Consider the following 57,671-nt stretch of genomic DNA (forward strand, 5'->3'; position numbering starts at 1 on the left):
ATGATTGAATCAAATCATGTCGTACTTTGGAACCGCTGTCTCGACGTAATTAAAGACAATGTTCCTGAGACGACATATAATACTTGGTTTGCCCCTATTGTCCCGTTGAAATATGAGGACAAAACTTTGATCTTACAGATCCCGAGCCAGTTTTTCTATGAAATCCTGGAAGAGAGATTCGTAGATCTAATACGCAAGACATTATATAAGGTCATTGGCGAAGGCACCAAGTTGATGTACAACGTCATGGTGGACAAGACTTCGATTCCGAATCAAACCGTGAATCTCGAAGCAAGCAATCGTTCTACAGCTGTTACCCCTAAAAGTATAATCGGAGGCAACAAAGCTCCCAGCTTCTTACAGGCTCCTGCCGTTCAAGATCTGGACCCGCATTTGAATCCCAATTATAATTTTGAGAACTTCATTGAAGGATACAGCAATAAACTTTCAAGAAGTGTAGCAGAAGCTGTAGCGCAAAAACCGGGAGGGACCGCTTTCAACCCGTTATTCCTTTATGGAGCATCCGGAGTGGGAAAGACACACCTGGCAAACGCAATAGGCACGAAAATCAAAGAAATTTATCCAGAAAAAAGAGTATTGTACGTTTCGGCACATTTGTTCCAGGTACAATATACGGATTCTGTACGTAATAACACGACCAACGACTTTATTAATTTTTATCAGACGATTGATGTATTAATCATTGATGATATTCAGGAGTTTGCCGGTGTCACCAAGACTCAAAACAACTTCTTCCATATCTTCAATCATTTACACCAGAATGGTAAACAGCTCATATTGACTTCGGACCGTGCTCCTGTATTATTGCAGGGTATCGAAGAGCGCCTCCTGACCCGTTTCAAATGGGGTATGGTAGCCGAGCTGGAAAAACCGACCGTAGAACTTCGCAAAAACATTCTACGCAACAAGATACACCGCGACGGGTTACAATTCCCGGCAGAAGTGATCGACTATATTGCTGAAAATGTGAATGAAAGTGTACGTGATCTGGAAGGTATCGTCATCGCCATCATGGCCCGTTCTACTATTTTCAACAAGGAAATAGACTTGGATTTGGCACAACACATTGTACATGGCGTGGTTCACAATGAAACGAAAGCTGTCACTATTGATGATATTCTCAAAGTGGTATGCAAACATTTCGACCTGGAGCCGTCTGCCATACATACAAAATCCAGAAAAAGAGAAGTCGTTCAAGCACGACAGATCGCCATGTATCTGGCTAAAAACCACACAGACTTTTCAACTTCTAAGATAGGTAAGTTCATTGGTAACAAAGACCATGCAACCGTACTTCACGCCTGCAAAACCGTAAAAGGACAATTGGAGGTAGACAAGAGCTTTAATGCAGAAGTACAGGAAATAGAGTCGTTACTGAAGAAGAGAAACTAGAATCAAGTATTAGGTATAAAGTATTAAGTATTGTCCATGCAAACACGCATTTATAATGCAGTTTCACATCAGTACGGCAATACTTAATACTTTATACCTAATACTTATTTTAAAAACCCTTGTTGGCGGAGTACTTTCAACAGGTTTTCAGACATAAATTCGTTATCTTTCTTTGTATAACGCACATCCGTGAAAACCTGAGCCAATGTTTCTTTTTTATTTTCCTCGATGAACTGCTTATTTTCCGGCAACGATTCTTTGTAGGCATAGAGTTTATCTATCTCTTCCTGTGTATAGTCGTGATATTTTTCGTCATGCACAGCAGCTTCCAAAGGTAGACGGTCGACTTGGGCGGGAATACCATCCGGATAGCCTACCGTTATTGTTGTGAGAGGGAATACCAATTCAGGCAGTTGGAGAGTATCGATAATCATTTGAGGATTATAAGTGGTAGTCCCCAGATAACAAATGCCGAGTCCTACTTCTTCCGCCAGTGTACAGAAAGTCTGCGCAACGAGCAAAGTATCCATAGACGCATTCATAAAAGACATTAAATTATCATAGCCCGGCACAGCTTTCCGCTGTTCACACCATTTGCTGAAACGACGGAAATCAGCACAAAAAGTCAATACGACCGGAGCATTTTTTACCATCGGCTGATTGAAATGAGCAGGCGAAAGTTTCTCTTTCATTTCCGCATCACGGGTCACAATCACACTATAAAGTTGCATCCCACCCATCGTAGAAGCACGGAAAGAGGTTTCAAGCAAATCATTTAACAAAATCGGATTTATATCTTTAGGCAGATATTTCCGGATAGTTCTTCTGTTTTTTACGGTTTCAAACATATCTTTTTTTTGCAAAGATATAAAAAGAAAAAAATATTCCACCACACTAGCAGAATAGAATAGTTTTCTTTTTGGATAACTTTAACCTTTGAACAAATTTCAATTTTATCTGTTTATCAAATACTTAGCATAAACAAATGGAAAACTTGCAACCTGTTAATAAATTAATTCATTTTTATTTTGATAGATGAAAAAACATTCTTAGCTTTGCGCCTACATTTGTTAACGATAAGTAAACTTCTACATATTACTTATTAAAAACGAGATTTAACACAAATTGAATCGTGGAAAAACAGATTTATTCTTACGACGAAGCCTATGAAGAATCTTTACGATATTTTCAAGGCGACGAGCTTGCTGCAAGGGTTTGGGTAAACAAATACGCAGTAAAGGATTCTTTCGGTAATATCTATGAAAAATCCCCGGAAGACATGCATTGGAGAATTGCAAATGAAGTGGCACGCGTAGAATCGAAGTATCCGAATGCGTTGACAGCAAAAGAACTGTATGATTTACTGGATCACTTCAAGTACATCGTCCCCCAAGGTAGCCCGATGACAGGAATCGGTAACGACTACCAGGTTGCTTCACTATCCAACTGCTTCGTTATCGGAGTGGACGGTGCAGCCGACTCTTATGGCGCTATCATCAAAATCGACGAAGAACAGGTACAACTAATGAAAAGACGCGGTGGTGTAGGTCATGACTTATCACACATCCGTCCGAAAGGTTCTCCCGTTAAAAACTCGGCGTTGACTTCTACCGGTCTTGTTCCGTTCATGGAACGATATTCGAATTCCACTCGTGAAGTAGCTCAAGACGGACGTCGCGGTGCATTGATGTTGAGCGTGTCTATCAAGCATCCGGATTCGGAAGCATTCATTGATGCCAAGATGACCGAAGGCAAAGTGACCGGAGCAAACGTTTCTGTCAAGTTGGACGACGCTTTCATGCAGGCTGCCGTAGACGAAAAGCCGTATGTACAGCAATATCCTATCGACTCTGCCCAACCTACATTCACCAAGGAAATCGACGCTTCTACCTTGTGGAAGAAAATCGTTCACAATGCATGGAAATCGGCAGAACCGGGCGTTTTGTTCTGGGATACGATTATCCGTGAATCTGTGCCTGATTGTTATGCAGACCTGGGTTACAGAACGGTATCTACCAACCCATGCGGAGAAATCCCTCTATGTCCTTACGATTCTTGCCGCTTATTGGCTATCAATCTATATTCTTATGTGGTAAATCCGTTCAAACCGGATGCTTATTTTGATTTCGACCTGTTCCAAAAACACGTGGCTCTCGCTCAACGGATCATGGACGATATTATCGACCTCGAACTAGAGAAGATCGAACGTATCATGACCAAGATTGACGAAGATCCGGAAAACGAAGAAGTGAAACATGCGGAACGTGCACTTTGGGAGAAAATCTATAAGAAGAGCGGACAAGGTCGTCGTACCGGCGTAGGGATCACTGCAGAAGGTGATATGCTTGCTGCATTAGGATTGCGTTACGGAACGGAAGAAGCAACGGAATTCTCTGAAAAAGTACACAAGACAGTAGCTCTCGGTGCCTATCGTTCTTCAGTGGAAATGGCCAAAGAACGCGGTGCCTTCGAAATATACAATAGCGAACGTGAACAGAACAATCCGTTCATCCAACGCCTGGCAGCAGCTGATCCGAAACTATATGAGGACATGAAGAAATATGGTCGCCGTAACATTGCCTGCCTGACGATTGCTCCAACCGGAACGACCAGTTTGATGACGCAGACCACTTCGGGTATCGAGCCTGTATTCCTGCCTGTTTACAAACGTAGAAGAAAGGTGAACCCGAACGATACGAATGTGCATGTAGACTTTGTAGACGAAACAGGGGACGCATTCGAAGAATACATCGTATTCCATCATAAATTTGTTACCTGGATGGAAGCTAACGGATACGATCCGGCCAGACGTTACACCCAGGAAGAGATTGACGAACTGGTTGCCAAATCTCCTTATTACAAAGCGACTTCTAACGATGTCGACTGGTTGATGAAGGTGAAGATGCAGGGAAGAATCCAGAAATGGGTAGACCACTCTATCAGCGTAACCATCAATCTGCCGAACGATGTGGACGAGGATTTAGTAAACCGCCTGTATGTAGAAGCATGGAAATCCGGCTGTAAAGGTTGTACCGTATATCGTGACGGTTCACGCTCCGGAGTGCTGATCTCTACGAAATCGGATAAAGACAAGAAAGAAGGACTTCCTCCTTGCAAACCGCCTACAGTTGTAGAGGTACGTCCGAGAATATTGGAAGCAGACGTTGTCCGTTTCCAGAACAACAAGGAAAAATGGGTAGCTTTTGTCGGATTATTGGACGGACACCCCTATGAAATATTCACTGGTTTGCAAGACGACGACGAAGGTATCTTGCTGCCTAAGAGCGTAACTTGCGGACGTATCATCAAAAATGTGGATGAAGACGGTACCAAACGTTACGACTTCCAATTCGAGAACAAACGCGGATATAAGACGACCATTGAAGGATTGTCAGAGAAGTTCAACAAGGAATACTGGAACTATGCAAAATTGATTTCCGGCGTGCTTCGCTACCGGATGCCGATTGAACAGGTTATCAAACTGGTTGGCTCTCTGCAATTGAACAGTGAAAGTATCAACACTTGGAAAAACGGTGTAGAACGTGCATTGAAGAAGTATATTCAGGATGGAACGGAAGCCAAAGGTAAGAAGTGCCCGAACTGTGGCAACGAGACATTGGTTTATCAGGAAGGCTGTCTGATTTGTACTACTTGCGGCGCTTCCAGATGTGGATAATAGTCCTACGTATGTTAATTAATATATAAACAAAAGATTAAAAGGAGTCCGGTGCGGCTCCTTTTATTTTTTATTCAAAAAAATGTCTTATACTTGCAGTGTCTTACATATACAATCAAAATCTAATATATATGATTCTATCATTTAATATTGAATACCGCACCAATTGGGGAGAAGAAGTAAGGATTTCCGGCTTATTTCCGGAATCAATTCCTTTACACACCACCGATGGTATCTATTGGACGGCAGAACTTGAGCTTGAAGTCCCTCAAGAAGGGATGACCATCAATTATAGCTATCAGATAGAGCAAAACGGAATAGTTATCCGCAAGGAATGGGACAGTTTTTCGAGATCTATTTTCTTATCAGGCAGTTCCAGGAAGATATACAGAATCAATGATTGCTGGAAAAATATTCCGGAACAACTGTATCTTTATAGTTCTGCTTTTACAGAAGCCTTACTGGCACATCCTGAAAAAGAGAATATCCCGCAAAGATATAAGAAGGGACTGGTTATCAAGGCCTACGCCCCACGTATCAACAAAGATTATTGCCTGGCAATTTGTGGCAACCAGAAATCATTAGGTCACTGGGACCCGGAGAAAGCGGTATTGATGAGTGATACCAATTTCCCGGAATGGCAGATAGAGCTGGACGCCAGCAAACTTAAATATCCGCTGGAATATAAATTCATCCTCTACAACAAACAGGAAAAGAAAGCAGACTGCTGGGAGAAAAACCCTAACCGCTATCTGGCAGACCCGGAACTGAAGACCAACGAAACGCTCGTGATTTCCGACCGATATGCTTATTTCGACATTCCCGCATGGAAAGGGGCAGGAATCGCTATACCCGTATTTTCTTTAAAATCAGAGAAAAGTTTCGGAGTAGGTGATTTCGGCGACTTGAAACGTATGGTAGACTGGGCAGTAAATACTCGCCAGAAAGTTATTCAGATTTTACCGGTCAACGACACCACCATGACTCATGCATGGACGGACTCTTATCCTTATAACAGCATTTCTATTTATGCTTTCCATCCGATGTATGCGGATATCAGGCAAATGGGAACTCTGAAAGATAAAGAAGCGGCATCAAAATTCAGCAAGAAGCAAAAGGAACTGAACAGCCTCCCTGCTATTGACTACGAAGCGGTCAACCAAACAAAATGGGAGTTTTTCAACTTACTGTTCCGACAGGAAGGAGAAAAGGTATTGGCTTCCAAAGGTTTCAAAGATTTCTTTGAAACGAACAAGGAATGGCTGCAACCTTATGCAGTCTTTAGTTATCTGCGCGATGCCTACAAAACGCCCAATTTCCGCAAATGGCCGCGACACTCTGTTTACCAAGCGGAAGATATAGAAAAAATGTGCCAACCGGGAACGGCAGATTATCCGCACATCTCGTTGTATTATTATATCCAGTATCATCTGCATCTACAGCTGTTGTCTGCAACCGAATATGCCCGCCAACACGGTGTTGTATTAAAGGGGGATATTCCGATTGGTATCAGCCGCAACAGCGTGGAAGCCTGGACAGAACCTCATTACTTCAATCTAAACGGACAAGCGGGTGCTCCGCCCGATGATTTCTCGATCAACGGGCAAAACTGGGGATTCCCCACATACAACTGGGATGTCATGGAAAAAGACGGATACCGCTGGTGGATGAAGCGTTTTCAGAAAATGGCAGAATACTTCGATGCTTACCGGATCGATCATATCCTCGGGTTCTTCCGTATTTGGGAAATACCAATGCACGCTGTACACGGATTGTTAGGTCAGTTTGATCCTTCTTTACCGATGAGCCGGGAAGAAATCGAAAGTTATGGTCTAACGTTCCGGGATGAATATCTGCTACCATTCATCCATGAATCTTTCCTCGGACAGTTGTTCGGACCGCATACCCATTTAGTCAAACAGGACTTTCTTCAATTGATTGATGACTCCGGACTTTATCGGATGAAACCGGGATTCGAAACACAACGGGAGGTAGAACAATTCTTTGCTGGTAGAAATGATGAAGATAGTATCTGGATTCGGGAAGGGCTTTATTCATTAATCAGTAACGTCTTATTTGTTGCGGATAAGAAAGAGGAAGGTAAATACCACCCGCGTATCGGTGTGCAACGAGATTTCGTATTCCGGTCGCTGAACGAAGAAGAGAAAAATGCGTTTAACAGACTATACGACCAGTATTATTACCATCGGCACAACGAGTTCTGGTATCAACAGGCTATGAAGAAGTTACCTCAACTGACACAATCAACCCGCATGTTGGTTTGTGGAGAAGATTTGGGGATGATTCCTGCTTGTGTGTCGTCGGTGATGAATGAGCTCCGGATTCTTAGTCTGGAAATTCAGCGGATGCCTAAGAATCCGATGCATGAATTCGGGCATTTAAATGAGTATCCGTACCGGTCTGTCTGCACAATCTCCACTCACGATATGTCTACGTTGCGTGGCTGGTGGGAAGAAGATTATCAACAGACCCAACGTTACTATAATGCAACGTTAGGACATTATGGAGTTGCACCGACAACTGCCACCCCGGAGTTGTGCGAGGAAATCGTACGCAACCATCTCAACAGTAATTCCATTCTCTGTATCTTGTCTTTCCAGGATTGGTTATCGATAGACGGGAAATGGAGAAATCCGAATGTGGCGGAAGAGCGAATTAATGTTCCATCCAATCCACGAAACTACTGGAGATACCGGATGCATCTCACTCTGGAGCAGTTGATGAAAGCAAAAACACTTAATGATAAGATTAGCGAATTGATTAAATACACAGGAAGAGATCCGAATAAATAGAATAAAAGATACAAGTAACTTTCTAAAAGGATATTTTCCGGACACTACCGACGCGGATAACACTAGATTAAGAACGCTAAAAATCTATGTGATCCGCGTCATTCGTTTTTCAAGGATATATTGATAACAGAGGTAAAATAAGGAGTTTCAAAACATAGTCAACCATTTTTTTCGCAATAATATCATTACTATATATCATACTTTTTCGCTTTTCGCATCATTCGTTTATTTTTTCAATGTTCCTCTTTTTATTCCGATTTATAAAGTATCTTTGCGCCGAAAAAGAGAAATTAAAAGAGATAATGGAAGGCAACCAGAGCAGACGTATTGATTTTGTGGACTTAACCAAAGGAGTCTGCATTATCCTTGTGGTAATGGCACACGTTGGAGGGGCCTTCGAACAACTGGATACGAATTCGATGTTATCCTGTTTCCGCATGCCGCTTTACTTCTTTATCTCGGGAGTGTTTTTCAAATCATACGAAGGCCTGTTCGGATTCATCCTACGAAAAATAAACAAATTGATTATTCCTTTTCTTTTCTTCTATCTAAGTGCATTTCTAATGAAATACATTGTTTGGAAGATTGCTCCGAGGGTATTTCAACTGCCTGTGTCGTGGAATGAACTCTTGGTTGTATTTCATGGACACGACCTTATCAAGTTCAATCCACCGATCTGGTTTCTACTCGCATTATTCAATTGCAACATCCTGTTTTATCTAATTCACTTTCTGCGCGAAAAGCATCTGCTTGTCATGTTCGCTGTGACAATCCTGATTGGTTGCGCAGGATTTTATCTCGGAAAATTACAGATAGAATTACCCCTGTATATAGATGTTTCCATGACTGCCCTCCCCTTCTATGTAGCCGGTTTCTGGATCCGACGGTATAATTTCTTTCTATATCCCAGCCATCGTTTCGACAAACTGATACCGGTTTTTGTTGTATTGGCACTGGTGGTAATGTACTTTACCGCTACCACATTGGGTATGCGTACTAACAATTATACGGGAAATATTTTTCAAGTATATATCGCTGCGTTTGCAGGAATATTTATGATTATGTTACTTTGCAAAAAAGTGAAGAAGATAAAGGTTGTTTCTTACTTGGGACGATATTCAATCATCACCTTGAGTATTCATGGACCGATACTTCATTTTTTAGGTCCATTAGTCAGCCGTTATATTCACAATAGTTGGGCACAGGCAAGCGCACTTCTGCTTATAACATTAAGCATCTGCCTTCTGCTCACACCCGTCTTTCTTAAAGTGATTCCACAAATGGTTGCACAGAAAGACCTGTTAAAAGTCAAACAAGATCACACTAAAAAGACAGTATATGAAGATAAACAGTAGCTATATCCTTTTGAAAGAAATTCGTTGTTACGCCTATCATGGAGTTGCACCGCAAGAAAATCTGATTGGGAATGAATATCTCATTGACCTGAAACTGAAAGTAGATATCAGCAAAGCTGCCCGGACAGATGAAGTTACCGACACCGTCAACTATGCTGAAGTACATCAGGTGATAGAAAATGAAATGGCTGTTCCCTCAAAATTGCTGGAACACGTTAGCGGACGGATTATACAAAAACTCTTTGACCAATTCCCCTGTATTGAAGAAATCGAACTCCGGCTTTCCAAACGAAACCCACCGATGGGAGCAGATATAGAGTCTGCAGGAATTGAGCTACACTGCAGCAGGAAATAAGATAATCACAGCTGGAAATGAAACATAAATGACGAAATGCAGATAATACGATATTAATAAAGTAATCCGTATCATCTGCATTCCTTTTTAAGCAAGATCTGCTTCTATTTTCACAGCCGTAAACTACCGCTTATTTTCTCTTCTTTTTTCTTCTATTTACCGATTCTACAGCCTCCGTCACCACGGGTTTATCCTGGAAACGTTTTGTATAGCTGGAATAGTCCGGATGAATGCGTTCGTAATCAGGATCCATAAATAACGGACTGGAAATAATATGATCCGCCGTAGAACGGTTACAACAGAAAACAATATTTTCTACACCGGCCAAACGGGTTAATGCTTTTACATCCGTATCATGCGGTTGCAATGTCATGGGGTCCGTGAAGAAAAAGAGATAATCAATCTGCCCATCCACAATACGTGATCCCATCTGTTGGTCACCACCTAACGGACCTGATTTTAAAATCGTAAAATCCCACTCTTCATCAGGATGTTTCTCCTTCAATGCTTCCAATATCAAAGTACCCGTAGTACCTGTACAATAGAATTTATTACCCATCAACAGTTCCGAGTTCCACAGTACCCATTCGATGAGGTCTTTTTTCATTGCATCATGCGCTACCAGCCCGATGCCTCTTCTAACCTTTGATTTCATTTGCTATCCTTTTAAATCCGACAATTGAGAGAATCGTTTGCATCCCCTCGCATAAAACTGCCACAAGATACTACTTTTTGTCCGTTCAGGTATCGGATTCAAAGTTTTTTTTCTCATATTCTCTTCACGGGATAAAGAAAACGACGGACATAATCGTTTATACTCTTTACGCGCACGCATCACAGCACTAGCATTATCCCAGTGCCCTTGCAACAAGAAATTGAACGCCGCCAGATAATCGAGACAAGTCCGGATACGCATCACTTTATTTAACTCCTCCTGTGGAAGATTCTTATAGAGCATGACAAGATTATTACGGAAATTAAGAAAAGTCTTATGAGGATTCTCTTTTTTAAGAGTAGCTCCTCCTACATGATAGACAATACTTTGAGGTACACAGACAATCTCACGATTCCGCGAACGAAGTCGCCAGCACAAATCTATTTCTTCCATGTGAGCAAAAAAACGTCCATCCAATCCTCCTACATTCACATAATCAGTGTGCCGGATAAACAACGCTGCCCCCGTTGCCCAAAAAACAGGAATCACCGTATCATATTGGCCTTCATCCTTCTCCACAACTCCCATTATACGCCCCCTGCAAAAAGGATAACCATATTTATCAATAAAGCCACCAGCCGCTCCGGCATATTCAAAATATTCTTTTTGTCGTTGACTTCGTATCTTCGGCTGACAAGCAGCCACCTCCGGATGAGCATCCAAATAAGCAATCATTGGTTCCAGCCAATGCTCCGTCACCTCGACATCTGAATTCAAAAGAACTACATATTCTGCGTCGACCTGCTGCAATGCCCAATTATATCCATCGGCAAAGCCATAATTTTGGTCGAGCACAATCGTTCTGACAGAAGGAAATTCCTGTTGAAGCAAACTCACAGAAGTGTCCGTAGAGCCATTGTCAGCTACACAGACCTCAACCCCCTCCCCCTCTGAATAGCGGACGACGGACGGAAGAAAAGTACGAAGCATATCGCACCCGTTCCAATTCAAGATTACAACTGAAACCTTCATCACTATTCTTTCTTCTTATTCAATTCCTCCTGTTCCAGCTGATCAGCCTCTTCTTTGGTTAATTTCCAGCGTTTATGAGACCATAACCAGTATGCCGGTTCCCTGCGAATCGTTTGCTCCAACCTATGGGCAAACATTTCTGTGATTTCTCCTTCTCTTGTTTCTTTCGGTGTTTCCGTCATTAACTTGAACTCCGCTTCACAATACCCTCTACGCTTCTTACTAAGCTCACAATAAAAAACAGGGAAGTTCATCATTTTAGCAATACGCTCCGCACCATCCAGGAAAGCCGTCTCCTGCCCCAAAAAAGTAGTCCAGTATTTATCATACCCACTGGGCCATTGATCGGTAATCAGCCCAACTACCATCTTTTTCCCATCACGTTTCAACTTAATAATTTCACGTGCTGTAGAATGTTTCGGGATATTATATCCCCCGAAACGAGAACGAATACGTTTAAATAATTCGTCCAGATATTTGTCTCTCAATGGTTTATAAACTTGCACAGGGACATCTTCCGGTTTCATGATTGATCCCATACCTATTAACCACTCATAATTGGCGTAATGAGGAATCATTACTATAATACCTCCATACTTTTCAGTTAGTTCCAGATATTGCTCCGTATTCTTATAAGTCATTCTTGCACAAAGCTCTTCGGCAGACATATGCAACAATTTCAAATCCTCAAGCATATAATCCGACAGATAACGATAAAATTTACGCTCTATCTGCAATCTCTCCGCATCTGTTTTTTCCGGGAACGATCTAAGCAAGTTTCCCCGAACCACTCTTCGGCGATATTTCCCAATACGATACATCAACAGACAATTAAGATCCGAGAGCATATACAAAACCCGGAACGGAAGTGCCGAAAACAACCACATTCCACTATATACCAGCCAATAGATAAGTTTGGATCTCATACTTATATCAAAATTGTACTTTTAAGTGCCGTCCTCTCTTCATTAAAGTCTCCCAGGCGTACGTTAACCACCCGATTATCCAGTGAATCATCATTTTCCACCTCTACACGGATATAATTCTCCGTAAATCCATGCATCGGAACACCTGTCTTCGATTTTTCCATCAGCACCGGCATTACCTGCCCGATATGACGCGCGTAAAAAGCCTGTGTCTTTTGGTCCGATAGTGTCAACAGACGTTGACTACGCTGATGCTTCTCTTCCGGAGAAACCACATATTCTATTTTTAAGGCTTGCGTTCCAGGACGTTCGGAATAGCTAAACACATGCAACTGCGTCACATCCAGTCCATCAATAAACTGATAAGCCTGTTCAAAGTATTCGGGCGTTTCTCCACGGGTTCCCACAATCACGTCCACTCCGATAAAAGCATCCGGCATCACCTCTTTTATCTTCCTTACTTTCGAAGCAAAAAGAGCAGTGTCATAACGACGGCGCATTAGCTGCAAAACCTCATCACAACCGGATTGCAAAGGGATATGAAAATGAGGCATAAAACTGCGGGAGTGAGACACAAACTCAATAATCGCATCAGTCAACAGATTGGGTTCTATGGAAGAGATACGATAACGTTCGATTCCTTCAACCTGATCCAATGCTTTTACTAAATCAAAGAAACTCTCTCCTGTTGTTTTGCCAAAGTCTCCGATATTCACTCCGGTCAGAACAATTTCTTTTCCTCCCTCGGCAGCCGCTTGACGGGCCTGTTCAACCATGGAAGCAATAGTCCCGTTACGACTTCGTCCCCGGGCAAAAGGAATCGTGCAATAAGAACAAAAGTAATCGCATCCATCCTGCACCTTCAAAAAGAAACGGGTACGGTCTCCCCGTGAACACGAGGGAGAGAATGAACGGATATCTTTGGTCGTCGTAGTGATAGCTTCTCCTTTTTCATGCTTTTGGAGGTCGCCCAGATATTGAAGCAATTCTCCTTTCTGTTCCGCTCCCAACACTACGTCCACTCCATCTATCTTTGCCACATCACCGGGCTTCAATTGCGCATAACATCCGGTCACTATCACAAAAGCACCAGGGTGTTGTTTTACCAGACGATGAATCGCTTGCCGGCATTTCTTATCCGCCATCTCCGTCACCGAACAGGTATTTACCACACAGATATCAGCTTTCTCTCCTTTACGCGCAGTCCGAACTCCTACCTCACGCAGAATTTTACCAATAGTTGAAGTCTCTGAAAAATTTAATTTGCAGCCTAAAGTATAATAAACGGCTGTCTTATTTTGAAATACAGTGGTATCTATCATAAGCTGTTATAAACACATTAACTTTGCAAAGTTACACATTATTATTAGTAAAACGCTTTTGGATACGAAAGTTTATTCCTATTTTTGCACAATTCACTAAAAAACGTGCAATGATTAAAGAGAATTTCATTAAACTATACGAAAATAGTTTTCGTGAAAATTGGGATCTACCTTGTTACACAGATTATGGAGAAGATACCCAATATACTTATGGGGAGGTAGCTGAAAAAATCGCCCGTTTACATCTGTTATTCAAACATTGTAGCCTCCGCAGAGGGGATAAGATTTCAGTTATCGGCAAAAACAACGCTCACTGGTGCATCGCCTATATGGCAACCATCACGTATGGAGCAATCATTGTTCCCATCCTTCAAGACTTTACCCCCAACGATGTTCATCATATCGTCAATCATTCCGAATCTGTATTTCTGTTCACCAGCGACAGCATTTGGGACAATCTGGAAGAGGAAAAATTAGCCGGATTACGAGGCGTATTCTCACTGACCGATTTCCGGTGTCTTTATCAGCGTGACGGAGAAACCATACAGAAGTTTCTGAAAAATACCGATAAAGAGATGCATTCTTTGTATCCGAAAGGATTTACCCGTGAAGATGTTCAGTATACCACTTTATCCAATGATAAAGTGATGCTGTTAAACTACACTTCCGGAACCACTGGTTTCAGTAAAGGTGTAATGCTGACAGGAAACAATCTTGCCGGTAACGTCACTTTTGGTATTCGTACCGAACTCCTTAAAAAGGGGGATAAAGTGCTGTCTTTCCTTCCCCTCGCTCACGCATACGGTTGTGCATTTGACTTTCTGACAGCGACCGCTGTCGGCACTCACGTCACTTTGCTTGGAAAAACACCTTCTCCCAAGATTATAATGAAAGCTTTTGAAGAAGTGAAACCTAACCTTATAATTACTGTCCCGCTAGTAATCGAAAAGATATATAAGAATATTATCCAGCCGCTCATTAATAAAAAAGGAATGAAGTGGGCACTCAATATTCCTCTGCTCGACACCCAAATCTACAACCAGATACGCAAAAGACTAATTGATGCACTGGGAGGCCGGTTTAAGGAAATCATTATCGGCGGTGCCGCTATGGACAAGGAAGTAGAAGAATTCTTCTACAAAATTAAATTCCCTTTTACTATAGGTTACGGTATGACGGAATGTGGGCCACTAATCAGCTATGCCCCTTGGGATGAATTTGTACTAGGCTCTTCCGGAAAGATTCTGGATATAATGGAAGCACGTATCTATAAAGAAAACCCTGAAGCAGAAACCGGAGAAATCCAGGTTCGGGGAGAGAATGTGATGGTGGGCTATTACAAGAATCAGGAAGCAACGCAGGAAGTATTCACGCAGGACGGCTGGCTACGCACCGGTGATCTCGGTTCCATGGACAGCAACGGAAATATTTTCATCCGGGGACGCCTCAAGACCATGATCTTAAGTTCAAGCGGACAGAACATCTTCCCCGAAGAGTTGGAAACAAAACTGAATAACCTGCCTTTCATTCTTGAAAGTCTCGTTATCGAACGCAACAAAAAATTAGTAGCACTCGTTTATGCCGATTATGAAGCGTTGGATTCTCTCGGATTAAACAATCCGAATAACCTGAAAACAATCATGGATGAAAATCTTAAGAATCTGAACAGCAATGTAGCCGCTTATGAAAAAATCAGCAGAATCCAACTTTATCCTACGGAATTTGAAAAAACTCCCAAAAGAAGCATAAAAAGATACCTATATAACAGTATTGCTGTCGATTAGCATGTTCTAAAACATACGAAAAAGGGAGAAAAGTAGCTAGTTACAAAAAAAATTATAAAAAAAGTTGGTATTTCGAGAACAACATATTGAAAAAGTACATAACTTTGCAGCGTTTTAATAAAGCAATTGATTGTATTACGTTTTTAAAAAGCAAAGAAAATGAAAAAATTAGTTTTGATGGCCGTAGCTATCGTAGCAGTATCATTCGCATCATGTGGTAACAAAGCAGCTGACGCAGCAAAAGCAACTGCAGATTCTATCCGTATCGCTGACTCAATCGCAGCAGTAGAAGCAGCAGCTCTTGAAGCTGAACAAGCAGCAGCCGCAGCAGCAGATTCTTTGAATGCTGATAGCACTGCAACTGAAACTGTAGCTGAATAATTCAGAAACAGCTTAGAGAGAATTGAAAGTCTGCCATGCAAAAGCATGCACAGACTTTTTTTATGCTTCAATTTTAGCAATTCACACGCTATTTAGCGTATGAACTCTTCACAAAAGGAGCGTCCAACAAATAATCCAAGCTCACTTCCACACTCTCTTCTACCGGCATACTATAACCCTCGATTTCAGCAACGAGATAGTTAACACCTGCAGTTTTTGCATTCTTAAAGATAGCGTCAAAACCTACCATTCCGCTTTGTCCGATCTCTCTGTGATCCTTAACATGGAATATCTTGAAGCGGCCGGGATATTTATTAAAATAATCAACAGGACTGTTTTGTCCGCGAACTACCCAATAAAGGTCCATCTGGAAGAAGACATATTCAGGATTCGTATGTTCCAGCATATAATCATACATTACTTTATCTTCTACTTTCTGAAATTCATGAGCGTGATTATGATATCCAAATGACAAACCTTGTTGTTTGCAACGTTTGCCTATCTCATTAAAATAAGTGCAATATGTATTCAAATCTTTAAGCGTTTTTGGAACATCCATCCAAGGAGCTACGATGTACTTCATTCCTGCAGCTTTATGATCGGCAATACACTGATCCCACCATTGAAGAGACTCTGACAAGTCACCAGAAGCCAATTCTTCTTTGGACAATTGTCTGGTACAATGTGAAGACAAAACTTTTAATCCTGCCGATTCGACATCTTTCTTAAACTGTTGGGGAGTCCGGTCATAAAATTTACCGTTGTTATAATTGGCAGCTTCAACACCGGTATATCCCATGTTTGCCAATTTCTTCAGAAGAGCAGTATAAGTGGGGTCACACTTACCATTTTTATTGTCTACCTTATTCAATATATCTCTGACAGAATAGAGTTGAATAGCTACTTCTTTTTTAGCTTTCTTCTTAGTTTGTGCCGTCATTGCCTGTGGAATCATGAAAAGAGCAGCCAACGCACATAAATAAATTTTTGTTTTCATATAATAGATATCAGGGGATTACAATTATTAGATTTATATAGAAAAAACAGGCACGGATTACACAGACTTCACGGTTACTCTATGGCAATCGCCATTCAAAAAAACGTGAAATACGTGTAACCCGTGCCTTCTTATTACTATTTGATTAGTCCAAAACCTTCACGCGGATGTTGCGGAACCAAACATCATCACCGTGATCTTGCAAACCGATGAAACCTTCGTGATTTTCGCCACCACAGTTATTCAGCAATTCAAATGCCAAAGGCCATTTATCTTCGCTGAACTTACTTGCCTGCAACATATCAGTCCATTGTTTTGTCCACAAATGATATTCAAGTACGTTTTCATCGTTTTGTCCATGAACCACTGTACCTTTATAAACCATAATCTTAGCCTTGTTCCATTCGCCAAACGGTTTAGAGTTTTGAGGAACTGCCGGAATCATGTCATACAAAGAAGCCGACTGACGATTGTTATCTTTACCCAATTTAGCATCCGGATGATTGGCATTATCCAAGATCTGATATTCAGGTGCGGAAATATAAATAGGTTCAAGCACATCATTACCATCTTTGTCTTTAGAAGTAACTTCCTGAGCTAAATACAGAATACCTGAATTGCTACCTTTAGCAACCTTCCATTCCAATTCCAACTCGAAGTTTTTAAATTTGTGAGCAAAGATCAAGTCACCACCATCACCGTCTTGAGCTTCACCGCCGCCAGAACCGTTGAATTTGATACAGCCATCTTCGATTGTCCATTTAGTAGGAACACGGTCTTTTCCATAACCACGCCACCCGTTAAATGTTTCACCATCAAAGATTGTGATATAACCATTTTCGTCAACAGGCAGATTCAAACTATCAGTTTCCGGTGCTTTCAATGATTTAGAGTAAGACAATGCAACTTTGCTCGGTTCTTCCTGAGCATTTGCTTTTTTCTGACCACCGCAAGAAGCAAAAACTCCTGCAGCAAGACAACAACAAGCTAATGGATAAAATACTTTTTTCATGATAATAACGATTTAATTTTTTATCTTTAATTTCTAATTTATCTCGGCATATCAGGCAGTCTCCAGCCGTCACGATAAGTATGTTTCACTAATTCAGCAGCAAACTGTTTCGCATTAATCGGATCAGTCCATGTCTTGTCAAATGTCGGATGACCATCATGAATCTTGAATCCGTCTTTGATAACGGTACGGATCGTTTCGTTATCACCGATATTCGTAAAGCACATGTTAGCTCCATCCCATTCAAGAGTCTTATTCAGCGCTTGCAAACGAATAGCCAATACACCCATTGCCACCATTTCATTCATTGGTCCGGCTTCTGAGAAATCAGACTTAGTCATGATACGGTTAGATTTATTTTCTTTACATGCACGTACCCAGTCCATCTCGTGACCACCGTTCATAGCATTGGGAACACGACGACAAACCTTTGGCGCATTTGGTTTACGACCAGAAAGCAACCAAGGATTCTGTCCATAACATCCGCAAATCAAAGTATCTTTCGTTCCGTGGAAAATAGTCAAACCACCACCACTCTGCATCAGTTGTTTTCCTTCCGGGAATCCTTTCGGACGTTCAGGCATCATACCGCCATCATACCAATGTACTTCCACTTCAGGCATAGCTACTTTCGGCATATTTTCACGAGCAGGGAAAATCATTTTCACATGCTGTGCCTGCGGAGCACAAGCATTCAACAATAAAGTAGATGACCCTTCCACTTTAGTTGGATATTGCAATTTCAATGCTCTAAACGGCTGATGCAAAATATGGCAAGCCATATCGCCTAATGCACCTGTTCCATAATCCCACCATCCACGCCAGTTCCAAGGATGATAAATAGCATTGTAAGGATTCATTTTAGCAGGACCTGTAAACAAATCCCAATTCAATGTGCTAGGAATTTTATCAACCTTTTCAGGAACATTCAATCCTTGCGGCCAAATAGGACGGTCTGTCGCACATTCCACCTTAGTTATATCACCGATTTCACCATTCCAAATCCATTCGCATACCAAATCCGTACCTTCATCCGATGAACCCTGATTACCCATCTGAGTAACAACACCTGTTGAAGCAGCTAAATTTGTCAATAAACGAGATTCATAAACAGAGTGGGTCAACGGCTTCTGACAGTACACGTGTTTTCCCATTGTCATTGCATCAGCAGTGATGATAGCATGAGTATGATCGGCAGTTGCAATAATCACACCGTCGATAGATTTACCCATTTCTTCATACATCTTACGATAGTCCCAGTATTTTTTAGCCTTGGGGAATTCGTCGAACACACCTTTTGCATACTTCCAATCCACATCACAAAGAGCCACAATATTTTCAGTGCCCTTTACGTGATTAATATTGGCATGTCCCATACCACCAATACCCACGGCTGCAAGATTCAGTTTGTCAGTAGGCGAAATATGCCCGTGGCTCATACCTAAAATAGTACTGGGAGCAATAGTAATGCCGGCTAAAGCAGCAGCCCCCGTTTTGAGAAACTTTCTCCTCGAAATGTTTGACATGATTTTATTTATTTAAGGGTTAATAATCTTTGGAAGGTTGCCATGCAACAATCCATATCCATTTTTCATGTTTCTTCTTCGCTCGCGTATTTGCTCCAGAGTGCGCAAATTACCAATAGCAGGCAAATCGTGTTTGCGTGTGTCTTTCAAGAATGTCCACGCATATTCGGATGCAATGGCCGAATCGCGCATGGACGGTAAGCGGGAACTGCGCTTTCCGGTTTCTACCGAATCAGCAAACAGGTCGCACAATACGTCTATATTCTTGCCACCGAAAGGCTTCTCCACACGAATGGTCTGATTGACACCGTGCAGATCGACAACAGCAGTATTGAAGTCATGCGTCATACGCACAACTCCTTTTGTACCTATAATATCCACATACGAATTATGTGTCTGGTCTTTAGATAATTGTCCATAAACAAAACCCTGAGTAATATCGAAGACTACGCCATTTTGGAAAGTTCCGTGACATTGTACCCACCAAGGATCTTTATAATTCCACATATTCACTCCCTGAGCATTCCATGTTCTATAATCACAGCCTGCATACCAACGGGTAATATCGACATAGTGCATTCCACAATCATGGAAAGCCGGCCCCTCATACTCATGACCTTCGCCCGGCGCCAAACCGGGAGTCATGTGGCAAATACGGATAATAGCCAATTCTCCGATTTCTCCTTGCTCGATATACTCTTTCATTAGATTATGGTACCAGGAATTCCGCAGATACAAGTTTACCGCAGAAATGAGGTTGGCATTTTCTGTCATTTCCACGACCTTCCACTCATTTTCCATGGTATCTGCAATAGGTTTTTCTGAAATAATGTGCTTGCCGTAGCGAATAGCTTTTTCTATTTGTTCCATCCGCGAGTCGGCCAAAGTGAAAAGACCGACTACCTGTACACTTTCATCCTCAAAAACTTTTTGATTATCTTCTACTATAAGAGATTCAGGAGATAACTTCTTAGCCAATTGACGTGATTCCGGATCTGTATCGCAAATATAAGCAATATTCCATCGCCCACTTTTTGTCATCGCTTCCCAATAGAATCTTCCCATTCTACCGAAACCGATAATTCCAACTTTAATTCTCGTGTCTACTGAAGATTGCGTGTTCATAATAAAACATAGTGAATTTAAGTACAAATAATAGATGAAGTATCAATTTTCACCATCAAGCTGATGAGTAAAAAACTGATATTGCAAATCTAGCCAAATAAATAACGGCTTATTTGACTTACACTACTTTATGTAGATATTAAATTAGCATTTTACCCTATTAATCAAATACTTAGCACTTCAAGTATATCCAAAAAATGTAGATGATTTGGAAAGGGGGGCAACAGTAAAATGATAATTATGTCTCTTGAGTTGAACTAATTTTCATAATTTCGTTCTCAAATTCATCTCTGTCGACAGCAGCTTTATTTCTCATCTTCGTACGATAATTATAAACCGTACTTGTAGAGCACCGGAGGAAGTTCGCTATCTTCCCACTATCCGTAATACCCAAGCGTAATAAAGCATAAATACGAAGTTCCCTATTTAATAAAGCATCCGGTTTTAAAATAATCTTCTCTTCATCTTTCAATAAAGCATTAAAATCTGAAACAAAAGTAGGATACAAACCTAAAAAGACCTTATCGAAACGGGCATACAGTGCACTAAGCTCTTCATCAATAAGCGCAGACGACTTCAGCTTCTTAATCAACTCGTCATAGTACTTATTAATAGCTATTTTATACAGCATATTCTGGTATTTCTCCATTTTGTGGATATAACTAAAGCACACATCGAAAAATTCGGCTATATAATATTCCTTTATGCCATTAATTTCATACAACTGATTATTGGTGTCATTCAACTGGCTGTTCATATTATTCAGTTTATTGTTCAGCCGCAGAAGTTCTTCATTACTTTGCGCCAATGCCTGCTTTATTTTCAACGTTTTCTTCATCTGAATATAGATAAAAACAACGAGCAGAATCAAAAGGAAAAGGATAACGCTTGTAGAAATAAGAAAAGTAGTCAGATGCGATCTTGATTTAGCCTGTTCCGCCTGATAGGCAGTGTTGATAATAGAATTAAATTTATAGATTTCAATTGCGCGGAAATGAATACCAGAAGAAATTACATCATCAATAGCGGATTGTGTAAACTTAAAAGCATCGGCTAGATTCTTTTCTTCGTATTGTATCAACGCAAGAGATTGAAGAGAGGCATTTTCACGCGTTGCATTCCGTGTATCGGCAATCGCCGACAATATCAGATATTTTTTTTCCTCATCATATTTCTTCTGATGGTGGCATAACCTGGAATACGAATGAGTAATCATGGCATAATTAGGCGTTCCCACCTCCTCAATATCCAACAATTCTTTAAAAATTTCCTTCGATTTTAAGGTATCACGCCAGATATAATAAGAAGCTTGTGACATCCGGTAATCCCAAGAAGTGTGATCTATGAGAGCAAACAGTGAATCCTGATAAGCAGATTGTTGCTTTCCATACAGATTGTTGGCAACAGAAATAGAATAATGCCCCCAGAAACTGGAATAAGTTTGATAATAGTTTATTAATAAATCTCTGGGAAGTTCTGAAGTCTTTATACTTTTCAAAATAATCTCCGCTTCACGGAACCTGCCACACATCGAATATAAAAGACTAAGATGTAAAGACGACTGGTTGGTGAAATAAGGTCTATTCAACTGACGGGAAATCTCAATATTGCGATCAACATAATGAATAGCGGAATCAATATGAAATTTTTTATATTCGTTATATAACCGTAGATTGATTCTATATTCTCCTTCAAGAGTCAAACCAGGACTTTTCAACATACATTTTATCCGGTTTATCCGATCCTCTTTCTCTTTAACAAAGACATGCTTTTCATCTATCACTCTACGCAAAGAATCCGTCAATAATTTCAACTCATCATTCGCATAAAGAACACTGCCAATTCCCAAAGCAATCAGCAGAAGCAAAAACCTCTTCTTCAGAAAACAACAGTTGAATTTCATAATAGTAATAGCAAAGATAACAAAAAAAGCGATTCATCCATTCAGAACAAATCGCTTTTTGTATATGAAGTAAATTTGCTCTTATTCAGCAACTACCTCGAAAGGAATCTCTACCGAAACTTCCTTGTGAAGCTTAACAATAGCCTTATAGCTACCAACTTCTTTCACAGCGTCTTTTACAACGATGATCTTTCTGTCAACTTCATGACCTAGCTTAGACAAAGCCTCAGCGATCTGGATGTTACCAACAGAACCGAAGATAGTACCGGTTGAGCTAACTTTAGTTGCAATAGTCAAAGAAACGCCTTCCAACTTAGCAGCCATAGCCTCAGCATCTTTCTTGATTTTCTCAAGTTTGTGAGCGCGCTGTTTCAGTTCTTCAGCCAACATTTTCTTTGCAGAAGGAGAAGCGATGACAGCTTTTCCAGTCGGGATCAGATAATTACGACCGTATCCGGATTTCACGTTTACGATATCGTTCTTATAACCCAAGTTTACTACGTCTTCTTTCAATATAATTTCCATACTTTTCCTCCTTCTTATTTCATCATGTCAGTTACATAAGGCAGCAATGCCAAGTGACGAGCTCTCTTCACAGCCTGCGCGATACGACGTTGGAACTTCAAAGAAGTACCTGTAATACGACGCGGAAGGATTTTTCCTTGTTCATTCAAGAATTTCTTCAAGAATTCAGGATCTTTGTAGTCGATATACCTAATACCACTCTTTTTGAAACGGCAGTATTTTTTCTTCTTAACATCTACTGACGGCGGAGTCAAATATCTGATTTCTGATTGAACTTGTTGTGCCATGATTAATCCTCCTTTTTGTTTGATTTAACACTTCTTCTTTTTGCAGCGTATTCAGCAGCATACTTATCCATCTTGAAAGTCAAGAAACGGATTACGCGTTCATCACGACGGAAATTAAGTTCCAGCTTGTCAATTACAGTAGGATCTGCATTGAACTCAATCAGTTGGTAAAAACCTGTAGACTTCTTCTGAATTGGGTAAGCCAATTTCTTCAGTCCCCAGTTTTCTTCATTGATAATCTCAGCACCTTCAGCTTGAAGAACGCCTTTGAATTTTTCTACCGCTTCCTTCATCTGAACATCAGACAAAACGGGAGTTAAAATGAAAACGGTTTCGTATTGATTCATACTTCGTTTAATTAAATAAATAAATTATTTGATTTTAAATGCGGGTGCAAAGTTAGACATTTTATTTTGAACTACAAATATTTAATCTTTTTTTGTATCCGAAGATAGGATTTATCCGGGAAGTGACTTACCTTTGCAAAGTTGTTTAAACAATAATTTCATGATAGAGCAATTTAATTTCGATATCCGGCTTATATTCGCCATATTAAATGGCAAAGTTTCCGCGGCAATCAACCGTAAGCTGTACCGTAACTTCCGTCAGAACGGGCTGGAAATCAGTCCGGAACAATGGACGGTACTCATTTTTTTGTGGGAAAAAGACGGTGTTACACAACAAGAGTTGTGTAATGCAACTTTTAAAGACAAACCCAGCATGACCCGCTTGATAGACAATATGGAACGGCAGCATCTCGTTGTGCGCATTTCCGATAAAAAAGACCGCCGTACCAATTTGATCCACCTGACTAAAGACGGAAAAGAACTGGAAGAAAAAGCGCGCGTCATTGCCGGCCAGACTCTGAAAGAGGCTCTTCATGGCATCACCCTCGACGAATTGAGCATTGGGCAGGAGGTACTGAAAAAGGTATTCTATAATACGAAAGATTAAGCAGAAGAACAGATCTTAAAATCATAAAATCCACTAAATCGTGCATTTATAATGGAATTTTTATCCAAATAATTTCGCCCGTTAAAGAATTATGCTTTAATTTGTGACTGGAATATTATAATCTATTAAAATACACACGCATGAAAGGCTTATTAAAGAACTTAGGATTGATATTAATCTTGGCCGGAGTAGTCATCCTGTTGGGTTGTTCATTTACAGGTAATGTAAATAACAACGCCATTCTGGGTACTTCTGTAGTACTTGTAGTACTGGGACTCATTTCTTATATTGTTATTAATAAGAAGATCGCTGATTAATTTCGCAAAAATCAATAAAAAATCCCGGAAACGAATGTTTCCGGGATTTTTTATTTGTAGTCATCTCAAATGCGATTATTAAGATTCAACTTCCGGGGTAATCAGCTTATAGCCTTTTCCGTGGATATTGATAATCTCGATAGAATCATCTTCTTTCAGATGCTTACGTAGTTTCGTGATATACACGTCCATACTACGGGCATTGAAATAGTTATCGTCGATCCAGATCGTTTTCAAAGCAAAGTCACGTTGCAAAATCTCATTTGCATGCGCACAAAGCAATCCGAGCAGTTCAGATTCTTTGGTAGTCAGTTTAGTCTGTTTGCCTTCTGACGACAGAATTTGTTTCTGTGTATCGAAAGTAAACTTACCAATCTTATAGATATTGCTTTCTTTGTTCTTCTTTCCACGAACACGTCTCAAGATTGCTTCAATTCTGAACGTCAATTCTTCCATACTAAACGGTTTGGTGATATAATCATCCGCACCGATTTTAAATCCTTCCAGGATATCTTCTTTCAGCGTTTTAGCAGTCAGGAAGATAATAGGAATTTCAGCATTTGCTGCACGGACATCCTGTGCCAGTGTGAAGCCGTCTTTTTTAGGCATCATTACGTCAAACACGCACAAGTCATATTTATTCTTCAAGAAAGCCTTATAACCGGCTTCTCCATCAGGATATAACTCAGCAGAATAACCTTTTGCCTGTAGATATTCTCTTAAAAGCATGCCAAGATTTTCGTCATCCTCGCATAATAAAATACGCAGTTTCTCGTCCATATCAATTATTTTTTAATAAAGGTAATGCAATAATAAATTTAGTTCCCACGTTCAGGTCGCTTTCCGCCCGGATGGTTCCCTTATGATCCAATATAATTTTTCTCACATAAGCCAATCCCAGTCCAAAGCCCTTCACATCGTGCAGATTACCCGTATGTACACGATAGAACTTTTCAAATATCTTTTTCAGGTTCTCCTTTTTAATACCGATACCGTTATCCTGTATCGAAATCATCAGTTTACCCGACTCATTCCACGTTCTCACTTTCAGTTCCAGATCCTCTTCCGGTTTCTTATATTTCACCGCGTTATCCATCAGATTAAAGATTACATTCGTGATATGCATCTCATCTGCAAATATAACAGGATCGGTGGCCTCAAGGTTCGATGTTATCTTACCATTATACCGTTCCACTTTCAGCGCAAAGGTATTGACAACTCCTGAAATTAATTCATTCGCATCAATCTCCTTCATCTTCAAAGTTGCCTTCTGACGTTCGAACATCGACATCTGGAGCACCTTTTCCACCTGGAAGCGCAAGCGCTTGGTTTCATCATTTATCACTCCCGATATATGCTGGAACATCTGCGGTGATTTTCCTACCGCGGGATCTTTCAACATCTGCGCTGCCAATGAAATGGTAGATATTGGTGTTTTAAATTCGTGCGTCATATTATTGATAAAGTCATTCTTCATTTCCGTCAGTTTCTTTTGCCGGAATACGATATAAATCGTAAAGATGAATGTCACTAACAATACCAGCGTAAATATCAACGACGGAATCATGAAACTAATTGAGTCAAAGATATAATCTTTCTTACCAGGAAAGTGCACTTTCAATATGCTCATTTTTGCAGGCGGATCATTCTTGAACAATGCCTGCTGATAAGCGTCCTCACTTCCCTTTGCCTCATAATCCGCACAACGATAGACTTCCCTACCGTCTTTGTCAATCACCGTAAAGTGATAAGGCAAGTCTATACTATTATTATATAAGCTCGATTTCAGATAGTCATCCAGTTCTTTGAACCGTACTCTGTCTCCAATCGATTTGTCACTTCCCCGATAAATCATCTGCCAAGCTACTTCATCGAGTAACGCCCGTTGATACATATACCGATTCTTGATGGCTTCCACTAATGAACGCGAAGTTTCCGGAATAGTCTTTGTTCCCCTGTAAGGAGAAATCATAGCCTTTGGAAGCTCGGAGGGCTTGGTGGTCATCACTTTCAGCTCAAAATCCGAATATACCTTTCCATCCTTAGACTTCACCGTGAACCGTTGCGTTTGCTGAATCAAGTTGTCTTGTTGTATGGAAGCGTTATTCGCAATCAGTGCTTTTCTTTCCGCTTCTGAAATATCTTCGATCAACCAACGTCTGGTCTCTGCATATTCCACATCCTTGGAAACCTGATCCAGGCTATTGCGTACAGCCGAATCAAACTGCTCCTTACGGGTTTTCATCATTTCCTCAATATAACTAACCTGCAAATACAGCAGGCTAAGGAAGGAAAGCCCCATTACAATACCTAATATCCAAATTGTTGACTTCTTCATAGCAACAAAATTAACACTCCCTAATTAACACTCCTAATGCATTAACTTGATTTAACCGGAACTTCCCGGAAATTAACCGTAAGGAGCTATTTAGGTTGTATTCTGATTACTACAACAACAAAACCCCTCCTTTGGTTTGCAAATTTAATAAAAAATTAAATCTTTTCCTTGCGTTTTTCTATCTTTATTAATCATAGTTAAACAAAAACTGTCCCCTTTTACTTAAAAAAGGGAACAGTTTTAACGTTTAAGTTGATAGTTTATAACCAACAGATAGTAAATAGCGAATTTTCAATCAACTATCACATATCATTTATCAACTATCATTTATCTTTATTCTTCTACTTGCTTAGCCTCAAAGTCTTTCATCAACTTATCCTGAACATCTGCCGGAACAAGCTCATAACTAGAGAACTTCATAATAAACGAAGCACGTCCGCCGGTGAGTGAGCTAAGAGCTGTAGAGTAGGACGACATTTCTTTCAAAGGAACTTTAGCAACCAGTTTCTCAAAACCTTTTTCGCTACTCATACCCATAATCATGGCACGACGTCCCTGAAGATCTCCCATCACATCTCCCATCCTATCAGACGGAACAAACACTTCCACATCATAAATCGGTTCCAGAATTTTCGGACCGGCGTTCTTGAAGGCTTCACTAAAGGCGTTACGTCCGGCAAGCATAAAGGAGATTTCATTAGAATCTACCGGGTGCATCTTACCATCGTAAACAATGACACGCACGTCACGAGCATACGAACCCGTCAACGGACCTTGCTCCATACGAGACATAATACCTTTCATAATAGCAGGCAGGAAGCGCGCATCGATAGAACCACCGACGATACTGTTGATAAACACCAGTTTACCACCCCATTCCAATGGTATTTCTTCCGTACCTCTCACGGTAATCTTAAATTCCTGTCCATTGAACTTATACGTATCGGGCACAGGCATACCTTCTTTATAAGGTTCTACAATCAGGTGAACTTCACCAAACTGACCGGCACCACCGGATTGTTTCTTATGACGATAATCGGCGCGAGCGGCTTTTGTAATCGTTTCACGATACGGAATCTTCGGTTCTTCGTACTTCACCGGCAGTTTTTCATTATTTTCCAAACGCCATTTCAATGTACGAAGATGGAATTCTCCCTGTCCGTGTACCAAAGTCTGTTTCAACTCCTTTGACTGTTCGATCACCCAGGTAGGATCTTCCTCACGCATACGGTTCAGAATACTCATCATCTTTTCCACATCCGCTTCATTCACTGGCTTGATAGCACGGGTATATTTAGAATTCGGATATTTGATAAAGTTGAATTTATAGTCGCAATCCTTACCGTTCAGCGTATTACCGGTTTTCACATCTTTCAGTTTCACAGCAGCACCGATATCACCGGCTTGCAGTTCTTCCACCTTGACGCGGTTACCACCGGCTACCACATAAATCTGCGCAATACGTTCCTTCGAACCACGGTCGGCATTCAGCAAGTCGTCTCCTTCATGAACTTTACCGCTCATCACTTTGAAATAGGAAACTTCACCGATATGCGGCTCCACGCTGGTCTTGAAGAAATAAAGGGATTCCGGTCCGTTAGTATCCGGAGCCACTTCTTTACCTTCGGTATTCTGTACCTTCGGCATTTCAGAAACAAAAGGAACAACGTTACCCAAGAATTCCATCAAGCGGCGAACGCCCATATCCTTACCTCCACAAACGCAAAATACGGGGAACATACCTCTGGCGATCAATCCCTTACGGATACCTTCGCGCATTTCATCTTCTGTAAGAGAATCTTGTTCGAAGAATTTCTCCATCAGATTTTCATCATTCTCGGCAGCAGCTTCTACCAATGCTTTGTGCATCTCCATAGCCTTATCCATTTCTTCTGCCGGAATATCTTCGATAGTCGGAGCCCCTCCTTCGGGTTTCCACGAATATTTCTTCATCAACAGCACGTCAATCAGTGCATTAAAGCCCGGACCGGTAGCTATTGGATATTGGATAGGAACAACCTTAGAGCCATAAGCCTCTTTCAGCTGTTCGAGGATATTATCATAATCGCATTTTTCATTATCAAGCTGGTTGACTAGAAAAATAACAGGTTTATTCAGCTTTTCTGTATAACGGAAGTGATTTTGTGTACCGACTTCGACGCCGTATTGGCCATTAAGAAGAATGATTGCTGTGTCGGTCACATTTAGTGCAGTTACTGTACTGCCTACGAAGTCGTCCGATCCCGGACAGTCAATAATATTAAGTTTTTTGTTATTCCATTCTACATGGAGAACGGTGGAGAAAACGGAGTAACCATACTCTTGTTCAACAGGGAAATAATCGCTAACAGTGTTTTTTGCGGCAACAGATCCGCGACGTTTTATAACACCACTCTCGAAAAGCATCGCTTCCACGAGAGTGGTTTTCCCAGAGCCAGAACTTCCCAACAAGGCAATGTTCTTGATTTCATTAGTCTGATATACTTTCATAATATATAAGATTTTAGTAATTACTCAGTATGTTTCTCACATACCATTAATTTTGTGATGCGCAAATTAGGGATTAATTGGGGGAAAAGCAACACTTATGACGGTGTTACTAAACAATGTTATGTAACACATCTTTAACATAAACATTTTTTGCTTGCTCATAATTTAATTTCTATACGAACCGCCATTCAATAGTATATATGCATATAATATTTAGACTGCACAAACGGATTGTCCAACACCCGGGTCTCAGGCATACCGACACCCGGGTGTTGATAGTGCTGACACCCGGGTGTCAATACCAATGAGACCCGGGTGTCAGACAACTTATCTATGCAACGCCTCATAAGAATGATTTCAGTCAATAAGATTTTTTGTTATATCTGATAATAATCTTACTTTTACAGCCACTAAACTCAAACGGCACAACTATGGCAGGTATCTATCTTCATATTCCTTTTTGTAAAACACGGTGCATCTACTGCGATTTCTACTCGACCACCCGTAGCGAGCTCAAAACCCGTTATGTACGAGCACTTTGCCGGGAGTTAGCCATGCGGAAAGACTACCTGAAAGGAGAAGATATAGAAACCGTTTATTTCGGTGGCGGAACCCCGTCTCAATTGGAAAAAGAAGATTTCGAACAGATATTTGATACGATCCGGACACATTACGGATTAAGCCATTGCCAGGAAATCACATTGGAAGCCAATCCCGACGACTTGACAAGTGAATATCTGAAAATGCTTTCTTCGCTCCCTTTCAATCGTATCAGCATGGGAATACAGACTTTTGACGATCCCACTCTCAAACTATTGAAACGCCGTCACAATGCCCATACAGCTATCGAAGCTGTTCACAGATGTCGGGAAGCCGGTTTTCAAAATATAAGCATCGATCTTATCTACGGATTACCGGGAGAAACCAAAGAACGATGGGAGAATGATCTTCGTCAGGCTGTCAGTCTGAACGTGGAGCATATTTCCGCTTATCATCTGATTTACGAGGAAGATACACCTATATATAATATGTTAAAACAACATCAGATATCGGAGGTGGACGAAGATTCCAGTTTAGATTTTTTCACGTTACTGATAGAGCATCTGCAGAAAGCGGGATTTGAACATTATGAAATTTCGAATTTCTGCCGTCCGGGCAAGTACTCTCGTCACAACAGTTCCTACTGGAAAGGAATACCTTATCTGGGGTGCGGACCGTCGGCACATTCCTTTGACGGGATGACACGGGAATGGAATGTTTCTTCCATCGATACATATATAAAAGGTATAGAGGAAAACAGCCGTGCTTTCGAAATAGAGTATCTGGATCAGACGACCCGCTACAATGAATTTATTATCACTACCATACGTACTGTATGGGGAACGCCTATAGAAAAGCTGAAACAGATGTTCGGCAATGAGATGTGGGAGTATTGCCAGAGAATGGCTGCGCCTTATCTGAAAAATGGGAAACTGGAAGAACACGATGGAGCCTTACGCTTGACTCGTGAAGGTATTTTCATCTCCGACAGTATAATGAGTGATTTACTTTGGGTAGACTAACCAAACAAACAAAAAGCCGATGACCGAATCAGAAGTAAGAAAGTTATTGCGGCAAATGAAAGAACTGGATTCGCAAACTGCTTTCCGGGACTTTTACAACATGACTTACGACCGCCTCTTCCGCATAGCCTACTACTACGTGAAGCAGGAAGAATGGTCGCAGGAAATCGTTCTCGACGTATTTCTGAAACTATGGAAACAACGTAGCAATTTACTTGATGTGAGAAACATTGAAGATTATTGTTTCATTCTCGTCAAGAATGCTTCGCTCAATTATCTGGAAAAAGAATCAAAACGCACTTACATTCATCCTGATTCTCTGCCTGAGCCACAGGAACAGAGCTATTCACCGGAAGAATCACTCATTAGTGAAGAATTATTTGCTCTTTACGTAAAGGCACTCGACCGGCTTCCGGAACGTTGCAGGGAAGTATTCATTCGCATCCGCGAAGAAAAACAAAGTTATGCACAAGTAGCGGAAGAATTAGGTATCAGCATGAATACAGTGGATGCACAACTTCAGAAAGCAATCACACGACTCAAAGAAATGATTAGCCGGGCAGAAATAGATTAACAATTATTTAGAAAAAGAGCGTAGGGAGTTTCTGTCACCCTCCGGTCTTTATCAACAAATAAATCAATCACTAAAAAAGACAGAAAAATGAAAAAGCTAAATGATGCAAACATTGGAATCCTTGTTCTTCTATCAACTTGCCTGTGCCTGTTCTCATGCAACAATGACAACGACAATTTGCCCAAAGACTATGCAGGATTCGAACATTCGAAGGAAACAGTAGAATGTGAAGGAAACAAATCAGAGTGTGAATTGGAAATTAAAATTGTGGCGATGGAGAAAGCGAAAGAAGACCGGACGGTAGTACTTGCCGCACCTCCTCCGGTAACAGGGCAAGCAGCAGTCATACAACTGACGGAAAAGAAAGTAATCATCAAAGCGGGTAAGAAGTCGGCTACGACTATCATTAAAATCTATCCCAAACAGATGGTATTGAATAAACAGAATGTCACTTTATCCTGCACTCCCCAATGGAAAGAAGGAGGAATCAGCAAACTGACCATTCTGTTGAAACGAAAATAATGGATCAAGAGTAATACAGAAAAAAATATGAAACACACCGATACGGAATTAGAAGAAATACTGAATCAGCTCATTGCTTCCACGCGTTCACCGCGAGGGCGTTTTTCAGCAGCAGCCAGTTACCCGGAACTAGAAAAAAGACTGAAGTCGCATACCCGGCATCTGACTTTGATACGCACCTTCTCGGCAGCAGCGGCAGTAGCTCTACTTTGCCTATCGGTATGGACAGCTTATTTATATATGCAACCTGCTGCAATACAAACGATTTCCACTCTGGCAGAGACACGTACTGTCCGCCTCCCTGATGGTAGTTCCGTCATGCTCAACCATTATTCTTCGCTTTCTTATCCGGAAAAGTTCCAATCGGACAAACGGGAAGTGGAGCTAAATGGAGAAGCCTATTTTGAAGTAAGCAAGGACCCAAAGCATCCGTTTATCGTGCAGACTGAAACGATTGACGTTCAGGTGCTGGGAACCCATTTCAATGTAGATGCATATCATGACAATCTGGATGTAAAGACAACGTTATTGTCCGGCTCGGTAGCAGTCAGCAATAAAAGTAAATCTGTTCGTATGGTTTTGAAGCCTAACGAGATTGCTATATATAATAAGGTAGAAGAAAAACTCACCCGCAAGGTTTTAGAGAATGCAGAAGATGAAATTTCCTGGCGACAAGGAGAGTTTATATTCGACGACCTGCCTTTACAGGAGATTGCCCGCGAACTGTCCAACTCATTCGGAGCGACGATCCAAATAGCCGATACAACTTTGCAAAATTACCGGATCACAGCACGATTCCGCGATGGAGAAGATCTGGCAACTATTTTATCTGTATTACATAATGCCGGTTATTTCAACTACTCACAAAACAATAAACAGATTATTATCACTGCTAAACCAGACTAAGATGAATATAATATTCCAAGGTCGCTTCCCTGTCAGAACCATTGTTCTGATAGGGGTGGCACTCCTTATCACTACTCAAATATATGCACAAAATGCGGAAGCCCGGCTTTCGCTGACACTACGAAACGCCACACTAAAAGAATTCGTCAAGCGGATTGAAAACTCAACCGGATATTCTTTTATCTATGGCGAGGAAATTATCATCAAACATAAAATCAATTTGCAGGTAAAGAATAAGCCATTGCGTGAAATACTTGACCTCGTATTCAAGAATGAGCAGATCAGTTATCAGTTCACCGGCCGCCATATTCTACTGCAAAAGAAAAAAGAATCAAAAACCGTAGGCCGTAAGTTCACTATCAGCGGATATGTCACGGATGGAACGTCTTCCGAGACGTTGATTGGAACCAATATCATTGAGAGTCATCAGAATCAAGGAACAACCACCAATCCTTACGGTTTTTACAGCATCACTTTGCCCGAAGGAGAAACCGAACTGCGTTTCTCCTATCTGGGTTATGCCACAGAAGCGCATCATTTTACGCTCTCACAAGATACATTGCTGAATATCCGTATGCAGGGAAACACGCAGTTGCAAGAGGTAGTGATCGTTTCCGATAAAACTGAAACGGGCACCGTAGCTACCCAGATGGGCTCTATCGAAATTCCGATGACACAGATTAAAAATACGCCGAGCATACTGGGAGAAGCAGATGTCATGAAAGCCATCCAGCTGATGCCTGGCGTACAGGCAGGAGTAGACGGTTCAGCCGGACTGTATATACGCGGCGGCAGTCCGGACCAGAATCTTATTCTACTGGATGGAACTCCTGTATACAACGTAGACCACATGTTCGGATTCTTTTCGGTTTTTACTCCGGAGGCCGTCAAAAAGGTAACACTATTCAAAAGCTCCTTTCCGGCACGTTTCGGCGGACGTCTTTCTTCCGTCATTGATGTCCGCACCAATGACGGAGACATGCAGAAATACCACGGTACGCTTAGTATCGGATTACTAACCAGCAAAATCAATCTGGAAGGCCCGATTGTGAAAGGAAAAACCTCTTTCAACATTTCCGCCAGACGTTCGTATGTCGATCTCATCGCCAAGCCATTTATGCCGAATGATGAAGAATATGGTTATTACTTTTATGACATCAATGCCAAAATCAATCATAAATTCTCCGACCGGAGCCGTATCTATCTAAGCGTTTACAATGGAAAAGATCATTTTGCCGCCAATTATGATGGAGATACCGACTCCAAGGATGGAAGCACAATGAATTGGGGAAATACCATTGTTTCCGCCAGATGGAACTATATATTCAACAACCGTCTGTTCAGCAACACAACCGTCTCTTACAACAACTATTTATTCGACGTCAACTCATACAACAACAATAAATATGCCAACAGCATGGGAGCTTCGATAATCAACCGATATTCAGCCGATTATCGTTCGGGAATCAATGACTGGAGCTATCAGATCGATTTCGATTATAACCCGTCTCCCGCACACCACATTAAATTTGGTACAGGATATATCTATCATCGGTTCCGTCCGGAGGTCATGACATCCAAAATCTCCGAAAAAACAGGAGACAAAGTAGATCGCGACACCACTTACCACAGCATCGCCAACAGCCGGATTTACGGACATGAGCTATCGGCTTACCTGGAAGACAACATCAAGGTGAATGACCGTCTACGTCTGAATCTCGGATTACACTTCTCCTTGTTTCAGGTACAGAAGCAGAGTTATTCTTCTTTGCAGCCACGAGTTTCCGCCCGTTATCAACTAGGGAAAGACGTAACTCTGAAAGCCTCTTATACACAAATGAGCCAATACGTACATCTGTTATCATCCATGCCAATCGCAATGCCTACGGACTTATGGGTTCCCGTGACTAAAAAAATCAAACCGATGCGCTCTCACCAATATTCATTAGGCGGATACTATACGGGAATCGAGGGATGGGAATTCTCGGTAGAAGGCTATTATAAAGATATGTATAATGTATTGGAGTATAAGGAAGGAGTCAGCTTCTTCGGTTCTTCTGCCGGTTGGGAAAATAAAGTGGAAATGGGCAAGGGACGTTCGGCAGGTATTGAGTTTATGGCACAGAAGACACTTGGAAGAACGACGGGATGGCTGTCCTACACTTTGTCCAAAAGTGATCGTCAGTTTGCCAAAGGCGGTATCAACAACGGTGAACGGTTTCCATATAAATATGACCGAAGACACAATATCAACCTGACAATCAACCATAAGTTCAGCGAACGTATCGACATCGGTGCTTCCTGGGTGTTTTATACAGGTGGAACAAGTACAATCCCTGAAGAGAAAACCGCTGTCATCCGTCCTAGCGATGGCACAAACAACGGATTTGGAGGAGGATATGGATATGGAGATTATTTTGATTCAGGCATAACTTCACCCACCATCGGAGAAGCTTCGTATGTGGAGCATCGTAATAATTACCGGTTACCAGCCAGTCACCGGTTGAATGTGGGAGTCAATTTCAACAAAAAGACCAAACATGGTATGCGTACCTGGAATATCAGTCTGTATAATGCATATAATGCGATGAATCCTACCTTCGTATATCGCAGCACCAGCAAAAACGATCCCTACAAACCGATTATCAAGAAGTATACTATACTTCCATTAATTCCATCATTCACTTACACTTATAAATTCTAAACCCATTATGAGAACTCGTATATATTATCCATTTATCCTGTTAATAGCATTACTGACAACAGTATCTTGCGAAAACGAACTCCCGTTTAGTGTAAAGGACAATCCCCCCAAACTAGTGATGAACGCACTAATCAACGCAGATAGTCTGACCAATGTTCTTTACCTCAATTTCACGGGAAGAGGATATGCCACTCATGCAGAAAAAGCCACCGTGGAAGTACGTGTTAACGGACAGTTGTCAGAAAGTTTACGTCCGCTCCCACCCCAGGCGGAAGGAGATATGCAATGCCGCTTCAACATTTCCGGCAAGTTCTCTCCCGGAGATGTAGTACGTATCGACGCTCTCACTGACGACGGACAGTATCACGCATGGGCTGAAGTTACCGTTCCACAGCGTCCCCACGAAATAACTGATATCGATACGGTCACTGTTCCACTGACACAGTATTATTATACACAGAATTATCTCCGATATAAAATCAACATCAAAGATCGCCCCAACGAAAATAATTTCTATCGACTTATCATGGATAAGCAAATGACAGTGAAAGACTATAATAATGAAATAGGCGAATATGTCACTCAAACCACACACCGTTATCATTTTATATCTCGCGAAGATGTTGTGTTGACGGACGGACAGCCTACCAACAGCGATGACGAAGATAATGGCATGTTCGACACTGTAAAGAATATATATGGGGTGTTTGACGACTCACGATTCAAAAATACATCTTATACCATGACAGTTTACAACCAGACAAATGTTGAGGGGCTTTCCAAATATGGAACGAATGTAAAGATGGATATTATTGTGCGTCTGTTAAGCATTACAGAAACCGAATATTACTATCTGAAAGCACTCAACCTGGCAGATTCCGACGCTTATGATGAGACAATAAACGAACCAATCAAATATCCCGGCAATGTGCACGGAGGGGTCGGGATTGTCGGGATCAGTACGGAGACAAGCAAAATCATTCATATAGAAAAGCCATGGATATGAAAACTCATCACCTACTATTTATACTCATCGCATTACCGCTGTTCTGTTCCTGCCGAAGCAACCGGAGTATGCTAAGGGAGATACAAGCCTTAAAATCCAGCTTGTATTACGAGCTCACTTCTCCTATCTATCAGGAGAAAGCAGATCAAACCGTATATCTGGACTTCATCGACTACTCCAACATGGATTATTACACCAGCGTGAAACGCAAAAAGTCTGCATATATTCCGCTACTGCTATATAACTACGAGGGTGAGCTTTTCCATCTTCGGTTAGGAGAGTCTTCTCTCACCCAACTCTATCGGGAATTTCTGACGGAGGCACTGCTTACCGAATGTAACAGTAGCACCTGCTGTCATCTGATAGATAATCAGAAAGGAAAAATGATTCCCGATTCCGCCTATCGGCTGGAAGTAAAAATCAGAAAGAATGAGACGTGTGCCAGAATCAAACTCAACCAGTCAAGTATCCCTTGGTTTGAGGGAGAAATGTTGGAGGTTGTCAATAACAAAATTCGCCCGGCAGCTTCCAGTCTTGCCATTTCTATCCGCCTCACTCAAAAGGAAGATTGCCTGCTTGATAAAACCTACTCTACAGAATATCAGCAAACTACCAAAGCGCAAAGATTCGAAGATTCACCGTCCGCCAATGCCGCTTGCCTGGATGATATGACCGAATGTTTGTCAATGGCTACGAAAGAAATCGTGGAGGAGATTAGTCGGGATATACATTTAATACTATCTTTGCAGCCAAAAAGCAGACACTAACTATGTTTATCATTATTGGAATTATGCTGACAGGCATGCTTCTTGGCTACTTGTTGCGCAGTAAAAGACTATCATGGATACACAGGATAATTACTCTTCTTATATGGATTCTCCTCTTTCTTCTCGGAATAGATGTAGGAGGTAACGAATCTATTATCAAAGGTTTGCATACTCTCGGACTGGAAGCTATTATCATCACGGTAGCTGCCGTTGCAGGAAGTACGTTATGCGCCTGGGGATTATGGTACCTATTATATAAATGGAATGGAGGAAAGGAGACAAAAGCATGAAAGGTAGTTTGATTATCGTCTCTTTCTTCATTATCGGTACTCTTTGTGGAGTTTATCATCTTATTCCATACGACTTCACCGACAGCAAGCTCAGTTACTATGCCCTCTGCGGACTCATGTTCTGCGTAGGCATCAGTATCGGCAACGATCCGAATACTTTGAAGAGTTTTCGCTCCCTGAATCCGCGGCTTGTATTCCTTCCCATCATGACGATCATTGGCACATTAGCAGGTTGCGCCGTAGCAGGAGCCTTTATGAGCCAACGAGGTCCTTTAGACTGTATGGCAGTCGGAGCCGGATTTGGCTATTATTCACTTTCCAGCATTTTCATTACCGAATACAAAGGTCCCGAATTGGGAACTATTGCGTTACTTTCCAATATCATGCGTGAAATCATCGCTTTGCTGTGTGCGCCATTATTAGTGAAGTATTTCGGAAAGCTAGCCCCTATTTCTGTTGGTGGAGCCACTACAATGGATACCACTCTTCCTATTATTACCCGATATTCGGGAAAAGAATTTGTAATCATTTCCATTTTCCATGGTTTTGTTGTTGATTTCAGTGTTCCTTTCCTAGTCACGTTCCTTTGCTCAATATCATTTTAATAGGAATAAATCCTAAAAAGCAGATTATTTCCACTATCGTTTTCGCACACGTATTACAAATATGTTTCATAAAGAACCGTTTTTGTATCATAAAGCATATCATCTCTTGACTTACATCAAGAAATGAGGCTAAATAGAATCTTTTCCTTTTCTTTATTTTTATGCTATAAAACATATTCTTATATTTGCATAGGTAAAAAGAAAAAACTAAGCGCTTAGACTAATTTTCAATAGGTATTAGATTTGTTTTTAGGAATAGTTTTTAGGTATAACAATTAAAAAAGTAGGTATTATGAAACGTTTAGGATTAACATTAGTGGCAGCGCTCTGCCTTGCTGCTACAACATTTGCAGCCGGAAATCAACCTACAACTGCAAAATGGGAAGGTAACATCAATGTTAGTAAATTAGGTAAATATTTGAACTTGAATTCAGTTCAGAGTGAAGAGGTTGCAAACATCTGCGATTATTTCTCCGAACAGATGTCAAGAGCCACAACAGCAAAGAAAGATAAAGAAGCTAAATTGCGTAACGCTGTTTATGGTAACTTGAAGCTGATGAGAAAGACTCTTAGTGCTGAACAGTATGCCAAGTATGCCGCATTGATGAACATCACTTTACAGAATAAAGGTATTGAACTGAATAAGTAAAATGAGTAATATGCAAAAGAGAGAGAGGGTGGAAGCCAGTTTGGGCTTCCACTTTTTTTATCCCATTATTTAATAGTCACCATCGTAGCTCCAAATCCATATTCCTGGAAAGAAGCATCCTGATAACGGCAATTACTATATTTCCGTTTCAATTCATCAACGATAGCTTTCCGAAGCACACCATCTCCTTTGCCGTGAATAAAGACAATCTTCTGCTCACGTTTGTTCTTATAGACTTCCATCACTTCGCGAAACTTATCCAATTGATAGTTCAGTATTTCAGCATTACCCATTCCTTGAGTATCATCCAGTAGAGAGTCGATATGAAGATCTATTTCAACAATCTCACTCTTTCCACCATGAGCATGATTCGGTTTCACAATAGGTTGTGATCTGGGCTTATCTACAGATTTCTTCTGCAGCAAAGCCTCTTGAAGTTCTTCTGCCGAAACATATACTTGCTTGGTAGGCATATCATCTTTCACAATGTCATAAATCAACGCCGGTTCTTCGAAGAAATCAGAGTCGCTAAAGGTATGAAGTTTATAGAACTTCACGGTATCAATCCGTATTTCCACACTGACAGCCGGTTTGATAGCCGCAGGCTTACCATCTTTGAAAGCAATCAACTGAACGGCCACCCGCTCCATATCATTCAGTACATCTTTTGTAAACTCCTCTAACAGCAATTTCGTATTAGGTTCCACCAACCCGTGCGAACGGTTCTTCCAGGCTTTTCCTTCTGCACTCAAATAAGTGTAATACAAATAATAATTGCTATCATTTACCAAATAAGTCTCGAAAGGAGTAGTCATCATAGCCTTTGCATCTTCAGGCACATAAGCCAGAAATACATTCAGCGTATCTCCCCCCTTCACTTCCGGCTGGCGTTGAATGACGGGCATCTCCGGTTTTACCGGTTTAGCAGGTCCCTCTTGTTTCGGAGCAGAAGAAGTCGGTTTACGCTTCAAATTATAGTCATCCGTTTCAATCACTACACACTCACGTATCGGCATCGGAATATCAAATCCATCCGCATCTTCCACCAACACAAAATCCTTTCCCTGGAATCCAGTTACGATTCCACCGCCTACCTCACTAAGAAAGCGTACTTTATCTCCTATTTTCATTATTGTATATCCAATTAAAATTCAAACTCAAAAAAACGAGTAACAAAGATAGAGATTTCTATGAAATTAAATGGAGATTCGGTTCTAAAAACAAACCGTCTGCCTTTATTCCTCTTTTTATTGTAACTTTGCACCCGACGAAATACCAAACATATAATCTAAAATTCACCATTAACGACGAAAACCGATGAAAGAACTTATTAAAGTCATTGCTTTTGATGCAGACGATACCTTGTGGAGCAATGAACCTTTTTTCCAGGAAATAGAGAAACAATATACAGACCTATTAAAGCCTTATGGCACTTCTGAAGATATTTCAGCCGCTTTATTTCAAACAGAAATGAATAATCTGAAATATCTTGGCTATGGAGCCAAAGCCTTCACCATTTCTATGGTAGAGACAGCTTTGCATGTGAGTGGACAAAAGATTTCAGGTACAGACATCCAACATATTATTGAATTAGGCAAATCATTACTGAAAATGCCAATTGAACTATTGCCGGGAGTAAAAGAAACGCTTAAAGTATTGAAAGAGAAAGGTAAATACAAATTAGTAGTTGCCACTAAAGGAGACTTACTCGATCAGGAGAATAAGCTGGAACGTTCCGGATTAGCCTCTTATTTCGATCACATTGAAGTGATGTCCGATAAAACAGAGAAAGAATATCAACGAATGTTGAATATCTTACAGATTGCTCCTTCCGAATTTGTCATGATTGGCAATTCTCTGAAATCGGACATTCAACCTGTTCTATCGCTGGGAGGATATGGTATACATATTCCTTTTGAAGTGATGTGGAAACACGAAGTAGTAGACACATTCACACATGACCATCTGATACAGGTGAAAAGAGTTGATGAGTTACTGACGTTGTTTTAAGTAATTTCTCTTCTTGATTACAACAGTTTCATCAATTCAGCCGCCCGGCATGCTTCTATCGAATTCCCGACAGAAAGTTTCTCCAAAATATTCTGTCGGTGCCGGTTGACTGTATTCACACTGATATAAAGGGTTGTTGCAATCTCCTTACTTGATAGTCCTTTACGTATACAGCGAAGTATTTCCTTTTCACGTTCGGACAATATATTACGATGTTCCTCCGATAAGAAAAGTGTTTCTACCTCTCCACGTTCCATATGAGTAATGGTAGGGTATATACCTTGCTCTGTCCGTTGGTCTGCCGACAGGGAATAAAGACAAAAGATCAGCCATGCACTCCCCGAAGGAGTATTTTCCATAATCTGCACTAAGTTATCAATATACTGATACACTCCTTTCTCATTCATCATACGTATTCTGCATCTTCCCCGGTATTTCAGCCGTTCATCAAAAGGCATTGCAAAGGTTTTCTGGAAAAACTTATATTCTAACAAACGCTTTTCTACCAAATCTTCGGGATGAATACGCCGGTAAATACAATCTTCATCCATAGAATCAATTACACTCAAAGCAGCTTCTTCGGGAGTCAACCCCAAAAAATGTGCCCACGGATGAACGGCAATATAACTCTTCCTGTTCGAAAGATCTGAAATTACAGCACACCCGCCATTAATCTCTGTCAATGAATGAATAAAACGTCGATGCTGCTCTACAACCCCATTATCCAATGTTTCATCAGTGATCGGTTGCGTTGCATAAACTTCATCTATTTCCTTTTGTAATACGTCCATTCGATAAAATGGTTATTATTCAGTATTGTTACACACGGCGGCTTGCGCTATCTTTGCACCACAAAGATAATCAAATAAGAAATAATCATGAAATATTTAAAAATCAAAATCATGTCAATAGCCTTTATGGCAATAGCAACTTCTTCTATGGGACAAAGTTTGAATAAAATGAACTGGCTGAATGAGCCTCAACAATGGGAAATAAAAGATGGTAAAACTTTAGTGATGGACGTTCCAGCAAAAACTGACTTCTGGCGGATTTCTCATTATGGATTTACCGTAGACGACGGTCCTTTCTATTATGCCACTTACGGTGGAGAATTCGAAGCCAAAGTAAAGATAACCGGCAATTACGTAACAACTTTCGACCAAATGGGATTAATGCTGCGCATCGACCATGAAAACTGGATCAAAGCAGGTGTGGAATATGTGAATGGCAAACAGAATGTGAGTGCTGTTGTAACGCATCGGACTAGCGATTGGAGTGTAGTGCAGTTGCCGGATGCTCCCCGTTCTATATGGATAAAAGCAATCCGCCGCTTGGATGCAGTAGAAATATTTTTCTCACGTGACGATAAAGAATATATTATGATGCGCACTTGTTGGTTGCAAGATAATTGCCCTGTCATGGTTGGGGTGATGGGAGCTTGTCCGGACGGGAAAGGCTTCACCGCTACATTCGAAGAATTTAAAGTGACTCCATTAGCCGATCAACGAAGACTGGAATGGGCCAAAAAACAAATGAATAAATAGGTACTTCACATATATAGGTTGTTTTACCTGACTAAAGCATAGCTTTAGGGAATGAAAAGCATAGCTTTAGCCAGTCTAAAGCTATGCTTTTGAGAGTTAATAAGACATTTTTTCATATTATTTCCAAAATCGTATATACCTGTCCTTTTCACGGTTCAAAGCAACTTCATCGACACAATCATCCAGCCGGAACCATGAATGTTCTATGAACGAGCCTCCTTTTTTAACAGATTTATCCCAGTTTCCTATCACCTGCCCCTCATGAAGAACAATCGGATAAAACAGACCATTATTCGTAAATGCTTTTGCATAATGCTCTTTAGGCAAAACATCTGTCCGGTCTTTATACCCAAGCAAATATTCATCATAAGAAGGAAGAAGATGTAAACTTCCGGAGACTTTTCCGCGAGTCCGGCAATCTTCATGAATATACCATGTCTGTCCATTCCATTCTTCCGCAGTCAATTCTGAATCAATCAGATAGATAGCTTGCCGTGCTTCGGTAACAGGCAGTCCCGACCACCAGACAAAATCTTGCAAAACAGCGGGAGCATGACTCCGAAAATAGCTTCTGGCCAAACGAGCCAAAGATTCATCTTTTGTCAATTCAGACATTGGCGGGACACGTTCTTCCAAAAGCGCATACGTGCATTTACTTCCTTTATCTTCTCCACTACAGACAATACCTACCTGTTCTGCTCGTGCCATAAAGCGGGTCATACGATGATTATCCGCCACAATTCCCGAACGACTAAAATGTTCAGCAATCTCCTGCCTTGTCAGACTTTTGTTTCCACTAAGAATCTTTTCCAGTAACCGATAGCTTTTCGCATAAAGTTCTTCTGAAATATCCAGATCATGTCCTTTCGCATAAGATTCATTGGCAGCTATCACACGCTCGGCAGAAAGTTTCAACATCCATCGGATATCCTCTGCCGCTACCAGATGCCATGTCGGACGCATTACATGGGTCCGCAAAATCTCACCCTCGCGTAGTGCTTTCTCCACAGTCTGAATCGTTGCCGACTTCAAACGCATTCCTACTGCCCACTTTACCATGGAATAATTCTGTGCCTGTATGGCTCCCATCCATGACACAAGTTCCTTCGGTTGAGAGAAAAGAGGACTTAACAACTGTTGGTTGAGTAAACGTATATTCGATATTTTCATTTCAATTTATTACCTTTTTTATCAATATAAAACCAATGATCGCTTTGCCATGTCCAATGCTCCCCATAATCATCCATTGCCTTCTTTGCCCCGGTATAGGTCACTTCGGCCTTCCCGTCTTTAAAAGGAAAAACGAAAGCAAACTGCGGTTGGATGACGACATTCCCCAAAGTATCGGCAAATCCCATCAGCATCTCATCGTTTATGATACGAAAAAGCCCTTCCTCTACATAGTCCGGCCCATTATCAAAGCTAAAGGTATAAAAAAGTTTTTCTCCTTTATTGTTGATCGTTGTCCATCCGGGGGTATGAGGTTCCACTACAAAACCGATATGCCGTATGGTATCACTCCCTCCATAATGATATTTACCAAAAGGAATCACCGTATCACCTCGTTCATTCAAATAACAGACAGAAGAGCCTAATTCCGGAAATTCTGTTGACGTATAAGCGATAAGGATTGCATGATCCGACTGTTTCTGACCGTCCAAACATCCAGTCGTAAAAATACAAAACAATAAGGCATACAAGGATTTTATTTTCATGAGCTTATTATTAGTATATTGCAAATATAAAATTTCTTTCCAAACAAACCATTGTTAATAATAAAAAGAATAAGCCGGAAGAGATAGATATTACCTCAACTCCCTTACCAAGAGCCAAAACCAGTTGGAAGTCTCCGAATAAATCTCTACTTTTGTACTCCATAACAAAGAATATATTTAGATATGATGCTCTATAAACTCATCCCTCCCTCAACGGTAACAACAGCTATCCAGTTGCCGGCTTCTAAAAGTATCAGTAATCGTGCATTAATCATCAATGCATTGGGTAAAGGAATGTATGCTCCTGAAAACCTGTCTGATTGTGACGATACACAAGTGATGATAAAGGCTCTCACCGAAGGGAAAGGGACGATTGACATCATGGCTGCGGGCACTGCTATGCGTTTCCTTACCGCCTATTTAAGTGTAACTCCGGGAGAACGGACCATCACAGGAACAGCACGTATGCAGCAACGTCCGATACAGATATTAGTCAATGCTCTTCGGGAGTTAGGAGCTGAAATAGAGTATACCCACAATGAAGGGTATCCTCCTCTATGTATCAAAGGGGCAGAGCTGAAAGGAAACGAAATAACACTGAAAGGAAATGTCAGTTCCCAATATATATCTGCTTTACTGATGATAGGTCCGGTACTCAAAGACGGTTTGACGTTGCATTTGAGCGGGGAGATTATTTCCCGTCCATATATTAATCTTACATTGCAACTGATGCAGGACTTTGGAGCCAAAGCCGCATGGACTTCTCCAAGCAGTATTTCCGTTGCTCCACAACTCTACCAGAGTATTCCTTTCAAAGTGGAAAGTGACTGGAGTGCGGCTTCCTATTGGTATCAGATTGCTGCCTTGTCTCCCAAAGCAGAAATAGAATTATTAGGGTTGTTCCGTAACAGTTATCAGGGTGATAGTCGGGGAGCAGAAGTTTTTTCACGCCTAGGTATAACTACCGAATTTACATCGCAAGGTGTGAAACTGAAAAAAACAGGCAAAGCACCGGAAAGGCTGGAAGAGGACTTTGTCGATATTCCGGACTTGGCACAGACGTTTGTCGTTACTTGTGCCTTGCTGAATATTCCTTTCCGTTTCACAGGACTACAAAGTCTGAAAATAAAAGAAACTGATCGTATTGCCGCATTGCGCACCGAGCTTAAAAAGTTGGGATATGTTATTGAAGAAGAAAATGACAGCATATTAATGTGGAATGGCAAACGATGTGAACCGGAGGAAATTCCGGTGATTGACACCTACGAAGATCATCGTATGGCAATGGCATTTGCTCCGGCAGTTATCTGTCATCCTAATTTGCTTATTGCCGATCCGCAGGTGGTCACCAAATCATATCCCGGATATTGGGAGGATTTGAAGCAGGCCGGATTTCAGGTGATAAACGAAGGATAATCTCCGGACATTGTGGAAGATTTCAATAAATATACTTCCCATATCAACTACTCCCCTATTGTAGATTTCGTATTGCAACAGGGGAAGCAGACCTATTATAAGAAAGGAGAATACTTTTCCCGTCAAGGAGAAATATGTAAAACAATGGGGTTCGTCAGTTCCGGTTCTTTCCGGTACTGTTGTACTAACAGTGCAGGCGAAAACAGCATCGTAGGATATACTTTCGATCATTCTTTTGTTGGCAACTATCCGGCTTTTCAATTACAGGACAAATCCAATGTAGATATACAGGCTTTATGTGACTGCTCGGTATACGTAATCAATTACCAGCAAATGACAGAATTCTATGATACCAACGACGCTCACCAAAAGTTGGGACGCCGCATTGCAGAAACTTTGCTATGGGAGGTCTACGACCGGATGATTTCAATGTACAGCCTAACACCGGAGGAACGCTATCTCGAAATTATCAACCGTTGTCCCGACTTACTGAAACTGATTACTTTAAAAGAACTGGCTTCTTACCTTCTTATTCGTCCTGAAACATTAAGCCGTATCCGAAGAAAAGTCGTACAAAAGTAAATTCTTGATTTCAATCAAGAGTTTATTTATTCCCTACCCCTACTTTTGCGGACAAATAAAGTATACAGTATTTCATGAAGAAAATTATAATTATAGGTGCAACCTCTGGCATCGGCCGTGGATTAGCAGAAATTTATTCTCAAGAAGATTTCCTTATCGGCATTTCCGGCCGTAGAGAAAATCTATTGAAAGAGGTATGTGCCCGTGACGAAGACAAACTATTCTATCAAGTGTGTGACATCACCGACACGCAATCCACTATTTCATCCCTTGAGACACTCATTCAAAAAATGGGTGGAATGGATATACTGATTATCTGTGCCGGTACCGGAGAACTAAACCCTGAACTATCCTATCAACTGGAAGAACCCACCTTACTAACTAACGTGATAGGATTCACCAACATCGTAGACTGGGGATTCCGATATTTCGAACGGCAAAAAAGCGGGCATCTGGTTACTATTTCCTCTGTTGGAGGTACGCGTGGAAGTGGCATCGCTCCCGCCTACAACGCGTCGAAAGCCTATCAAATCAACTATATGGAAGGACTACGGCAGAAAGCTACCAAATCTCACTATCCTATTTATACTACCGATATTCGTCCCGGATTTGTAGATACTGCCATGGCAAAAGGAGAAGGATTGTTCTGGGTTACTCCTGTTGATAAGGCTGTGAGGCAAATAAAAAAGGCTATTTCTAAAAAGAAAAAAGTAGCTTTTATCTCTAAAAGATGGAAATATGTGGCCATTCTATTTCGTCTTTTGCCATCTGCTATTTATTGCCGGATGTAAAGTTCTTCTTATTCGCCGTCTCTCCTATTTAAGAAAGAAACTTCCGTAAATTCTACCATTGGGAAACAAAGATTATCTACACAAATTCGCTATCTTTGCAAAGATAGTCTGTCAACAGGCCAATAAAGGATTATAATTACCCCACTGGCTGATTGATACTATCCAAATAAAAACGAGAGCATATATGAATACTGATTTCATAAACTTAACAGCAGAAAATCTTTCCAATGAGCATTTATGCTGCATTATCCGTAGCAAAAAATCTCATCCGGGCATTGAAGCAAAACGGCAATGGCTTTCCGACCGACTGAAGGAAGGTCATGTTTTTAGAAAGTTAAATGCAAAAGCTACGGTCTTTATTGAATATGCTCCTCTTGAAAAAGCCTGGGTTCCGATAATGGGAGGCAACTACTATTACCTCTACTGCTTATGGGTTTTAGGCAGTCCCAGAGGAAACGGGTATGGAAGTTCGTTGATGGAGTACTGTATAGCTGATGCTAAAGAAAAAGGTAAATCCGGCATTTGTATGCTTGGAGCAAAAAAACAGAAGAATTGGCTTTCAGACCAATCATTTGCAAAGAAGTTCGGCTTTGAGGTGGTTGACACTACCAATAATGGATATGAATTGCTTGCTCTTTCTTTTGATGGGACAACCCCGAAATTCACTCCAAATGCTAAAAGGCTAAAAATAGAAAGCGAAGAACTGACTGTTTATTATGATATACAATGCCCTTATATCTATCAATACATTGAAATGATTAAACAGTATTGCGAAACAAATAATGTTCCTGTTTCTTTCATTCAAGTGGACACATTAGAAAAAGCAAAGCAATTGCCTTGTGTTTTCAACAACTTCGCCCTGTTTTATAAAGGAGTTTTTGAAACTGTGAATCTGCCAAATATCGACTACTTGAAAAGAATACTCAAAAAATAAAAATACAATCCTGACTTTTCCCGTTCATTATCAGGATTGTATTTTATCTGTTTCCTTAAAATGACTTCTCATTCGCCATCTTCCACATATTGAGAAAAGATGCTTTGGTAATTTCCACTATTTTATCCCAATTCAATCGATCTGCATGATCGGAAGGCTGGTGATAGTCAGGATGCCCGTCAGTATGATACCAAATGATCGGAATATTGACTTTGGCAAACGAACCGTTATCACTTCCTCCTATCGGATGATCCCAAGCGCGATAATCCGGTTCCAGCTGTAAGCCGTGTTTTTTGATATCCTCTTTCAGCCAATCACCAAAAGCCGGATGAGCGGCTGTATAGAAATAGACAACATGTTTAGGCTGTTGAGGTTTGTTATTACGACCAATCATGTCGAAGTTCAAATATCCTTTTATTTGAGACAGGAAAGGACAGGTTTGCACAAAATATTTAGAGCCTAGCAATCCTTTTTCTTCTCCATCCCAAAAAGCAAAGATTACATTCCTTTCGGGTTGCTGTCCACTGGCAAGAAAGGCTCTCGCTATCTGCAACACAGCCGATACACCGGAAGCATTATCATCAGCACCGTTGTATATTTGATCGCCGTCGAGTGCAGGATCGATGCCTAAATGATCGAAATGAGCCCCTACAATCACATATTCTTTCGTGTTTTTACCAGGAATCATTCCCAATACATTCCTCATAGAGAGCTTCTGATGGACTTCCTGTTTCAGTTTGGCAATGGAATCAGGATGTACTTCCAAGCGCCCTTTTTTCTGGCGTTCTTTGCGATAAGCATCAAAAGGCTGGAAATAGCTGTCAGTCAGAGGTGGGATTCCCATCCATTGCAATAAAGAGGCAATATACTCCGAGGTCACACGTGAACCGTGAAAACCTGCCTCACGACCTTGCAACTCATCGCCTGCCAGAAAATTGATAGCAGCCTCGGCGGAGGAACGATTGATCGTATTTAACCCTCTCTCAATAGGAGATTGGGCAAAAGCAATGTTTCCAACAAACAGGAATGCTAATAGTAAATAATTTCTCCTCATTATACTTCAAATATCTTAAGTCGTTTTTCATTTATTGATAAGGCAAAGTTCAATTCACCCGCCAATGTTTATTCTGTAGTATAGTCTCGTTACAATCTGCCGCTCCCGGATTATTCTTGTACATAATCACGCATTTATCATAATAAGCGGGATACCCTGTAATATCCGGCAAAGTATTAAATATATTATTAAGTTGATCTTTATCCAATTTGTTATAACGGCAATCAAGTTTTCTCAATTCATTATTCATTGGGATAGACAAACTTTTTAATTGATTGTTATAACAATCCAAATACCACAGTTTTTTATTACCAGATGTATCAAGGTCTGTCAATTTGTTAGAGCTACAATATAATTCAGTCAATGACATCAACTTGTTCAAAAAGTCCAGTTTTCGAAATACACATCCTTCAATATGCAATACACTAATCATATTATCATCATCTACTTCCAAAGCCGACAACTGCGGTGTACCGGTTAACTCTACCGTATGTAATGCTGGTAACTTTTTCAATGAAAGTGAAGTTATTCCATTATCTATACAATACAACGAGGTCAAAAATTCACAATGCCCAAATTTGATTGAAGTCAGTTTCGGATTAGTGTATACCTGTACCGTTTTCAGATTCAGACACTCATCAAAATGTAATTCTTCCAAACCCTCCCAATTTCCAATATTCATATATTCCAAATTAGGGCAGGAAGTATTCAAATCTAAGAAACTGCTTTCTTTTATACTATTTAATTCAATCCTCTTCATCCTGGGAAAATCCCCCAAATGCATATTACTTACCGGCATCAACACACCACTAACACTGAAAGCTGTCAATTCCTCTGCCCAAACCCTTACCGTGAAACTCCTTGAAGGCTTATACCTGTATTGAATCGAAGCATTATCGGGATGTTCGATTTTTTGTAATCGTCCATCACCCCATTCGATAGCAATTCGTCCACCACCTGCATTCATTTCTATCACCTTCCATTCACCGCTAGCATCTACCGTGAATTGAATAGTATTTGCATCTGTCAATTCAGGAATCTCGAAGTCGTCGCCAAACACACTTTTGTCTTCACTGGAACAGGAAGAGAATCCTAATAACAAGCATACTCCTATCAAGCTAAATAACAGTTTCTTTTGTTTCATCATGTATGAACTTTAGGTTAGTAAGATACAAAAGTAAGAAAAGAAATAGATAGCCTAACATGATAGAATGCAAATTTATAAGTAACTTTGCACAAATTTGATTCGTAATTGTTATATTGGTATGTGGATACTCATTATAAGTCTGGTACTGCTGGGGGTTATCGCGCTGATAGCCGGAATCATCCGCAACAAAAGACTACAAAAGAAAATAGAAAAAGGCGAACTGGATCGTATGCCGGAAGTGAAGGAAGTAGATGTGGAATGCTGCGGACAACATGAAGTATGCGAACGGGATAGCTTGTTGGCCGCTGTCAGCAAAAAGATAGAATATTACGATGATGAAGAGCTGGACCAGTTCATTGGCAGACCTGGAAATGCATATACGGAAGAAGAGACAGATATGTTTCGGGATGTACTGTATACAACATTGGATATAGAAGTGGCCGGATGGGTACGTAGTCTTCAACTCCGTGGCATCGAACTGCCGGATGATCTCAAAGACGAGGTCTTTCTGATTATCGGAGAAAGAAGAAATGGAGAAATAAAAAAGACGGACGACAGGTGATGGATTTACTACAATATACATTCTTCCAACACGCTTTGTTGGGTAGTCTGCTGGCAAGCATTGCCTGTGGGATTATCGGTACATACATCGTTACCCGCCGCCTGGTATTTATCAGTGGAGGAATCACTCATGCTTCTTTTGGCGGTATTGGGTTAGGATTGTTTGCCGGAATTTCCCCAATACTCTCGGCGGCTGTATTCTCGGTTTTATCAGCCTTCGGTGTGGAGTGGCTTAGCAGACGGAAAGATATGCGTGAAGACTCTGCCATTGCAGTATTCTGGACGTTGGGAATGGCACTCGGAATCATGTTCAGCTTTTTGTCACCCGGATTTGCACCCGACTTATCAGCTTATCTTTTCGGGAATATCCTGACCATCAATCAAATTGACTTATGGATGCTCGGCATTTTGGCACTCATACTGACCGGATTCTTTTATCTGTTTATCCGCCCTATCGTATATATTGCCTTTGACCGCGAATTTGCACGTTCACAAAAGATTCCGGTAGAGATATTCGAATACGTGTTGATGATGTTCATCGCATTGACTATTGTGGCCTGCCTGCGAATGGTAGGTATTGTGTTAGCCATATCTCTTCTCACCATTCCACAAATGACGGCTAACCTCTTCACTTATAGTTTCAAGAAAATCATCTGGTTGTCCATCGGCATCGGCTTCTTGGGATGCTTGGGCGGATTGTTTATTTCTTATCATTGGAAAGTTCCCTCGGGAGCTTCAATCATATTCTTCTCTATCCTGATTTACGCTGTCTGCAAAATCGGAAAGAGTTGTTGCAGAAAAAAGTCATCATAATAGATATAGTATATGGAAATCAAAATTCAATCACTGGAAAGTATCCATGAAGCAGCCCGGGAATTCATCGCTGCTATGGGCGACAACACTGTATTTGCTTTATACGGAAAGATGGGTGCCGGTAAAACTACATTTGTGAAAGCACTCTGCGAAGAATTGGGTGTAGCGGATGTCATCAGTTCTCCCACTTTTGCCATTGTCAACGAATACCGTTCGGACGAAACCGGGGAGTTAATCTATCACTTCGATTTTTACCGCATCAAGAAACTAAGTGAAGTGTACGACATGGGATACGAAGATTATTTCTACAGTGGCGCTCTCTGCTTTATCGAATGGCCGGAACTGGTGGAAGAATTACTGCCGGGTGACGCCGTAAAAGTAACGATTGAAGAATTGGAAGACGGAAGTAGAGTGATTAAACTATGACCGGGCAATATATCGTACAAGGAATCTTTGCGCTGGCAGGAACTGTCTCCCTGCTGGCGTCATTGCTTAACTGGGACTGGTTCTTTACAACACGTAATGCGCAAACCATTGTCAGAAATGTAGGACGCAACCGGGCACGACTCTTCTATGGGATATTAGGGATTATCATTATCGGCATGGCTATATTCTTTTTTATAGAAACACGAAAAGCCATAGGATTATAAGTTCGATGAAAAAATAAACAAGAAGAAAAAGTCAGACTATTATTGATATTCATATTACAATAGTTGTCGTGACTTCATTTCCAGATACTTATTAATCACATCAATTGAAAGGTTATCCGGCGTGGTTAATAAGGAATAAATTCCATGTTGTTTCAAAGTAGATACAATCAGCCTCTTTTCATAAGCGAACTTTTCTGCGATCACATGACGATAGTAACTTTCCGTATCTTTTGCGGGTTGAGCGATATATTCTTTCAGATCGACATCTTCGAAAAAGACTACGAGCAAACGATGCTGGCGGTTTAATTGTTTCAGATAAGATAATTGACGGTTCATACCTCCTATACTTGAGAAGTTTGTGTATAGTACTAACAAGCTACGTTTGCTGACATGCTTGTTCAAATGAACACAAAGAGCCGAGAAATCCGTCTCTCCGAAAGTGGTTTGCTGACTATAAAGATTCTCCAGCAAGGTTTGCATATATCCCGGTTGCTTGGAAGCAGGAACAAAAGAATCGAAGTGCTCATCAAAAGTCACTAAGCCGGCTTTATCTTCTTTCCGCATGGCAACATACGATAATACCAGCGAAGCATTAATCGCATAATCCAACAGAGTCATTCCCCGGAAAGCTTGCTGCATCACTCGACCTTTATCTATCACATTATAAATCTGCTGAGAACGTTCGTCCTGATATACATTCACCATAAGTCCATGTCGGCGGGCGCTTGCTTTCCAGTTAATCGTGCGGTAATCATCACCTTTTACATACTCTTTGATCTGCTCAAACTCCGTATGATGTCCTACCCGGCGAATACGCTTTATTCCCAATTCAGTCAGATTATCACTTATTGCCAACAATTCATATTGATGGAGCATCAGATATGACGGGTACACTTTAATATCCAGAGGTTCCGCACAAGTATAACGTCGGGATATAAAGCCGATTTTTCCGGTCACAAAAACTCTGATATGCCCGAAAGAGTAAACACCACGATGAGTAGGGCGAAGACGATAGTTAACTGTTTTTCCCTCGTTTGCTCCAAGCTTCACATGAAAGTCAACATCACGTTTCTGAAAGATAAAAGGAATCTCATCTATGATCTCTAAAGATACAGGATGCGAATAATTACTTTCCACCCGGATACTCACTTCATTTTCGTCACCATTGGAGAAGCGGTCGGCACACTGACGGAAAGCACGGATTCCACGAATGCGATAAAGAGAATATGCATCTGCCAGTACCACCAGAAGCAGGACAAAAAGAGTCCACTGCCCGATGACAAAGAACGGAGCAAAGACGTATCCGCTACCCAATAACAGGATAACTACGACAAGGGCAATATAGAAACGACGAGTTAAAAACAACTTATCAATTATTTAGGAACTTCCACTTTATCAATCAAACGCTGTGTCACTTTCACCGGAGAATAACCTTCCATTTCAGCTTCCGCAGTCAGGATCAGGCGGTGCTGAAGTACATAGGGAGCTACAAACTTAATATCTTCCGGCGTCACAAAATCACGTCCCTGCAAAAGGGCATAAGCTTTCGACGATTGCAGCATAGCTACAGATGCACGTGGAGAGGCTCCCAAGTATACGGCTTTACTGGTACGGGTCTGCTGCACAATCAATGCGATGTATTGAAGCAACGTTCGATCTACAAACACCTGATTCATGAAAGCACGGAGCGACAGCACTTCTTCTTTGGTAATGGCGGGAGTGATATCATCCAACTTCACCAATGCAGCATTCGTATGATGACGTTCCAGAATGTTCACTTCTTCCTCTAATGAGGGATAATCCATTGTTATCTTCATCAGGAAACGGTCGAGCTGTGCTTCGGGAAGTTTGTATGTTCCTTCCTGCTCTACCGGATTCTGGGTAGCCAGAATCGTATAAAGATCTCCCATCCGGTGAGTAGTTCCGTCAATACTGATCTGACGTTCTTCCATTACCTCAAACAGGGCGGCCTGTGTCTTGGCAGGAGCACGGTTGATTTCATCCACCAATACAATATCTGCAAAAATCGGTCCCTGATGAAAATCAAAGCCATTGGTATTCATATTAAACACCGTCGTACCTAACACATCACTCGGCATTAAGTCCGGAGTAAACTGGATACGACTGAAATCGGCATCAATCAGACGAGCAGTCAAACGGGCCAACAGTGTCTTCGCAACGCCCGGAACACCTTCTATCAATACGTGCCCATTCGCCAGAATAGCCGTCAGTACCAAATCGACAGTCTGCTCCTGTCCTACTATGACGGAAGCAATCCGGTCTTTCAACTCTTGTATCTTCTCGGAAAAGAGAGTTAAATCCACTCGCTGTTCTGTATTCTCTTCCATAAATTTCTTCTTTAGATATGATTGATTATTTCATTCATTTTATCAATATACACTTTCATCTGATCTGCATCAATCGTACGTCCTCCATAAATCACCGGACGCACTTCGCGGATCAGTTTCGCAATCTCTTGTATATCCATTCCTGTTTTCCGGGCAATTCTGTTGAAAGAGCGTTCATCATCTTCAACTTCTTCAATATCTACCTGAATCTCCCTCCGAAGTTCTTCGGCCAAATAGGAAAACTTCTTTCGAACCAAATCCGCATGATCTTTCTTTTGAAAGTAAAGCGTACCTATCAGTTCGGTAAATTCAAGAGATTTATTGGCCGGCTCCTGAATAACAGGGATAGCCCGTTGCCGCCTCTTCGCTGTGAATATCATGAAGAGTATGATGGTAATCATTGTCAGATATAAAGCCCAACGAAGCGGCTGGTGTGCCAGAAGATAGCGGAAAGGTGATTGCTGCACCTGTGCCGTCTCCTTCATGTATCCCTCTGTACGAACTATGGGCAGCTTTCCCATCTGCGACAACAAACGGAAAATATAGGTTGCATTCTTACCATCCAATATACCGTAATTAGTGAAAATCAACGGAGTGGAAACTAAAATAACCTCTCCTTTACCCCACTGACGGGACATTGCAACAGGCATATAAGTAACACTATCTGTTACCAATGAGTCCGCCTCGGTTTCGTATTTAAATTCATTCGACTCAAGGACTTTTTGTCCAGTACCCTTTCAGGAAGCGAATCTCCCCAGAAATAAGAAGAGCACAACTGGGGATAAAAATAAAAAGTCTGACGGGGATAAACCGCCGAATCTCCCACCCAGCACAGACTGTCTTTTAACAAGAATGAAGTTGCATATTTCTTCAAAGCCATCGGACTGAAGTAGGAATAATAAGACCTGAAGCTCAAAGTATCTTCCATATATCTACCAAACAAGGTACTCACCAGCATGATCTTATCTCCGCGTTCCGCCATTTTCAACAGAGCGTTTACATCAACATCCGACAATCGCAAATTATCAGAGATTACCAATATCCCTCTGCGCTGCGTCGTATCTTCCTGCTCCAACTGATAGAGACTTTTTTTCGAAAAGGTGTAGCCCTGTGGCAAAGAAGAAGCCAACAGACTATCGAATATCGCGCATCCAAAAGGTTGCTCATCATAATGTCCGAAAGTGGGCTTCCACACAAAGTTCTTCGGCAAATGATATTCTATTGCAAACATGATGAATAGAAAGGCAACAATAAAGATAATAAACCAACGGCTTCCTTTCATGAGACGCCTCCTTTCTCTATTTCTCCCTGTAGAGACTGCATAGTTCGGAAGAGTTCTTCCGTCGCCTCAAAGTTACCATAACGTACCCGTAAGAAATGATTGGTCAGTTGCCGGAAAGCCGGCATCCGTACTTCATTGATATATTGGGTAGGTGTTTTATAAAGTTGCCAGTCAATACGTTCTGCATCACTAAGTTGTTTCAAAGTTTGCAAATAAAGCAAACGTACCGCTTCCCGGTAATCCTGACGGGAAAGTGCCTCTGTAATACCTCCCGGAAAATCCACACCGTAAATTGTATCCTCTTCAATCGTATAAGGCAATGCATTCTTACGAGAGACCATAAACAATTCGGGACGTTTCCGGTAGACGAACCAAACAATCAATAGCAAAATAAGAATGGCAATACATATCAGGATAAGCCCTGAATACTCTTCAGCAAAACGACTGCCGAATATCTTACGCATCAATTCCCCAAACTGCCTGCTGATCCACTCAAAGACATTCATCTCCGGAGTAATCAATTCACGGTTATAGTTGTATGCCGGATCAGACTGCCAAAGGGCAATCTGCGCCGTATCACAGACTAATGTATCAGCCGGGGAAGTGAGATTCATCTAGTTGAGGTATGTTTTAGAGTTTATCAAAATTATCAATATCGCTTTCTACCGTTATGCTGTCTACCACTTCCGATGCATGACCGTACTGATAAACCAGACCGACAATACTGAATATAGCCGACAAGTAAGAACCATACAACATCAGGATAGAGAACAAATATTGTGCGAAGTTCAGTCCGACCGATGAAGAGGTTGCACCTCCGTCACTCATAGTAAAAATCATTTTCACAATATAGATCACATACCATGGTATAGAAACAATTGTCTGCAATACGCTGGCAATGAGTCCCATTACAAATAATATCAGAAAAATTCCGCCCCAGGTTGCGAATCCTAACCGGAATGTCTTTGCAAATGCCTCGCTCAACGAAATATCTTCAAATAAGTAGATGGGAGACATTAATACCAAAGGTATCATAAATGCGAATAAAAGCGGAATGGTTAGAATGAGCGTGAAAGGTGTTAACACAGCCAATAGAACAACAAGGATCACCGCAAAGAAGAACAAGAAGCCACAAGCAATCCCCATCAGGAACAGCCTCTTGACATTACGGAGCAGCAACGGTTTTATATCGCTAAATACAATTCCGTTCAGGCGTTCTTCCCGTTCATTGTACAATCGCACCATCGCATAAATCAGGGAAGTCAGCAGCAAACCTCCCAAGCATGAGAAGAAGATCACTCCCGCATAATTCAATGCAAATGAAGGTCCCAGGGCAGCCAACGGATTCTCACCTATTCCTCCTGAAGTCTGCATGGCACTAAGATCTGTCATACTTCCCATTAAACCACTAAAGTTAGCAGCCTGAATTAAGCATATAGGGAGTATCAGATAAGTTGAATACTTAAACAATTGTTTCCAATTCTCTTTTATAAAATCAAAAGAAGCGTTCAACTTCTCACCGAAAGGACGTTTCACATACATCGCAATCTTAGGTTTCTGTGATTCCATGTTTTTTTCTATTTGGTAAATAAATATAGTAGAATATAATAAATGCCAGAGAAGTGAGTATCACACCGAGCCTCAACATATCGGGAAGTTCTGTATGACGGGTAATAAAACCTTCTATAAAGCCTGCCATAATGAATACCGGAACAGTACCGATCACAATTTTCAAGCCTCGCTTCGCTCCTCTTCTGAAAGATTCCAGTCGTGAATACGTGCCGGGAAACAACCAACCGTTACCTAAAGCTAATCCGGCGGCACCGGCCACGATGATCGCCCAAATCTCAAGCGTCCCGTGTAGCCAGATGGCAAGACTGGACTCCCATAACAAATCTTGCTGATAAAAAAATGTTTGAAAAGCTCCTACCATGATACCATTGGAAAGAAGCATATATCCTGTGCCGAAACTAGTCAGCAACCCCATGGCAAAACAGTTGAAAGATACCATCACGTTATTAAGCGTAATGCCTAGAAACATCGGTACTTCAGA

The 57,671-nt window shown here is 41.1% G+C and carries 56 protein-coding genes and 1 pseudogene (1 of these 57 running past the window's edge); 29 read left to right on the forward strand and 28 right to left on the reverse strand.

The window, feature by feature from the left end:
• The gene (gene dnaA / locus NQ505_RS00005; protein WP_008998903.1) at positions 1–1,413 is read left to right on the forward strand and encodes a chromosomal replication initiator protein DnaA; all 1,413 of its coding nucleotides are present in this window, start codon (positions 1–3) and stop codon (positions 1,411–1,413) included.
• Positions 1,414–1,517: 104 nt separating this feature from the next.
• Here the strand turns inward: dnaA and NQ505_RS00010 are convergent, their stop codons facing one another.
• The gene (locus NQ505_RS00010) at positions 1,518–2,261 is read right to left on the reverse strand and encodes an NADPH-dependent oxidoreductase (RefSeq protein WP_008998904.1); all 744 of its coding nucleotides are present in this window, start codon (positions 2,259–2,261) and stop codon (positions 1,518–1,520) included.
• A gap of 284 nt (positions 2,262–2,545) precedes the next feature.
• Between NQ505_RS00010 and NQ505_RS00015 the strand changes: the two genes are divergently transcribed.
• The 4 genes from NQ505_RS00015 (at position 2,546) to folB (ending at position 9,612) form a co-directional block, all read left to right on the forward strand.
• A complete protein-coding gene (locus tag NQ505_RS00015) occupies positions 2,546–5,089 on the forward strand; it encodes an adenosylcobalamin-dependent ribonucleoside-diphosphate reductase (protein ID WP_004299345.1) in 2,544 nt (847 codons plus the stop codon).
• A gap of 131 nt (positions 5,090–5,220) precedes the next feature.
• Positions 5,221–7,902 carry a 4-alpha-glucanotransferase gene (locus NQ505_RS00020; RefSeq protein ID WP_004299344.1) on the forward strand — a complete coding sequence of 894 codons (2,682 nt, stop codon included), beginning with the start codon at positions 5,221–5,223 and terminating at the stop codon, positions 7,900–7,902.
• Positions 7,903–8,204: 302 nt separating this feature from the next.
• Entirely contained in the window at positions 8,205–9,257 is a 1,053-nt protein-coding gene (locus NQ505_RS00025) for an acyltransferase family protein (RefSeq protein WP_008998905.1), read from the forward strand.
• Positions 9,241–9,612 (forward strand): dihydroneopterin aldolase, encoded by a 372-nt coding sequence (gene folB / locus NQ505_RS00030; protein ID WP_004299342.1) that lies wholly within the window; start codon positions 9,241–9,243, stop codon positions 9,610–9,612. Before NQ505_RS00025 ends, folB begins: the two co-directional genes overlap by 17 nt.
• Before the next feature lie 130 nt (positions 9,613–9,742).
• Here folB and NQ505_RS00035 read toward each other — a convergent pair whose 3' ends face one another.
• Genes NQ505_RS00035 through mtaB form a run of 4 tightly spaced genes read right to left on the reverse strand, consistent with a single transcriptional unit; the run spans position 9,743 to position 13,547 of the window.
• Positions 9,743–10,267 (reverse strand): methylglyoxal synthase, encoded by a 525-nt coding sequence (locus tag NQ505_RS00035; protein ID WP_004299341.1) that lies wholly within the window; start codon positions 10,265–10,267, stop codon positions 9,743–9,745.
• Between the two features lie 3 nt (positions 10,268–10,270).
• Complete coding sequence (locus NQ505_RS00040; RefSeq protein WP_004299340.1) at positions 10,271–11,299, reverse strand: glycosyltransferase family 2 protein; 1,029 nt, start codon at positions 11,297–11,299, stop codon at positions 10,271–10,273.
• A gap of 2 nt (positions 11,300–11,301) precedes the next feature.
• Positions 11,302–12,225 (reverse strand): lysophospholipid acyltransferase family protein, encoded by a 924-nt coding sequence (locus NQ505_RS00045; protein ID WP_004306618.1) that lies wholly within the window; start codon positions 12,223–12,225, stop codon positions 11,302–11,304.
• Between the two features lie 2 nt (positions 12,226–12,227).
• Positions 12,228–13,547 carry a tRNA (N(6)-L-threonylcarbamoyladenosine(37)-C(2))-methylthiotransferase MtaB gene (gene mtaB, locus NQ505_RS00050; protein ID WP_004306617.1) on the reverse strand — a complete coding sequence of 440 codons (1,320 nt, stop codon included), beginning with the start codon at positions 13,545–13,547 and terminating at the stop codon, positions 12,228–12,230.
• A 110-nt stretch (positions 13,548–13,657) separates the two neighbouring features.
• Between mtaB and NQ505_RS00055 the strand changes: the two genes are divergently transcribed.
• Positions 13,658–15,331, forward strand: coding sequence for a long-chain fatty acid--CoA ligase (locus NQ505_RS00055; RefSeq protein WP_004306616.1), 1,674 nt, complete (start codon positions 13,658–13,660; stop codon positions 15,329–15,331).
• Between the two features lie 159 nt (positions 15,332–15,490).
• Entirely contained in the window at positions 15,491–15,712 is a 222-nt protein-coding gene (locus NQ505_RS00060; RefSeq protein ID WP_004306615.1) for a hypothetical protein, read from the forward strand.
• An 88-nt stretch (positions 15,713–15,800) separates the two neighbouring features.
• On the opposite strand, the gene NQ505_RS00065 is transcribed toward NQ505_RS00060, so the two are convergent.
• The 8 genes from NQ505_RS00065 to rpsF form a co-directional block, all read right to left on the reverse strand.
• Positions 15,801–16,709, reverse strand: a complete 909-nt coding sequence (locus NQ505_RS00065) for a sugar phosphate isomerase/epimerase family protein (RefSeq protein WP_004299335.1) — start codon at positions 16,707–16,709, stop codon at positions 15,801–15,803.
• A gap of 145 nt (positions 16,710–16,854) precedes the next feature.
• Complete coding sequence (locus tag NQ505_RS00070; RefSeq protein WP_004299334.1) at positions 16,855–17,721, reverse strand: DUF1080 domain-containing protein; 867 nt, start codon at positions 17,719–17,721, stop codon at positions 16,855–16,857.
• 38 nt (positions 17,722–17,759) lie between these two features.
• Complete coding sequence (locus tag NQ505_RS00075) at positions 17,760–19,247, reverse strand: Gfo/Idh/MocA family oxidoreductase (protein WP_004306613.1); 1,488 nt, start codon at positions 19,245–19,247, stop codon at positions 17,760–17,762.
• 12 nt (positions 19,248–19,259) lie between these two features.
• Positions 19,260–20,372, reverse strand: coding sequence for a Gfo/Idh/MocA family protein (locus NQ505_RS00080; protein WP_004306612.1), 1,113 nt, complete (start codon positions 20,370–20,372; stop codon positions 19,260–19,262).
• 238 nt (positions 20,373–20,610) lie between these two features.
• The gene (locus tag NQ505_RS00085; RefSeq protein WP_004326213.1) at positions 20,611–22,275 is read right to left on the reverse strand and encodes a DUF6377 domain-containing protein; all 1,665 of its coding nucleotides are present in this window, start codon (positions 22,273–22,275) and stop codon (positions 20,611–20,613) included.
• Positions 22,276–22,356: 81 nt separating this feature from the next.
• Entirely contained in the window at positions 22,357–22,800 is a 444-nt protein-coding gene (gene rplI, locus NQ505_RS00090; protein ID WP_004299330.1) for a 50S ribosomal protein L9, read from the reverse strand.
• Positions 22,801–22,814: 14 nt separating this feature from the next.
• Positions 22,815–23,087 carry a 30S ribosomal protein S18 gene (gene rpsR / locus NQ505_RS00095; protein ID WP_002562536.1) on the reverse strand — a complete coding sequence of 91 codons (273 nt, stop codon included), beginning with the start codon at positions 23,085–23,087 and terminating at the stop codon, positions 22,815–22,817.
• Between the two features lie 2 nt (positions 23,088–23,089).
• Complete coding sequence (rpsF, locus tag NQ505_RS00100) at positions 23,090–23,434, reverse strand: 30S ribosomal protein S6 (RefSeq protein WP_004306610.1); 345 nt, start codon at positions 23,432–23,434, stop codon at positions 23,090–23,092.
• A gap of 160 nt (positions 23,435–23,594) precedes the next feature.
• Here rpsF and NQ505_RS00105 point away from each other — a divergent pair, with 160 nt between their 5' ends.
• Positions 23,595–24,041, forward strand: a complete 447-nt coding sequence (locus NQ505_RS00105) for a MarR family winged helix-turn-helix transcriptional regulator (RefSeq protein WP_004299328.1) — start codon at positions 23,595–23,597, stop codon at positions 24,039–24,041.
• Positions 24,042–24,181: 140 nt separating this feature from the next.
• Entirely contained in the window at positions 24,182–24,358 is a 177-nt protein-coding gene (locus NQ505_RS00110) for a hypothetical protein (protein WP_004326214.1), read from the forward strand.
• A 78-nt stretch (positions 24,359–24,436) separates the two neighbouring features.
• Here the strand turns inward: NQ505_RS00110 and NQ505_RS00115 are convergent, their stop codons facing one another.
• The 3 genes from NQ505_RS00115 to NQ505_RS00125 all read right to left on the reverse strand — a co-directional run bounded on the left by NQ505_RS00115 (position 24,437) and on the right by NQ505_RS00125 (position 29,186).
• Positions 24,437–25,138, reverse strand: a complete 702-nt coding sequence (locus NQ505_RS00115) for a response regulator transcription factor (protein ID WP_004299326.1) — start codon at positions 25,136–25,138, stop codon at positions 24,437–24,439.
• Position 25,139: 1 nt separating this feature from the next.
• On the reverse strand, positions 25,140–26,696 hold the full coding sequence (locus tag NQ505_RS00120) for a sensor histidine kinase (protein WP_004306607.1): 1,557 nt from the start codon (positions 26,694–26,696) through the stop codon (positions 25,140–25,142).
• A 333-nt stretch (positions 26,697–27,029) separates the two neighbouring features.
• Positions 27,030–29,186 (reverse strand): elongation factor G, encoded by a 2,157-nt coding sequence (locus NQ505_RS00125; RefSeq protein ID WP_004306606.1) that lies wholly within the window; start codon positions 29,184–29,186, stop codon positions 27,030–27,032.
• A 431-nt stretch (positions 29,187–29,617) separates the two neighbouring features.
• Here NQ505_RS00125 and hemW point away from each other — a divergent pair, with 431 nt between their 5' ends.
• The 10 genes from hemW to NQ505_RS00175 all read left to right on the forward strand — a co-directional run bounded on the left by hemW (position 29,618) and on the right by NQ505_RS00175 (position 38,771).
• On the forward strand, positions 29,618–30,748 hold the full coding sequence (gene hemW, locus NQ505_RS00130) for a radical SAM family heme chaperone HemW (protein WP_008998906.1): 1,131 nt from the start codon (positions 29,618–29,620) through the stop codon (positions 30,746–30,748).
• Positions 30,749–30,767: 19 nt separating this feature from the next.
• A complete protein-coding gene (locus tag NQ505_RS00135) occupies positions 30,768–31,322 on the forward strand; it encodes an RNA polymerase sigma-70 factor (RefSeq protein ID WP_008998907.1) in 555 nt (184 codons plus the stop codon).
• An 87-nt stretch (positions 31,323–31,409) separates the two neighbouring features.
• Positions 31,410–31,844, forward strand: a complete 435-nt coding sequence (locus NQ505_RS00140) for a hypothetical protein (protein ID WP_004299320.1) — start codon at positions 31,410–31,412, stop codon at positions 31,842–31,844.
• A 27-nt stretch (positions 31,845–31,871) separates the two neighbouring features.
• Positions 31,872–32,750 carry a FecR family protein gene (locus tag NQ505_RS00145; protein ID WP_004326220.1) on the forward strand — a complete coding sequence of 293 codons (879 nt, stop codon included), beginning with the start codon at positions 31,872–31,874 and terminating at the stop codon, positions 32,748–32,750.
• 1 nt (position 32,751) lies between these two features.
• On the forward strand, positions 32,752–35,454 hold the full coding sequence (locus tag NQ505_RS00150) for a TonB-dependent receptor (protein WP_008998908.1): 2,703 nt from the start codon (positions 32,752–32,754) through the stop codon (positions 35,452–35,454).
• Between the two features lie 7 nt (positions 35,455–35,461).
• Positions 35,462–36,460: a DUF4249 domain-containing protein gene (locus NQ505_RS00155; protein WP_004299317.1), complete on the forward strand. Its 999-nt coding sequence runs from the start codon at positions 35,462–35,464 to the stop codon at positions 36,458–36,460.
• Positions 36,457–37,227 carry a hypothetical protein gene (locus NQ505_RS00160; RefSeq protein WP_032853529.1) on the forward strand — a complete coding sequence of 257 codons (771 nt, stop codon included), beginning with the start codon at positions 36,457–36,459 and terminating at the stop codon, positions 37,225–37,227. Before NQ505_RS00155 ends, NQ505_RS00160 begins: the two co-directional genes overlap by 4 nt.
• A gap of 2 nt (positions 37,228–37,229) precedes the next feature.
• Positions 37,230–37,517, forward strand: coding sequence for a LysO family transporter (locus tag NQ505_RS00165; protein WP_004299315.1), 288 nt, complete (start codon positions 37,230–37,232; stop codon positions 37,515–37,517).
• A complete protein-coding gene (locus NQ505_RS00170; protein WP_004326224.1) occupies positions 37,514–38,122 on the forward strand; it encodes a lysine exporter LysO family protein in 609 nt (202 codons plus the stop codon). The genes NQ505_RS00165 and NQ505_RS00170 overlap by 4 nt, the downstream gene beginning before the upstream one ends.
• Before the next feature lie 292 nt (positions 38,123–38,414).
• A complete protein-coding gene (locus tag NQ505_RS00175) occupies positions 38,415–38,771 on the forward strand; it encodes a hypothetical protein (RefSeq protein WP_004299310.1) in 357 nt (118 codons plus the stop codon).
• Positions 38,772–38,836: 65 nt separating this feature from the next.
• Here NQ505_RS00175 and NQ505_RS00180 read toward each other — a convergent pair whose 3' ends face one another.
• Positions 38,837–39,901, reverse strand: coding sequence for a DUF2027 domain-containing protein (locus NQ505_RS00180; protein ID WP_004306598.1), 1,065 nt, complete (start codon positions 39,899–39,901; stop codon positions 38,837–38,839).
• Positions 39,902–40,088: 187 nt separating this feature from the next.
• On the opposite strand from NQ505_RS00180, the gene NQ505_RS00185 reads away from it, so the two are divergent.
• On the forward strand, positions 40,089–40,781 hold the full coding sequence (locus NQ505_RS00185; protein WP_008998910.1) for an HAD family hydrolase: 693 nt from the start codon (positions 40,089–40,091) through the stop codon (positions 40,779–40,781).
• Positions 40,782–40,798: 17 nt separating this feature from the next.
• On the opposite strand, the gene NQ505_RS00190 is transcribed toward NQ505_RS00185, so the two are convergent.
• Positions 40,799–41,572: a response regulator transcription factor gene (locus NQ505_RS00190; protein ID WP_008998911.1), complete on the reverse strand. Its 774-nt coding sequence runs from the start codon at positions 41,570–41,572 to the stop codon at positions 40,799–40,801.
• Between the two features lie 111 nt (positions 41,573–41,683).
• Between NQ505_RS00190 and NQ505_RS00195 the strand changes: the two genes are divergently transcribed.
• The gene (locus NQ505_RS00195; protein WP_008998912.1) at positions 41,684–42,325 is read left to right on the forward strand and encodes a DUF1349 domain-containing protein; all 642 of its coding nucleotides are present in this window, start codon (positions 41,684–41,686) and stop codon (positions 42,323–42,325) included.
• Between the two features lie 117 nt (positions 42,326–42,442).
• Here NQ505_RS00195 and NQ505_RS00200 read toward each other — a convergent pair whose 3' ends face one another.
• Complete coding sequence (locus tag NQ505_RS00200; protein ID WP_008998913.1) at positions 42,443–43,495, reverse strand: winged helix DNA-binding domain-containing protein; 1,053 nt, start codon at positions 43,493–43,495, stop codon at positions 42,443–42,445.
• Entirely contained in the window at positions 43,492–44,040 is a 549-nt protein-coding gene (locus tag NQ505_RS00205; RefSeq protein WP_008998914.1) for a WG repeat-containing protein, read from the reverse strand. Before NQ505_RS00205 ends, NQ505_RS00200 begins: the two co-directional genes overlap by 4 nt.
• Positions 44,041–44,226: 186 nt before the next feature.
• On the opposite strand from NQ505_RS00205, the gene NQ505_RS00210 reads away from it, so the two are divergent.
• The 4 genes from NQ505_RS00210 to NQ505_RS00225 all read left to right on the forward strand — a co-directional run bounded on the left by NQ505_RS00210 (position 44,227) and on the right by NQ505_RS00225 (position 47,763).
• Positions 44,227–45,456, forward strand: a complete 1,230-nt coding sequence (locus NQ505_RS00210; RefSeq protein ID WP_008998916.1) for a 3-phosphoshikimate 1-carboxyvinyltransferase — start codon at positions 44,227–44,229, stop codon at positions 45,454–45,456.
• A 12-nt stretch (positions 45,457–45,468) separates the two neighbouring features.
• Positions 45,469–46,038 (forward strand): Crp/Fnr family transcriptional regulator, encoded by a 570-nt coding sequence (locus NQ505_RS00215; RefSeq protein WP_008998917.1) that lies wholly within the window; start codon positions 45,469–45,471, stop codon positions 46,036–46,038.
• 74 nt (positions 46,039–46,112) lie between these two features.
• The gene (locus NQ505_RS00220) at positions 46,113–46,829 is read left to right on the forward strand and encodes an SDR family NAD(P)-dependent oxidoreductase (protein WP_008998918.1); all 717 of its coding nucleotides are present in this window, start codon (positions 46,113–46,115) and stop codon (positions 46,827–46,829) included.
• Positions 46,830–47,013: 184 nt separating this feature from the next.
• Entirely contained in the window at positions 47,014–47,763 is a 750-nt protein-coding gene (locus NQ505_RS00225; protein ID WP_008998919.1) for a GNAT family N-acetyltransferase, read from the forward strand.
• A 55-nt stretch (positions 47,764–47,818) separates the two neighbouring features.
• On the opposite strand, the gene NQ505_RS00230 is transcribed toward NQ505_RS00225, so the two are convergent.
• Together NQ505_RS00230 and NQ505_RS00235 are read right to left on the reverse strand one after the other, a co-directional pair.
• Positions 47,819–48,817, reverse strand: a complete 999-nt coding sequence (locus NQ505_RS00230; RefSeq protein WP_008998920.1) for a M28 family metallopeptidase — start codon at positions 48,815–48,817, stop codon at positions 47,819–47,821.
• 49 nt (positions 48,818–48,866) lie between these two features.
• Complete coding sequence (locus NQ505_RS00235; protein WP_157179074.1) at positions 48,867–49,964, reverse strand: leucine-rich repeat domain-containing protein; 1,098 nt, start codon at positions 49,962–49,964, stop codon at positions 48,867–48,869.
• A gap of 118 nt (positions 49,965–50,082) precedes the next feature.
• On the opposite strand from NQ505_RS00235, the gene NQ505_RS00240 reads away from it, so the two are divergent.
• Genes NQ505_RS00240 through NQ505_RS00255 form a run of 4 tightly spaced genes read left to right on the forward strand, consistent with a single transcriptional unit; the run spans position 50,083 to position 51,988 of the window.
• The gene (locus tag NQ505_RS00240) at positions 50,083–50,526 is read left to right on the forward strand and encodes a hypothetical protein (protein ID WP_032853499.1); all 444 of its coding nucleotides are present in this window, start codon (positions 50,083–50,085) and stop codon (positions 50,524–50,526) included.
• Positions 50,526–51,338, forward strand: a complete 813-nt coding sequence (locus tag NQ505_RS00245) for a metal ABC transporter permease (RefSeq protein WP_007757858.1) — start codon at positions 50,526–50,528, stop codon at positions 51,336–51,338. The genes NQ505_RS00240 and NQ505_RS00245 overlap by 1 nt, the downstream gene beginning before the upstream one ends.
• 12 nt (positions 51,339–51,350) lie before the next feature.
• Entirely contained in the window at positions 51,351–51,764 is a 414-nt protein-coding gene (gene tsaE, locus NQ505_RS00250; protein WP_008998923.1) for a tRNA (adenosine(37)-N6)-threonylcarbamoyltransferase complex ATPase subunit type 1 TsaE, read from the forward strand.
• The gene (locus NQ505_RS00255) at positions 51,761–51,988 is read left to right on the forward strand and encodes an immunity 17 family protein (RefSeq protein WP_008998924.1); all 228 of its coding nucleotides are present in this window, start codon (positions 51,761–51,763) and stop codon (positions 51,986–51,988) included. The genes tsaE and NQ505_RS00255 overlap by 4 nt, the downstream gene beginning before the upstream one ends.
• A 54-nt stretch (positions 51,989–52,042) precedes the next feature.
• Here NQ505_RS00255 and NQ505_RS00260 read toward each other — a convergent pair whose 3' ends face one another.
• From NQ505_RS00260 to NQ505_RS00285, 6 genes and pseudogenes are all read right to left on the reverse strand, one after another.
• Positions 52,043–53,353 carry a DUF58 domain-containing protein gene (locus tag NQ505_RS00260; RefSeq protein ID WP_008998925.1) on the reverse strand — a complete coding sequence of 437 codons (1,311 nt, stop codon included), beginning with the start codon at positions 53,351–53,353 and terminating at the stop codon, positions 52,043–52,045.
• Between the two features lie 8 nt (positions 53,354–53,361).
• Entirely contained in the window at positions 53,362–54,336 is a 975-nt protein-coding gene (locus NQ505_RS00265; RefSeq protein WP_008998926.1) for an AAA family ATPase, read from the reverse strand.
• A gap of 11 nt (positions 54,337–54,347) precedes the next feature.
• Positions 54,348–55,618, reverse strand: a pseudogene (locus NQ505_RS00270) (DUF4350 domain-containing protein).
• Positions 55,615–56,232, reverse strand: coding sequence for a DUF4129 domain-containing protein (locus NQ505_RS00275; RefSeq protein ID WP_008998927.1), 618 nt, complete (start codon positions 56,230–56,232; stop codon positions 55,615–55,617). The pseudogene NQ505_RS00270 and the gene NQ505_RS00275 overlap by 4 nt, the downstream one beginning before the upstream one ends.
• Positions 56,233–56,248: 16 nt before the next feature.
• Positions 56,249–57,187, reverse strand: coding sequence for a hypothetical protein (locus NQ505_RS00280; RefSeq protein WP_008998928.1), 939 nt, complete (start codon positions 57,185–57,187; stop codon positions 56,249–56,251).
• Positions 57,168–57,671, reverse strand: partial view of a stage II sporulation protein M gene (locus NQ505_RS00285; protein ID WP_008998929.1) — the 3' portion only. It continues 459 nt past the right edge of the window; 504 of the gene's 963 nt are visible here — the last part of the coding sequence; its start codon lies beyond the right edge, outside the window; its stop codon occupies positions 57,168–57,170. Before NQ505_RS00285 ends, NQ505_RS00280 begins: the two co-directional genes overlap by 20 nt.

Source organism: Bacteroides sp. D2, from assembly GCF_025147085.1.
GTDB lineage: Bacteria > Bacteroidota > Bacteroidia > Bacteroidales > Bacteroidaceae > Bacteroides.

Bases quoted from the DNA above. Each gene is read 5' to 3' on its own strand.
- rpsF (WP_004306610.1), bottom strand. From the start codon at position 23,434: ATGAATCAATACGAAACCGTTTTCATTTTAACTCCCGTTTTGTCTGAT.
- NQ505_RS00165 (WP_004299315.1), top strand. From the start codon at position 37,230: ATGTTTATCATTATTGGAATTATGCTGACAGGCATGCTTCTTGGCTAC.
- NQ505_RS00190 (WP_008998911.1), bottom strand. From the start codon at position 41,572: ATGGACGTATTACAAAAGGAAATAGATGAAGTTTATGCAACGCAACCG.
- dnaA (WP_008998903.1), top strand. From the start codon at position 1: ATGATTGAATCAAATCATGTCGTACTTTGGAACCGCTGTCTCGACGTA.
- NQ505_RS00240 (WP_032853499.1), top strand. From the start codon at position 50,083: ATGTGGATACTCATTATAAGTCTGGTACTGCTGGGGGTTATCGCGCTG.
- rpsR (WP_002562536.1), bottom strand. From the start codon at position 23,087: ATGGCACAACAAGTTCAATCAGAAATCAGATATTTGACTCCGCCGTCA.
- NQ505_RS00150 (WP_008998908.1), top strand. From the start codon at position 32,752: ATGAATATAATATTCCAAGGTCGCTTCCCTGTCAGAACCATTGTTCTG.
- tsaE (WP_008998923.1), top strand. From the start codon at position 51,351: ATGGAAATCAAAATTCAATCACTGGAAAGTATCCATGAAGCAGCCCGG.
- NQ505_RS00205 (WP_008998914.1), bottom strand. From the start codon at position 44,040: ATGAAAATAAAATCCTTGTATGCCTTATTGTTTTGTATTTTTACGACT.
- folB (WP_004299342.1), top strand. From the start codon at position 9,241: ATGAAGATAAACAGTAGCTATATCCTTTTGAAAGAAATTCGTTGTTAC.
- NQ505_RS00075 (WP_004306613.1), bottom strand. From the start codon at position 19,247: ATGTCAAACATTTCGAGGAGAAAGTTTCTCAAAACGGGGGCTGCTGCT.
- NQ505_RS00020 (WP_004299344.1), top strand. From the start codon at position 5,221: ATGATTCTATCATTTAATATTGAATACCGCACCAATTGGGGAGAAGAA.
- NQ505_RS00200 (WP_008998913.1), bottom strand. From the start codon at position 43,495: ATGAAAATATCGAATATACGTTTACTCAACCAACAGTTGTTAAGTCCT.
- NQ505_RS00045 (WP_004306618.1), bottom strand. From the start codon at position 12,225: ATGAGATCCAAACTTATCTATTGGCTGGTATATAGTGGAATGTGGTTG.
- NQ505_RS00170 (WP_004326224.1), top strand. From the start codon at position 37,514: ATGAAAGGTAGTTTGATTATCGTCTCTTTCTTCATTATCGGTACTCTT.
- NQ505_RS00040 (WP_004299340.1), bottom strand. From the start codon at position 11,299: ATGAAGGTTTCAGTTGTAATCTTGAATTGGAACGGGTGCGATATGCTT.
- NQ505_RS00180 (WP_004306598.1), bottom strand. From the start codon at position 39,901: ATGAAAATAGGAGATAAAGTACGCTTTCTTAGTGAGGTAGGCGGTGGA.
- NQ505_RS00025 (WP_008998905.1), top strand. From the start codon at position 8,205: ATGGAAGGCAACCAGAGCAGACGTATTGATTTTGTGGACTTAACCAAA.
- NQ505_RS00115 (WP_004299326.1), bottom strand. From the start codon at position 25,138: ATGGACGAGAAACTGCGTATTTTATTATGCGAGGATGACGAAAATCTT.
- NQ505_RS00085 (WP_004326213.1), bottom strand. From the start codon at position 22,275: ATGAAATTCAACTGTTGTTTTCTGAAGAAGAGGTTTTTGCTTCTGCTG.
- NQ505_RS00245 (WP_007757858.1), top strand. From the start codon at position 50,526: ATGGATTTACTACAATATACATTCTTCCAACACGCTTTGTTGGGTAGT.
- NQ505_RS00175 (WP_004299310.1), top strand. From the start codon at position 38,415: ATGAAACGTTTAGGATTAACATTAGTGGCAGCGCTCTGCCTTGCTGCT.
- NQ505_RS00145 (WP_004326220.1), top strand. From the start codon at position 31,872: ATGAAACACACCGATACGGAATTAGAAGAAATACTGAATCAGCTCATT.
- rplI (WP_004299330.1), bottom strand. From the start codon at position 22,800: ATGGAAATTATATTGAAAGAAGACGTAGTAAACTTGGGTTATAAGAAC.
- NQ505_RS00065 (WP_004299335.1), bottom strand. From the start codon at position 16,709: ATGAAAACAAAAATTTATTTATGTGCGTTGGCTGCTCTTTTCATGATT.
- NQ505_RS00035 (WP_004299341.1), bottom strand. From the start codon at position 10,267: ATGAAATCAAAGGTTAGAAGAGGCATCGGGCTGGTAGCGCATGATGCA.
- NQ505_RS00060 (WP_004306615.1), top strand. From the start codon at position 15,491: ATGAAAAAATTAGTTTTGATGGCCGTAGCTATCGTAGCAGTATCATTC.
- NQ505_RS00105 (WP_004299328.1), top strand. From the start codon at position 23,595: ATGATAGAGCAATTTAATTTCGATATCCGGCTTATATTCGCCATATTA.
- NQ505_RS00070 (WP_004299334.1), bottom strand. From the start codon at position 17,721: ATGAAAAAAGTATTTTATCCATTAGCTTGTTGTTGTCTTGCTGCAGGA.
- NQ505_RS00185 (WP_008998910.1), top strand. From the start codon at position 40,089: ATGAAAGAACTTATTAAAGTCATTGCTTTTGATGCAGACGATACCTTG.
- NQ505_RS00230 (WP_008998920.1), bottom strand. From the start codon at position 48,817: ATGAGGAGAAATTATTTACTATTAGCATTCCTGTTTGTTGGAAACATT.
- NQ505_RS00080 (WP_004306612.1), bottom strand. From the start codon at position 20,372: ATGAACACGCAATCTTCAGTAGACACGAGAATTAAAGTTGGAATTATC.
- NQ505_RS00120 (WP_004306607.1), bottom strand. From the start codon at position 26,696: ATGAAGAAGTCAACAATTTGGATATTAGGTATTGTAATGGGGCTTTCC.
- NQ505_RS00255 (WP_008998924.1), top strand. From the start codon at position 51,761: ATGACCGGGCAATATATCGTACAAGGAATCTTTGCGCTGGCAGGAACT.
- hemW (WP_008998906.1), top strand. From the start codon at position 29,618: ATGGCAGGTATCTATCTTCATATTCCTTTTTGTAAAACACGGTGCATC.
- mtaB (WP_004306617.1), bottom strand. From the start codon at position 13,547: ATGATAGATACCACTGTATTTCAAAATAAGACAGCCGTTTATTATACT.
- NQ505_RS00265 (WP_008998926.1), bottom strand. From the start codon at position 54,336: ATGGAAGAGAATACAGAACAGCGAGTGGATTTAACTCTCTTTTCCGAG.
- NQ505_RS00055 (WP_004306616.1), top strand. From the start codon at position 13,658: ATGATTAAAGAGAATTTCATTAAACTATACGAAAATAGTTTTCGTGAA.
- NQ505_RS00160 (WP_032853529.1), top strand. From the start codon at position 36,457: ATGAAAACTCATCACCTACTATTTATACTCATCGCATTACCGCTGTTC.
- NQ505_RS00275 (WP_008998927.1), bottom strand. From the start codon at position 56,232: ATGAATCTCACTTCCCCGGCTGATACATTAGTCTGTGATACGGCGCAG.
- NQ505_RS00140 (WP_004299320.1), top strand. From the start codon at position 31,410: ATGAAAAAGCTAAATGATGCAAACATTGGAATCCTTGTTCTTCTATCA.
- NQ505_RS00235 (WP_157179074.1), bottom strand. From the start codon at position 49,964: ATGATGAAACAAAAGAAACTGTTATTTAGCTTGATAGGAGTATGCTTG.
- NQ505_RS00155 (WP_004299317.1), top strand. From the start codon at position 35,462: ATGAGAACTCGTATATATTATCCATTTATCCTGTTAATAGCATTACTG.
- NQ505_RS00225 (WP_008998919.1), top strand. From the start codon at position 47,014: ATGAATACTGATTTCATAAACTTAACAGCAGAAAATCTTTCCAATGAG.
- NQ505_RS00195 (WP_008998912.1), top strand. From the start codon at position 41,684: ATGTCAATAGCCTTTATGGCAATAGCAACTTCTTCTATGGGACAAAGT.
- NQ505_RS00280 (WP_008998928.1), bottom strand. From the start codon at position 57,187: ATGGAATCACAGAAACCTAAGATTGCGATGTATGTGAAACGTCCTTTC.
- NQ505_RS00135 (WP_008998907.1), top strand. From the start codon at position 30,768: ATGACCGAATCAGAAGTAAGAAAGTTATTGCGGCAAATGAAAGAACTG.
- NQ505_RS00010 (WP_008998904.1), bottom strand. From the start codon at position 2,261: ATGTTTGAAACCGTAAAAAACAGAAGAACTATCCGGAAATATCTGCCT.
- NQ505_RS00110 (WP_004326214.1), top strand. From the start codon at position 24,182: ATGAAAGGCTTATTAAAGAACTTAGGATTGATATTAATCTTGGCCGGA.
- NQ505_RS00125 (WP_004306606.1), bottom strand. From the start codon at position 29,186: ATGAAAGTATATCAGACTAATGAAATCAAGAACATTGCCTTGTTGGGA.
- NQ505_RS00210 (WP_008998916.1), top strand. From the start codon at position 44,227: ATGCTCTATAAACTCATCCCTCCCTCAACGGTAACAACAGCTATCCAG.
- NQ505_RS00220 (WP_008998918.1), top strand. From the start codon at position 46,113: ATGAAGAAAATTATAATTATAGGTGCAACCTCTGGCATCGGCCGTGGA.